We start from the raw sequence: 57,671 nt of genomic DNA on the forward strand, positions 1-57,671 counted from the left end.
GGCTACGCCCAGATCGATCCCAAGGTCGAGTACAAACGAGAAGGCATGCGGCTGTTCGAGAAAATGTGGAACTCTGTCGGTAACTATGTAACCGACTTGATCTTCAAGATGGAACAACTCGACGAAGGTTTTGTGGGCAATACGTGGGTCGAATCGGAAGCTATCCACGAAGAAGCCCCTGCCGCTGCGACTATGGCCTCCGAACAGCAGGCTGCCATCGATGGTTCGCAAGGTGGCCAAAAAATCGAGCCGATCCGCAATCGCACGGAAAAAGTTGGTCGCAACGCGCCGTGCCCGTGTGGAAGCGGCAAGAAGCACAAGAACTGCTGTATGCGAGGCGGTTAGCACACGTCGCACCCTCATGACAGAACCCATGGGAAAGGAATCCCCTCGGTGGTTAGAAGCTTATTCTTCAATCGGCTGATGCCCTGGATGCTCAACGGCGCGTACGCCTGTGCAATTGGACTTGCGCTACCGTGGATCTTTTGGGCAGCATGGCAACATGGGAAGTACCGCGAGGGCTTCGCCCAGAAACTGCTCGGAATGGTCCCACGAAGGACACGTGACTCGCCCTCTATTTGGCTGCATGCGGTAAGTGTCGGCGAAGTGAATCTCCTCTCCACTCTCGTGAGAGAGCTAGTAGCCCGCCAGCCTGACCTCGAGATCGTGATCTCCACGACCACCAAGACAGGCTATGATCTGGCCCGCAATAAATACGATAGTCACACCGTGTTCTATTGCCCGCTTGATTTCACCTGGGCAGTGCGGCGGGCAATGCGGCGCATCCGGCCACAACTGCTGGTGTTGGCGGAACTGGAATTGTGGCCAAATCTTATTGCCGCTGCAAAGAACCAAGGCGCAAAGGTCGCAATCGCGAATGGTCGGCTCAGCGAACGCAGCCACCGGGGCTATAGCCACCTACATTGGCTCGTCTCCACTGTTCTCCAGAAGATTGACGCGATCGCCGTGCAGAACGAAGCGACTGCTAAACGTTTTCTCAGCTTGAGCGCAAATCCCGCAGCAGTTCACTGCACTGGCTCGTTGAAATTTGATGGCGCAGAAACCTACCGCCAGAACCCCCGCACTCAAGAACTAGCCAAGCTAGCGGGTATCAACTCGACCGATACCGTTCTGCTCGCCGGTAGTACCCAGGAGCCCGAAGAGCATCACGTCCTGGCCGCCTATCAGCGGCTATCGCAGGAGTATTCCACTCTACGCCTAATCCTCGTGCCACGGCATCCGCAGCGATTTGAGGAGGTAGCCGCCTTGCTCGATGACTCAGGAATTCCTTGGCAGCGACGTTCGCTGCTCGCCGCCGCCCAAACCAACGGTGCTCAAACTAACTCAGAGAAGCCGCGGGTGCTGCTGGTTGATACGATTGGGGAGCTCGGTGCGTGGTGGGGCACTGCCAAAATCGCGTTTGTGGGTGGCAGCTTCGGAAAACGGGAGGGACAGAATATGCTGGAACCCGCCGCCTATGGAGCTGCCGTGAGCTTCGGACCGCGCACCCGTAACTTCCGCGACATCGTGCGGGCGTTGCTCTCAGCCGAAGCGGCTGAAGTGCTGCGAGAGCCAGAGGATATCGAGGCCTTTACCCGGCGTTGCTTAGACGAACCGCAATGGGCCGCAGCCCTAGGCCAGCGTGCCCAGCAGGTAGTTGCATCTCACCAAGGAGCCACGGAAAAGACTGTCGATCTGCTAGAAGAATTGCTCGACAGGTTACTCGCGACGCGGTCTTCAGCTTCCGTCGTCTCGCACGTACCGACTGAGACGGCAGCCTAGCTTGCTAGGCGTCGGCGGTGCTTTCGCTCACGAGATGCTCGTGATCCCCAATATGTTCGGGGCAATAGCACGCCTGCCCCTCGCACTGCGAGCAATATCGGAACGGTATTCTGGGGGCTTGGTTGCTGTTCATTCCGCAGACGAGACATTCGTGCATCGGACCACGTAGCTTGGGCTGGGATTTTGCCTGAAAATCGCGTTTTCTTTTCCGGTCTGTGAGGTCCCGCAGGTGGTCGCGACCGAAGAACAGAAAGTAGTTGAGGGTCGATGCCAAGATTACTAACTGAAAAGGCCAGCGAGAGAAAACCAAGGCGTACCCATACATGAGCCAAGTCAGCAGACCCAACCACTTCAAGCGAACGGGCAGTATGAAGAAGAGATTGAGCGTCATGTCGGGCACGGTTCTCGCCGCGCCGAGAAACAGCGTACCGAACAAAGCGGCATGAGTTCCACCTGGCACGACAACATTAACAACCTCCCAAGGAATATTCCATCCAAACCACAGGATGAAAGCCACCGCTAGGTTCGCAAAATAGCTGACCAGTAGGTAAAGGTTGTAGCGGAAGGCTCCCCAGCGTTGCTCGAGAATTGTCCCGAACATGTGCATAAGCGACCAAGCGATTAACGCGAAAATGATGACCGAAGTGGCTGGCGGCGTGAAGACGAAACTAAAGAGCCGCCACGCTTGGCCTTCCATCACTTTGGGAATACTCAGCCGGATTATCTCGAGCGGATCGCCTTCGCCCTTTTTCGCGAAAGCAGCGATGTACAACAATGCCTGACCGGCGATCAGCGCGATCGTGAGATTGGGAATCGCAAATCGAGAGAAGTGTTTCTCCAGCCAGCGGATTGGGGACATAGAAGCGCAGGCCTGCTAGGAAGCGAAATAGCTGCCAGAGAATTGGAACTGCTTGCGGCAGCAGCAAGTACGAAGATCAAACAGCAGCGGAAACGCGCTCGTCACTAAGCTTGCTGTCGGTGCTACCCGGTGTGTCGGTCACAGTGACTGTCTGCGAACTTTCCTCGTCATCCTGCTTGAGCATGACATGTAGCACGCCAAATAGGGCAGCCACGCCCAACCACATGGCCGGGTAAGCCAGCATGACGGGTCCCCGTAGCATGACGCCGGCAACGCACCACGCTATAAATATTACGGGAATTGAGACTTTTAGGCTGGGAAGCTGCATCGCAATTGTGTCTTTCGAGTGCCAACCGTGAGCTGAGCCGCGGCCAGAAGGAATTCGATGATAATATTTCAATAACTCGCCATCATAAACCCCAATCGACCGCAGGCAATTACCAGTGGCCGACTGGGCCGGTTATTCTCTTATTATTCCGGAAACTCGCGGTTCTGAAAACAGAAGATATGGACGATGAGTTGAGATTCTAGGGTTTTCTCCCTTGGTGCAAGTGCCCACTCGCAGCTGCTACCCTATCACACTTTTGGGACGCTCCCTCGACGGTGCCGCTCCCGAAGTATGTCGGACCACGTTATACTTCCCTTTAATTATGAACGCTATTGAAATCCGTGGCCTTGAGAAGTCCTATCGCGTCTACCAGAAGCAAGAGGGGCTGCTCGCTTCTTTGACTGGGTTATTCCAACGCGAATATCGCGATGTAAATGCCGTCAAAGGCATCGACCTGGACGTCCAGAAGGGCGAATTTGTGGCCTTCCTGGGGCCCAACGGGGCGGGCAAGACCACGACGCTCAAGCTTCTCTCTGGAGTAATCAGTCCCAGCGGCGGACGGGCGACCGTGCTAGGACACGTTCCCTGGGAGCGCGAAAACTCCTACCGCCGGAAATTTGCCCTCGTCATGGGGCAGAAAAACCAGCTCTGGTGGGACCTGCCTGCGCAGGAATCTTTCAAACTGCATCAGCAAATCTACCGAATCGACTCGCAAAAATTCAACAACACCCGAGATGAATTAGTCGACTTGCTTGATGTACGTAATCTGCTTGGGCAGCCCGTCCGTGAGTTGTCGCTCGGCGAACGCATGAAGATGGAGCTCACAGCCGCCCTCTTGCATTCGCCGGAGGTTCTTTTCCTCGACGAGCCCACCATCGGTCTCGATGTAATTGCCCAGCACAACATCCAGAAGTTTCTCAAACACTACCAGCAAGTCCGCGGCATCACAATCTTGCTCACCAGCCACTACATGAAAGACATTGCCGCTTTGTGCAAACGAGTCGTCATGATCGCCGACGGTGAGATTATGTACGACGGTTCGCTGGAGGGGATCATCGACCAGTTCAGCGGGCATAAGGTCCTCACACTCCAGTTTGCCGAAGAGCGAATGCCCAGTGATTTGTCTCATTACGGCGAAGTTTTGGAAATTGTAGAACCCAAAGCAAAACTGCGAGTCGAACGTGGCGAGATCGCCGGCGTGCTTTCATCCGTGTTAGCAAGCCATAGTGTCGCGGACGTGAGCGTAGAAGATCCGCCGTTGGAGGACGTAATCGCAGATCTGTTCAAGCAGTCTACGAACAAACAGGCGGAAACGAAGGCCGCTGCTGCCCAAGCCACAATCGGAAAATAAAGAAGTCCTAGAGTCGTCATGGTAGCTCGCGTTCAAACCTGGTGGACTATTCTCAAGATTTGTCTTGAGGAGCGCCTCGTGTATCGCGGCGACTTTGCGCTGGGAACTCTCATGCGGTTCTTGCCCATCGTGACACAGATTTTCCTGTGGACAGCTGTGTTCGCCTCCGCAGCCGGCAATACGATCGAGGGCTACACCTCGGAAACCATCATCGCTTACTATTTGCTAACGATGCTGGGCCGAGCGTTTTCCAGCATGCCTGGATTAGCCTCGGGAATCGCGAAACAAGTACGCGAGGGCGAGATCAAGAAGTTCCTCATACAACCAATCGACTTGCTCGGTTATCTGCTGCTTGCTCGCATCGCTCATAAGTTGGTGTACTACACGGTCGCCGCCGGGCCTTTCGCCTTGGTGTTTTACCTGTGTGGCGATTACTTCCCGCCATTTCCCGGTATGCAGGTGTTCACAGCATTCATCATTTCGCTATTGCTGGGGTTCGCGCTAGGTTTCTTCTTAGAAGCATCCATGGGCCTCGTTGCCTTTTGGTTCCTGGAGGTTACCTCGCTACTATTTGTCTACATGCTGTTTAACTTTTTCTGCTCCGGGCATATGTTCCCGCTGGATTTCCTTCCCGAGCCCTATTTTACGCTCGTCAATTTCCTGCCACTGAAATACCTAGCCTACTACCCAGCAGCCATCTACCTCGGAAAAGTGCCGCCCGAGGAACTGTGGCAAGGCTTGCTCATTGAAACCGGCTGGGTCGTATTCTTCATCATCCTGAGTCGATACCTGATGAACGCTGGCTACAACCGCTACAGCGGCTTCGGCGGGTAGGAAATGTTCGATGTGAGATGTAGGAAGGTAGATGTGATCATTCATGGCCCGTAATGCAATTCCTTCCGTATAGAATTCGCTGCCCAACAAAGCTCGCCCAGAAGCACTTGTTCCTTCCAACATCAAACTTCACACATCCGCTATGCATCCTTCCTACCTTGGCGTATTTCTGACTTTTGCTCGGAATAGCCTTATCCGCGATATGACCTTCAGGACCAATTTCCTGATCGAAGTCGTATCGAGTATGTCGTGGATGATTATGAACCTGGGGTTTTACACGCTCGTTTATCAGTTTACGCCCGATATCGAGGGCTGGGGCAAGTACGAGTTCTTCGTGTTCATCGCTACTACGATGTTCGTGAACAGCCTGGTGCAAGCCTTCTTCATGCCGAACGCTCAAGAATTAAGCGAGCTGGTGCGCACCGGCGGGCTTGACTTTGCACTACTCAAGCCGATCGATACGCAATTCCTGGTTTCGCTGCGTCGTGTGAATTGGTCTTCGCTGGGCAATTTTTTCGTGGCGTTGGTGCTACTGGTTTACGCACTCCCACGGATTGAGAACTTCCAGCTTTTCTGGTGGCAAATATTGCTCTACCCATTCTATGTGCTGATGGGAGTACTCATTCTCTATAGCATCATGATCACGCTGGCCGCAACCAGCATTTGGCTGGGCAGGAACCAGTCGCTCTACGATTTCTGGTTCTACATCACGAACTTCTCACGCTACCCGATGGAAATCTACAGAGGTAGCTATGGAGAGCCCTTGCGCAACGCATTCACATTTGTGATACCGATTCTCGTGGTGATCAACGTCCCAGCGAAGATTCTTGCCAAGCCGTTCAACTCCCAGGGAGGCGGCATGGCAGCCGACTGGCGTTTCCTTGCCCTGTTTACGCTTTTCGCTACTGCCGCATCGCTCATCTTTAGTCGCTGGATCTTTAAGAAGGCGCTAGGAAGTTATCGTAGTGCGAGCAGCTGAAGTACGCTCTGGCCAATGAACTGGTGGCATAAATTTGGGAAGGGCAGCCTGCTCACTCAGTGACCTTGCTTCCATCAAAGTAAATCCCTATCTGGGTTAATATCCCATAACGCGATTTCTTGGAGTGGTATGCCGAATACCTCAGCTTGTGCCTGCATGAGGGACACAATCTCGTAATAAGCCGCCAGATAACCTAAGTCAAAATGATCTTCTGATGATGCACTGATTTTTGCCTTCAGTGCACTTTCTTTAACCAAGTGCCCAAGATCAAGCAAGTAATTGATAGCCGTTGAGTTTGTCATGTATCAATTCACTTTCTGCAAAGGCCCCCTAAAAGCAGAGAAACTCAATCTCCCATCACGGTAACGGTGAGCGTACGCTTCCGAAGAAAGCGCCCTGCCAACATGGATATATTTGACTTGATCGTCATTTCCTTTCACGCCGTTCCCTTGCCTCGTAGACCTTCCCTAGCTGCGACAACCAAGCCACATCACCTTGCTCGGCTCGTTTTTCATGTAGCGAAGGAGTTAAACCGTTCCCGACTTGTAGCACGGTTTGCTGGGATCATCGCCAGGGATCACCATACCGACATCAACAAGTTGCTGCAGGGTGTCGAATAGCTTTCCGATAGGTGTCGCCCACAGCAAGACATTGCCAGAGCCCAACTATTAGCGTATCCCAATCCGCCAGAGTACTGGAATCACCAACCGATGGTTGCGCGGACAGGTAGTCTCCAAATCACGCGTGTCCCGAGATTGTAAGCCCTTGGACTGTCAACTTGCCGGCGATCGCAATTCTCAGAGAAAATGATCTACGTGGATATTTCTTCGCATCTAAGCATTCGATTCGGCGCGCATCTTGAGTTTGGGCTTCTCCAGTAGCACAGTCGTGTGAGGTTCAACACTATACGTGAGCCACACACTTGAGCCAATCACCGAATCATGCCCGACTATGGTCTCGCCGCCGAGAATCGTGGCGTTCGCATAGACAACCACGCCGTTCTGGATGGTGGGATGACGCTTCTGGTCGCGTACTAAGTTTCCCTTACCATCCGTAGGGAAGCTCAAGGCTCCTAGTGTGACACCCTGATAAAGTTTCACGTGATCGCCAATGTCACATGTTTCACCCACCACGACACCAGTGCCGTGATCGATAAAGAAGTACTTACCGATCGTGGCACCAGGATGAATGTCGATACCGGTGCGCATGTGGGCCCACTCGCTCATCATTCGCGGGATGAATGGTATCTCCAACTGATAGAGTAAGTTCGCCAAGCGGTACACCGTGATCGCTTCCAGCCCCGGGTAGCAAAAGATCACTTCGTCGGGCGACTTGCAGGCTGGGTCGCCGTCGTAGGCAGCTTGCACGTCGGTCGCGAGCAACTCGCGCATGCGCGGTAGTTCCCCTAGGAACTGTAGCGTCTTGGCTTGGCCGAGTGCTTCGTAATCGACATCGCCGTCGCATTCGCTAGTTGCGCCCGCTTCATGCCGCAGCGCCCGGCCGATCTGGCGGGTAAGCCGATCATGCAACCGATCGATCACTTCACCCACGTAGTACTGCACGTTGCCATGGTGCAAGCCCTCGCGCCGGCGATATCCAGGGTAGATGATCTCAGTGAGTTCTTGAACGGTTTCAATGACTTCTTCGTAATTGGGGAGTGGGCAATGATCAAGGTGATTGATCGTGCCCAGTTCCTCGTAGGTCTGCACCAAGCGTTCGGTGATATCGGGGAGTTGGTCTTTAAGACTGAAATCGGTAGCCATTGCAATAATTCCCTAGCGCCACTCGTCGGAAGCGGCCTGCAAAAGTGTGAGCGAGTATGGGGGGACGCAGAACAGCGCCGCCGCAGGCAAGAGATCCCGGCCTTACGCCGGGACGATACAGAGACAGCCACGGGTTGTGGGAAACCCTTGAGAAGCTGGTTGTTGGTAGGGCTGAAACATGATGACTCGGGCAGTTCAGCCCGTTGATGACAGTCTCGCAATTAATAAGCGACGCATAGGAAGCGACTCAGTGGTTCGCTGAAAGGTTCATTCGGCGATCCGCTCCTACCGAGTTTAACTATTCTACCGGCTCGATGGGAAGCAAGCGCCATCGGACTGATGCCCGTCGACCACAAAATACCACACAAAAATAAGGGCCAGGTCGACATTTCCCCCCCGAACGAATGATACCTTTTAGGTAGAGCCTACTGCGAATGGCCTGCCCAAGGGTAAGCCTTTCCAGCCTTTTCGACCTTTCCGGGTCAAATCAGGGCTCTCCGTCTCATCGGGGGACAATATCGTGGCTTTCTCCATCGCCGGACTCGATCCGCAACTTGCCTTTGTACTACTTGCTCCGCCAGCCTTGGCCGGTGCAGCCTGGGCGTTGCGCATCGCATGCGTGCTTAGTCTGACCAAAGCGCCAGGCCTTTGGCATTCGTTGGTCTTGGTGTTTACTCTCGCAATTGCGAACGGTGCTATGCAATTCTACTTAGGCGTCACACATACACAGCTAGGATTCAGCTCCCAGTACGTGTTGCCAGCGATCATCAATGCGATGGTGCTAACTTTCGGTTTGCCCGTAAACCCCGTATCAGGCCTCATGGTCGCGATCGTCCACGCCTGTATCTGCGGCTTGGTCTATCTGGTCGGGGTAACCGTTGCCGTTGGGCTATTCAATATGCCGGGCAGTTTTTGAGATCAAGACTCGCTGCGGGTCGATTCTCTACGTCCCGGCATGTACCGACAAAGCGCGATCCCGGCAAAGTAGAGTGCCACCAATGGAACGCCCATGACTACCATGCTCTGAGGGTCGGCAGGAGTAAGGAACATCGAAAGGACGGCAATCACCAGAATCGCAATCCGCCACTTTGAGAGGTACGTCTCGACCGTGAACACGCCGATGCGCTCTAGTAGCAACATAACTAGTGGAAGTTGAAAGCTGATCCCAAAGCCCAGAGGCAGGAGCAATACGAAGCTCATCCACTCGCTGAGCTGCATACTCGGGTCGGTCTCTGTCCAGGCGTAGAACTTAAAGAGGAAAGCCAGCACGTAGTCAAAGGCTACGTAAAAGGCCAAGGCCGCTCCTGCGAGGAACAGCCCTAAACTGAACGGCAAATAGAGATAGATATACTTGCGCTCATGCCGATAGAGCCCAGCCGCCACAAAATCCCAGATGAAGTAAAAGATAAAGGGACTCGCAAACATCGCCCCCGCCACGAGCGAAGCCTTGATGTAGACCATGAACGGCTCGTGTGCTTGCAGGCCGATTACCCGTACCCGCGGGTCGTCTTCGACAGAGCGATAGAGACGCAGTCGGATTAAATCGTCTCGACTGGGAATGAGTGGTTGCTCAGCTGCTGGTTGTTCAGCTGCACGTTCCTCAGCTATTCGTTCATCAGTAGCGGGCAGCGCGCCGAGGTCGATCGCCTCGGGAAAACGCTTCGCTAGTTCTGGGAGTATCTCCCGGGGATCCAACCAGTATTCCAAAGGGCTCAGGCCTCGCTCGGCAAATTCGCCAGCCGCAGCATCAAGATCATCTGGAACCGCTTCTCCGTCAGCTTTCAACTGTTCCAAGCGTTCCAGCTCTTTCACTTCTGACTGCTCGCGATAATGTTCAACCAGCGCTTCTTTTAGAGGAGTTTGGATGTACGCGACGATATCCCAGCCGATGAACAGACCAAAAACCGTGCCTGCGGCCAGCGCGAGTATCGCCTTGAAGAGGGCTGAGCGTAGTTCTTCCAGGTGCTGCCCGAAGGACATCTTCGTATGGTCGAACGCTTCGGTGACCTGAGGCCCTTTTGAGTCGGCACGCTGCTCGTCAGCAGGCTGGGAGGGATCAGTTGGCTCGGAGGGCTTGGGCATCGGCGATCGTGGGCGGCAAGCGAGTTAAGAAACCCGCCAAGCCACCCCGCTAAGCTGCAGTGCAGCCCGCAGAGTAGAGAGTAATAGGGTCGTAGAGTTTCTGGGTTGAGAAGTGTATTTTACTTGGAGAAGGAAGTCCGCACAACGCGGCCTCATTGACCAGTAGAGCGACCCTAAACGCGAGAACATGGCAAGCTGCAACTACCCGCTGCGATTCCTACCAATATTCCGCCGCTACCTGTGGGGCGGTCGTCGCTTGGCCACAATGCTCAGCAAACCCATTGGCGAAGGGGAAGATTATGCCGAAAGCTGGGAGGTGGTCGATCATGGCGAAGACCAGAGTATTGTCGAGCATGGCTGGCTGGAGGGAGCTCCTCTGAGCGAGTTGGTCGAACATCATGCAGGCGAGCTGTTTGGCATTAGCTACGCAGGAGATCAGTTCCCACTGCTCATGAAGCTGCTGGATTGCAATCGTACACTCTCCGTACAAGTCCACCCTAATGATGAGCAGGGTGCGAAGCTCGATCCGCCCGACCTTGGTAAGACCGAAGCATGGGTCGTGCTGGCGGCAGACCCAGGCAGCAAGATTTACGCTGGGTTGAAGCCAGGTGTTACTCGTGAACAGGTTGCCTCAGCTCTTGAGGTAGGCGAATGCGAAGAATGCCTACATGCTTTCGAACCGACCGTGGGCGATTGCGTGTTCATTCCCGCAGGCACGGTTCATGCACTTGGAGCGGGGCTCGTGATTGCCGAGATCCAACAAGCGAGCGATACCACGTTCCGATTGTTCGATTGGAATCGCGTTGGCGCGGATGGCAAACCACGCCCGCTGCATATCGAACAGTCGCTGGACGTGATCGACTATGAGCGAGGTCCGGTGAGTGCGCAAGTACCCGAGAAGATTTCTATAGAAAGCTCGAAGCTAAGCCGCGAGCGGTTGGTGGATTGCGATAAGTTCGTGCTCGATCGCGTGCGATTGAGCGAGGCAGCCGAGTTGGGCGGGGACGATTGCTTCCATTTGCTGGCTGTGCTCGAGGGCTCCGTGCAGTTGCAAGGCGATCAGGCTGGAGTTCCGCTCTCCAAGGGGCAAACGGCTTTGGTCCCTTCGGCAGCCGGTTCGTTCGAAGTGACTCCGCAAGCAGAGGCAACCCTGCTCGATATCTTCCTGCCCTAACCTCTCTGGTTAGGGAGAGCACGGAAGTGCTAGCTGAAAGCTATCTGGTCTGGCCCATGCAGGCCCGCTACACTCTTGCCGAACTTTCTCAATCGGAGCGGCAACGATGCGCAAGACACAGTTCATACCTTTAGCAATTTTTTCGGTAGGACTGCTGGCGCTACCTGCCTGTGGCCCTTCGCTCACTCGTCCGCAATTGAATCACCCGGGACCTGCGCAGTATCAACGGGCTCGCGCGTTACAATTCGATCCTTATCCGCCCAATGACTTGGCCCCAGAGATCGTCGGCGGCCGTCCCGCAGGCTATGCTCAACCGCCGAATGAAGTCGAGCGAGCCCGCCAGCACCGGCCGGCTGGCCCGTGGGCGAATCCAACACCCACGACAATCACCCCGGCACCAATCCCTGTGGGTGCTCCGCTTTATTAGCCAAAGTGTCTTTATTGGCCAAAGTAAACTCTGACTGCTGCTCGCTCCCCTGGGTTTCTCCCTCTCGGCGGACTATGATGGCAGGTTATGTCACGTCCATCGAAGAAGACCCAGCCTAAAAGGGCTCAGCAGCGCGGCCCCGCCAAAAAGGGCCCGCCCAAGAAGCCGACAAAGAAACGTCCAACGAAGAGTGCTGCGCCACCGCGCAAGCGATCCTCCGCCAAGGCAAAGCCGAGTAATCGACCCGGCGAACGGCTGCAGAAGGTTCTAGCCGCGGCAGGAGTAGCAAGCCGTCGCGAGTCCGAAGAGCTGATCACCGAGGGGCGTGTCCAAGTCGATGGCGACGTAGTGAGCGAACTCGGTGCGCGGGTGGAACCGCATCAGGAAATCCGCGTCGATGGGGAACTGATCACCCAACCGCGGCGTGTATACTACGCGGTCCACAAACCCACGGGCGTGGTGTGTACAGCTAGCGACCCAGCCGGGCGGCCCCGCGTGATTGACATGATCCCCCCTGAGGCGGGCCGAGTGTTCAACGTGGGACGACTCGATATGGCGAGCGAAGGGCTCATCCTGCTGACCAACGACGGCGAGCTCGCCAACCAGCTCACCCATCCCCGGCACGGTGTTGAGAAAACCTACGAGGTCCAAGTGGCCGGCAAGTGCGAGCCTGAAGTGCTCGCTCAACTTCGTAAGGGAATGTATCTGGCTGAAGGGTTCGCGAAGGTGGTGAACGTAAAAATTAAGTCACGCCGGAAGATGTCGACGCTGCTGGAAATGGTTTTGGACGAAGGCCGCAATCGAGAAATCCGCCGCCTTTTCGCACGTGTGGGCCACAAAGTACAAAAGCTTACCCGTATTGCCGTGGGGCCCGTTAGGCTCGGCGATCTGCCGCGCGGTGCGCATCGCATTCTCACCCCCCAAGAATTGAAGAAACTGCGCGACGCGGTTGATGCTCCTAAAGACGAAAAGCTTGGCGAAGCAGCCAAACGTGGTAAGGCGGCAGCTCGCAAGTTGCCTTCCTCAGGTTCGGCAGCTAGAGGTTCGGCCGGTCCTTCAAAAAAAGGAGCAAAGCCCAGTAAGGGCCGCCCAGCCAAGGGTAAGCAGACCGGCAAGCGAGGTCAGCGATGAACGCCACGGGGTTGGATTGTTCACAACACGCCCTGTCAGCAGCGTACTACGCTGATGCCGCTCGCCAGCGGAGCGTCAAGATTGTGGAGAACACCCCGCTCTCCAGAGACACCTTCCGACTGCGTCTAGCTTCGCCAGAATTGGCCTCGCACATACTACCGGGGCAGTTCCTGATGATTCGGCTTCCGAGCCACGAAAGCCCGTTGCTGGCTCGTCCTTTTGCTCTCTACGACACCTGGTGCGACGATTCAGGCACTCCCCTCGGCCTCGACATTGGCTATCTTGTCGTTGGCAAAGCGACTCGTTTGCTGAAAGCAATGCGCACCGGCGATTCGGTGGAAGTCTGGGGGCCGCTGGGCAATGGATTCTTGCCGCAAGCTACGGAGCACCTGATCATGGTCGCTGGCGGAATTGGGCAGACGCCTTTTTTGGCACTCGGGCGGGAATACCTTGGTGGTCGGCCCTATGGCAACCCTGGGCGTGAGGTGCCGCCCGCGAACAAAGTCACGCTTTGTTATGGTGTGCGTTCAAAGCAATTTGCCGCCGGTATTGAAGACTTCGAGAACGCGGGAATCTCGGTAAAGATCAGCACCGATGATGGCTCGCTAGGTCACCACGGTCTGGTAACCGACTTGCTCAAGCAAACTTTGGATCAACGTCTCGGGCAGTGCCGTATTGTTTGTTGTGGGCCTGAACCCATGATGCACGCTGTCGCAAGAATCGCACACGAACGAGAGGTGCCATGCCAGGTGTCGCTAGAAACGCCCATGGCCTGCGGCATCGGCATCTGCTTTAGCTGTGTGACCAAGGTCCGCCAATTAGAAGAGGATCCCACGGGTGAAGTTTGGGACTACAAACGTACCTGCGTAGACGGGCCAGTGTTCGACGCGGCCAAGATAGTTTTTTGAGCCTACTACCAGAAGCCCGCGAACTAACCTCTCGCGGATTTGCCGACCCATTCTAGCTACTTCGCTGCTTTGATAGCCGCTGAGAGGCGACTCTTGGTCCGAGCCGCTTTGTTGGCATGAATGATGTTCTTGCCTGCCGCCTTATCGAGTGCCTTCACGGCCAGCTTGTGCTCGGTAGCGATAGCTTCTGATTCACCAGCGGCAATCGCCTCACGAAGCTTGCGGATTTGCGTACGCAATCTCGACTTCACAGCCCGATTCGCGTCGCGGCGGTCTTGTGATTGGCGAAGGGTCTTTTTGGCGTTGGCTGAATTTGGCATCGTGAGGGGGTCTTCAACTGGTTGGGGGTGCTACCTGCGGGCCAAACTCCCTTGGAGAAGCCCAATTCCGAATCTCGAATCAACCACTATCGCGTAACGAGCTGATTTTGTCTAGCCGGTCAGCCACATCTCGGTAGCCAAAATCTAGCCCGGCAAGCTCCGTGAGATACCGCTCCGCCCGATCAAGCTCCCGCATGCCCGTGGAGAGCACACCGGCACGATAAAGAGCCAATTTGTGGGTTTCTGCGGCCGTTTCGCTGCGATCCGACTGAGCGGATTCAATGGCCTGCTCGTAGTTGCTAAGCGCTAGTTTGAACTGTTCAATTCTCTGGAAGCATTCCCCAAGGCCCAGCAGTACGGTCGTATTTCGGCGAGAATCACCCCGGGCCGCTTGCAAAACAGGAATGGCCTCCCGGATCTTGCCTGCTCTTTTCAGCCGGACTCCCAGCTCAAATTTCAGCCGCGTGCTGTCCGGCTCACGATCGCTACGGGCCGCGTAGACTTCTAGCTCGATCTGGTTGGCTTGCTGTCGCAAGCGGTTTACTAGCGTATCGGCCTCTTCGCGAGCATCCTCTTCGGCTTGTTGGGCCTGCTGCTCGGCAATTTCAACTTGGCGACGCGCACGACGTAGCCTCACATTCTCAATCCGCTCGGTGACATCAAAGTCACCGCTGCCGGCCACTTGGCGGGCACGAGAGAGCACTTCGTCCGCTTCATCGAGGCGGTCTTCATGCAAATAAAGATCAGCCAAGTTCAAGTAGGCTTCCGTCTCGGCTGGATTGTCGGTGATCGACTTTTTGAACCGCTCCTCGATAGGCAACGAGAGATCCTCTGCCCCCTCTTCCTGTTTGGCCAGTTGAGCCACACGAAACTCGCCCGAGGGTTCCCCCTCCTCGCCGGCAGCTTTCGACTTGTTTGCCTCGTACCCTCCCACATAAATAGTCTTCTCCACCGATAGTTGAGCAATTGCATGGCGGGCTTCCTCGTCCTCAGGCTTCGCAACGGCTACGCGTTGCCAGCAGGCAATTGCTTGATCGAATTGCCCCATCCGCGCCAGCTGCAGGGCAGCCCGGCGGTTCACAACGGGGTTCTTTGCATCTCCACGGAGCGCCCATTTCAAGTAGTAGAGTTGGCACTCGTTGATGCTCAGTTCCTGACAAGCATCTGCTAAGCCCACAAGCGTCTGAGAGTCGAAAGGGCTGAGGGCGAGGGCCTGACACCCCGCCTGAAATGCCGTGGGCCAATCCCCTTTAGCGGCCGCTTTGGCCAAGGCGCTGCGCTGGCTCTTGATTTTTAGCCCCGCTAGCTTCGAGCCTTTCTTGCCGGCGAACTTCTTTTCCAGATTATCCAGAAAAGCCTGTAAGTAGACAATGCTCGCTGGGTCCTCGACCACGCATTGCGTGAATAGTTGGTTTGCGTAGTCATGATCCTGTTTTGCAACGCAGCGCTGGCCGTGCTCAAAAACCTTCTGCAGCCGGTGACGCGAGCTTGAAGAAAGTGGTGCAGCTGCGTTATTAGGTTCAACGGACATCCAAATTCCATGCTGTGCAAGTTGACTCGGAGGAGAGACAATCACCGAGAGTGCCTAGCGCCGCTACGCAAGTGAACGCTGTGCAGCTATTCTAGCAGTAGAGCCCTAGGGCTCAAACGCACACCCTACAGAAGAACGTGTGGAAATAATGCTGTGATTCACTCAGCGAATCGCGACAATATCTCGACTTTGCAATCCGCCTACCCCTCGCCTGCTAGACTGAAACCCATTTATGGCCGTACCCACAGGCAAAGTCTACCTCGTCGGTTCTGGACCGGGTGATCCTGGGCTATTGACGCTGCGCGGACGTGAATTGCTCGCGAGAGCGGATGTGGTGCTGTACGACTACCTAGCGAATCCGCTGCTGATGAGGCATGCTCAAGCCGATGCAGAGCTAATCTGCCTCGGTCGTCACGGCCAGGCGCAAGGTCGGGGGCGTATCGTAGATCAGGAGGATATCCACCGGCAAATGGTAGCCGCGGCCCAGAATGGCAAACAGGTCGTACGGCTCAAAGGGGGCGACCCGGGAGTATTCGGGCGTATGGGAGAAGAGTTGGCGGCCCTAGAGGCGGCGGGCGTTGCGTATGAAATCGTGCCCGGTGTCACTGCCGCCCTAGCTGCCAGTAGCTACAGCGGCGTGCCGCTAACGCATCGCGACCATGCATCGTGCGTGGCGTTAATCACCGGTCAGGAATCACGGATGAAATCGGGCAGCAAGCTCGACATGGCCGGACTTGCACGGTTTCCTGGCACGCTCGTGTTTTACATGGGAGTTACAACTGCCCCCGACTGGTCGAGCGAATTGATCGCCCACGGCAAGCCGGGCGACACTCCCGTGGCGATCGTGCGACATGCCTCACTGCCAACGCAAAAAGTACTCACCAGCACACTGGGCGAGTTGGCTAGCGTTCTCGCGCCGGGTAAGATCCGCCCGCCGGCAATCATCGTTGTCGGCGAAGCCGTGGTCGCGCGATCGACGCTCCAGTGGTTCAGCTCGCGCCCCTTGTTCGGACGGCAGGTACTCGTCGCACGGCCCGAACATCAAGCCGCCGAACTCACCGCCCAGTTATCTGAACTCGGGGCAAGCGTCCTGCTGCAACCGGGCATCTCCATTAACGAACCCAAGGACTGGCAACCAGTTGACGAAGCAATCTCTCGGTTCGCTGAGTACGATTGGCTAGTGTTCTCCAGCGTAAACGGCGTGAATTACTTTCTAGAACGTCTCCTCAAATCTGGTAGTGACTTGAGAAGCCTATCAGGAATCAAGCTAGCCTCAGTCGGCCCGGGTACGACTGAGGCGCTCGCTGCTTTCCACTTGAAGGCAGACCTGCAGCCAGACGAGTATCGCGCCGAGGCGCTAGCCGAAGCCTTGTCCGGAGAAGCCGAAGGAAATCGATTCTTGCTGTTGCGAGCTAGTCGAGGCAGGGAAGTACTCGCCGAGTTATTACGCTCGGCTGGAGCTGAAGTCGAGCAGGTCGTAGTGTACCAAAGCAGCGACGTCATCGAGCCCGCTGAGGAAGTGGGGACCGCGATGGCTACGGGCAAAGTCGACTGGACGCTGGTCACGAGTTCCGCCATCGCTCGCTCTTTAATCGCGATGTTCGGCGAACAGCTTCACCAGACTCGGCTAGCAGCCATTAGCCCTATAACGGCGGACGTGCTCTCAGAGGCCGGCTACTCGCCCACGGTGGTTGCGGAGCAGCATACGCCGGAAAGTCTCCTAGTGGCTATTCTTGCCGCTGAGACAGCTGGCTAGAGGAGGAGGTAGGGAGTGCCCTCAACGGCGATCCCCACACTTTCCCGAATGACACTTTCTCGACTGACTTTGCTGATTGCGCAAAGCCTGCTCATTCTGCGATTGATTCTCTTCAAGCAATCCTTGTTGGGTAACGTCAGACGTTTGGGGCAACGTCCTCCAATCAGCCGAAGAACTGTTTGGAGGGAGAGACTTCTGCCGCCCAAAGCTGTAATCGAGGAGAGATATTCATGGCCACCAATCGCAATGTGCCCGGCCCCAAAGTGCACGTTCCTGAGGCTGACGACCCGACAACACGAGCGCCAAAAGTCCGCGCTACGATCTACCTCCCCGAGGACGTGCTCGACGAGGCACGAAACGCCGCCGTGCACTTGGCCGGCTACCCGGCCCGGCTGACGCTCACGAAGTTAGCTGAGGATGCCCTACGAGCAGAGCTGCATCGATTGAAACTTCTGCATAACGATGGCTGTGACTTCCCACCGCGTGAGGAAGACCTCCGCGGCGGTCGCCCGATAGCCGCGTAGCTACCTTCATTACCGTCTTCAAAAACAACAGCTCCCAATAATCGCCACTCCCGTAGGAATGCTCCCCCATGGACGTTCAAGAAAACAATAGCCCACCCTCAGCTTGGCTTAGCTGGGGACAGCCGGTCGAAAATTCTCACGAGCAATCGTCGTTCAAACCGAAAGCTCCCGAGCCGTTACGCGTCGACTCCCCCGTTTCGCCTGAAAATCGCAACCAGCTCCGCAACCGCTTGTTACAAATGATCGTATCCAGCGAACAGTCCCGTAAAGCCCATAGTTCGACTCGCTAATGTTCCTTTGTATGCTTGCCATCCTTTGCGTGAGGCTGCGTCGTCCTAGTGCTCGTTCGCGCTGGTGGCTCGTTGCTGTGCTGGTGGGTTTTGTGTATTGCGGAAGCGCTAAGACGCAAGCGGAACCGGCGACGTTATACAACGAGTGGCATCGCAGTCAGCAGCCACACCCTGCGGTGGCTCGCATCATTGTGCCGGAGGGTGAAGCCACTTCGTATGGCTCGGGGACGCTGGTGGATATTCGTGACGACTTTGGCCTTGTAATTACCAACTGGCATGTGGTCCGCGATGCGAAGGGCCCGATTGAGGTGCTCTTCCCAGACGGCTACCATTCCAAAGCACGATCGCTGAAGATCGATGCCGACTGGGATCTTGCGGCGCTCGTCGTGTGGCGGCCCAAAGCCCCACCCGTGACGGTCACAGAACATGCACCCCGGCCAGGCGAAACGCTCACCATTTGCGGCTACGGGCACGGTATCTATCGTTCGGCCACCGGCAAATGCACGCAGTACTACGCTCCCGAAATCAATCTGCCGCGGCACATGGTCGAGCTCGATGTGCAAGCTCGCCAAGGCGATTCTGGCGGCCCCATCTTCAACGAGCGCGGCGAGCTAGCCGGGGTGCTCTTCGGAGCAGGCAAGGGTACGACACTGGGCAGCTTCGGCGGGCGAGTCAGCCATTTCCTGGCGACCTTAGCACCGGACATTGGGAAAAATGAATTGGAAATCGTTGCTGAAGCTGCCCCACCTGATAAAACGGAACCTCAGAAGTCGGCCGTAGCAAGTTCCGCCAAGGGCGATGGCCTTGACCCTTCGGCAACTTTGCAAGCGAATTCACACGACACAGAACTCGAGGGCCCAAGAACTCTCGATGATCCGCAATGGCGTCCTGGTGACGAGAACATCGCCGCACTGTGGGGCAAGGCTCCAAGTTCCGTAGCGAAGCAACAGGTAATGGCCGCTGATAGCTCCGTCAATCAACCAATCCGGAGGAGAACGCGTTTATTCGACAACCTGAAGTCGGCTCTGGCCGTGATCGGCGTACTCGCGGTCGCAGTGCAAATCCTAAGAGCCGCAAAGTAGGTATTCCCTACTGGTACTTCTTCCGCAACGCTGGCACGACTTCGGCCGGCACGAAACGAGCCAGCTCCTCATCACCAGCGAGGCTGGTGATTTGTTTGATGAGCGAGCTCGACACGTGCGAGAACTCATCGTCGGCCATCAGGAACACCGTCTCGATGCCCGGATCGAGCTTGCGATTCGCCAGTGTCATGGTGAATTCTGTTTCCATATCGGTGAGCGAACGAACACCGCGGATGATAACGCTCGCTTTGCAATCGCGCACGAACTTCACAGCGAGGCCAGAGAACATCTCTACCCGTACATTCTCAACGTGGCTGCAGGTTTCCTTGACAAGCGACACGCGCTCTTCCGGCGTGAATAGCGACTGCTTGTCGAGGTTGTGTCCCACGCCCACGATGAGCTCGTCCACCAAACGGCTGGAACGCTCAATCACATTGAGATGCCCCAAGGTTATGGGGTCGAACGAGCCAGTGTAAACCGCGCGACGCGACATACCGTCTTCTCTGCGTAATTGGGAGTTGGGAACGAGGAATCAAGCTCCAAGGGAAGGAACCGCTGATAGACACAGATTAACGCAGATAAGCTCCTATGCGTAGGCCGATGGCTCTAGTTGGTGCCGAACGAGCGAATCGCCTCCCTCAGGCGACCTATGTCTCCGTCGTGATTGTAGCCATGCAGGCTAATTCGCAGCCGACCCGACCGGCAGGCCAGTGCCACACCGCTGTTGAGGCAATGCTTGCGGAACGCCCGGGCATCAACATCTGGTAGCGAGAACGTTACGATTCCAGAACGATTGTCGCCGCAGCGAGGCGTGTGAAGCTCCGCCCCGCAGCTGGCAAGCTGCTCGCATGCGTTGTCAGTGATATCGAGGATCGACGCGGAAACATTCTCAACGCCCAAATTGTTGAGTAAATTGAGGCTTTGCCCCAGCCCAATTAGGCCCGCCATGTTCTGCGAGCCTCCTTCGTAGCGAGCCGCCGTGGTCTTCAAATTCAAGTTGATATTGGCGAAGTCGCTCCCTTGCACCACGCTGTTCCAGCCCACGCCCGTTGCACGTAACAACGGCAAGCAATCGCGACGAATGTAGGCAAAGCCGGCACCTTCGGGCCCTAGTTGCCACTTGTGTCCATCAGCGGCTAGAAAATCGATTTGTGTTTGTCGAACATCTAAAGGAAACGCGCCGATGCCCTGAATCGCATCAACTAAGAACAAAGCGTTCTTGTCGCGGGCGATCTGGCTAATGACATCAATATCCCGCCGAGCACCGTTCTTGTAGCCGACCCAACTGACCGTGATCAAGCGTGTTCGATCATCACAACGTTCTGCTAGTCTCTCGTAGTCCACGAGACCGTTATCCGTTGGAACGAGTCGTGTCTCCACGCCTTGATCCTGCAAGTGCATCCAAGGATACAAATTGGATGGAAACTCATCGTCGAGCGTCACGACATTGTCGCCTGCTTGCCAGTCGAGCCCCTCAGCCACGAAATTGATTCCCGCGGTGGTGCTGGTGACAAGCGCGATCTCCTCTTCTGAGGCCCCAATCATGCGAGCCGCCTCAGTACGCGTGCTCTGAACCTGGGCCGACCAATCAAGCCACAGGGTGTCCCCCTCCTCACTGGCCTGTTGAAGCCACTTGGCCATCGCCACCGAAGTCGGCTTGGGGAGTGGCGATACAGCCGCGTGATCCATATAAGCCCACTTTTCGGTCACGGGCATCTGCTCGCGCAGGCGTTCTCGGGTATTGGCGATAGTTGCGGGGTCATTCATGGGCGTTACAAGGCAATCTGCGGGTTAGAATAGAGCAACCATCCAAGATGGCGGTCGAATTGGATTACGGATACCTCTTAGGACTACTTATGAGCAAGCTCCTCAGCCTGCTGTATTTTGCGATCTCACTCATTGTATCTCCGTCGGAACTCTCGGCTGAAGATCTTACGGCGAAGCGAGAGGCGATGGTCGCGCGCGAAATCGAAGCGGCTGGGGTTCGCGATGCACGTGTCCTCAAGGTCATGCGCACCACCCCGCGACACGAATTCGTACCGACCGGATTTCGCAAACAGGCCTACTTGGATGCGGCTCTACCGATTGGCGATCGACAAACGATTTCACCACCGTTTGTTGTCGCTTACATGACCGAACAACTCAACCCGCAAAGTACGGACAAGGTGCTAGAGATTGGCACCGGCAGTGGCTACCAAGCGGCCGTGTTGAGCCCGCTGGTAAACGAAGTCTACACGATCGAAATCGTTAAACGGCTTGGCAGGCGAGCAGAGCGAACGCTCCGACGTCTCGACTATAAGAACGTGCACGTGCGTACTGGCGATGGCTACTTAGGTTGGCCAGAGGAAGCTCCCTTCGACAAAATCATCGTAACTTGCTCACCTGAAGACGTCCCTCAGCCGCTCGTCGACCAACTTGCCGAAGGCGGACAGATGATCGTACCCGTGGGTGAGCGTTACCAGCAGAATCTCTTCCGGCTCACTAAGCGAGATGGAAAGCTAGAACGAGAACCGCTGCGTGCAACCCTCTTTGTACCTATGACCGGCGAGGCGGAAGACAATCGCCAGGTACAACCCGATCCCTTGAACCCAGAGGTCAACAATGGCGACTTTGAAGTCTCCGTTGGGGATTCTAAGCACCCCACCGGCTGGCATTACCTGCGACAAGCGGAACTTGCTACCTCGCCGAATCCGGCTGAAGGAAAACAATTCCTGCGGTTCACCAATCGCAGCCCGGGGGAACCCGCACGGGCTTTGCAAGGCTTAGCGATCGACGGGAGAAGCGCTGCGCGGATTAAACTCTCGGCCAGCGTGCGCGGCAACTCTCTGGCCCCGGGTCCTACGCCCGGCCAGGAGGCCGCGGTGATCATTACTTTTTACGATTCACGCAGAGCAGTCATCGGGCACGAACGGCTGGGGCCCTGGGCTGGAGATTTTGATTGGAAGAGTTCAACCAGTGACATCATCGTGCCGTTGGCCGCCCGCGAAGCGATCGTTCGGCTTGGGCTGCATGGTGGCATAGGCACGTTGGATGTTGACGATTTGCAACTCCATTCGCTGCCGGAGTAGCAGGCATGATGCCTGCGTACAACGCCCGAACCTCCCAGTCGGCAAAAGCCGTTAATTTTACGCAGATTCCTTGAATTACTGTGCGAGCCTGCTATCTTAAAACTGCATGCGGGGAGCCGTGCCAGCTCTCCAGCGGCCCGCAAGAATCGTTTTTAGGGCGCCCCACTTACTCGGCACGAATGACACACATCGGGAGACATCAACGATGAAATCACTTGGCAAGACACGGATAGCCCAAGTTGCGGTGGCCATAGCCCTGACTGTTATGTTGACAGCAGACGCGTCGGCGTTCTCACGCGGTCGCCACGGCTCGCGCGGCAGTTATGGTTCGGCAGGCTCAGCCGGAAGCTATGCATCCTCTGGAAGCTACGCATCCTCGGGCAGCTACGGTTCGGCTGGCAGCTACTCTTCCGGTAGCTACGGGGGCAGCTACGCGGCTTCCTACACCTCAAGTGGTAGCTACGGTTCAGCAGGCTCAGCTTCAACTGGTAGCCGCCCTGGACTCTTCGCTCGCTGGCACGCCCGCAAGGAAGCCCGCAGGGCAGCTCGCGCTAGCAGTGGCTCGTACGGCTCCGCTGGCAGTTATGCATCCAGCAGCTACGGTTCGGCTGGCAGCTACTCTTCCGGCAGTTACGGCTCAAGCTACAGTGCACCTGTTGAGTACAGTGCACCTGTCGATTTGGGCTGCCCAACTTGTTCGACTGACAATGCCAGCGTGGGAACGATCTACGCCAGCGTTCCTGTAGGTGCCAAGATCTACGTCAACGACTCACTGACAACAAGCACTGGAACCGAGCGTACGTTTGCTTCCAACGGTTTGGAAGCTGGGAAGAGTTACGCTTACGACTTCCGCGTTGTTTACAACTTAGATGGTCAAGAGATTGTCCGCGAGAAAACTATTCAGCTGAATGCTGGCCAAGACGTGCGTGTTGCCTTCGATGGCGAGTCACTTGTTTTGGCTTCGCCAGAGCCTGTGAAGACTGAGCTCAAACTGGACGTTCCGGCTGACGCCAAGGTATACCTAGCCGGCTCGGAAACTCACCAGACCGGCGAAGTTCGCACCTACGCCAGCACGCGGCTTCAATCAGGGCAGCAATGGCAGGACTACACCGTTCGTGTCGTCCTTGAGCGAGACGGCAAGACGCTGGTTCGTGAGAAAGCCATGACGCTCTCCGGTGGCGAAACCTACCAACTGAGCTTCGATTTCGACCAGGACGTCAACCAGATTGCGTCGGTTGATTGATCGCTGAACGGAAGAATTGCGGCAAATCGGCTCTTTTTCGATAATTCCGCAGCATTCTATCACGAAACCCCCGCATCGGCGTTGACCGCTGCGGGGGTTTTTCGTTTGCTAGTAACAACTTCCCTCGTCACCGATCTCGCCACCCGCATCCATTGGCACTCTTGAAATGGCCGCTGCAAAACCAAAGCCTAAGCAAAACAAGTCGGAGCGCGCCACTGAGGCAGAGTCAGCCGCCAAGAAAGCGCCGCCCAAAAAGCCGAAGCCCCCGCGACAAGTCGATCCCAACTTGCCTTGGCGCCCGTGGTTGCGTGGGCTGTTGACCTTGTTCATTGTTTGGCATGTGTCTGCGTTGTTTGTGGCGCCCTGGGCGGTGCAGACAGAGGCGAGACTCCATCCCGATATTCGCGAGAGTGACATTCTTGGCAAGAAACGTCTGTCTGCAGAGGAGACTCTCAAGAGTATCGATAAAAACTCCCGGCCACTCTTGAGCACTTTGAACAAAGTGTTTCGACCCTATCTGAATCTCACCTACTTGAATCACGGTTACGACTTCTTTACCCCAGATCCTAGCGGTAGCTACCTGCTCGGCTGTGTAGCTTATGATGAAAGTGGCGAGACGATTGCCGAGGAGATTTATCCCGATCTTAAGAAGCAATGGCCACGACTGTACTACCATCGCCACCTGATGCTCGCTGCTCAAGGTGGTCAGGAATTCGGTCCGGACTGGTCGAAGCTTTACGGCCAGCATTTGGTGAAAAAGTTTGGCGCAACGAAAGTGCATCTGTCGGCGGCTTACCATGGGCTCCTGTCCCCTAGGCAAGTACTAGATGGCACGGTCCTTGATGCGGACAGTACCTACGAAACTCAAGCTGAGGCGGACATCTATCCCATTCGAGAGAGTGACGGAGACAACCAACACCGCCCTATAACACCCGTGCAGCGCAACTCACCGACGCGTATCCCGGGAGTTGGACCATGATCCGCCCTTTTGCGCCAGTACGAAACTACCTTGTCGAACTATGGCAAGCCTGGAACCGATTCTGGTTCGCCCCCACCGATCCGGCAACGCTCTCGCTTATTCGCGTGCTGGGAGGGGCAATGTTGCTCTATACGCACTTTATTTGGTCGCTTGATCTCGAGGCTTTCATCGGTCCCGAAGGCTGGGTGCCCGTCGCTTACCTGCGTGACAATGTTTTGGTGCTGCCAGGTGACGACTCCAAACAATTGACTGTTTGGAGCGTGTTTTTCTGGATCAAATCGACTTGGGTGCTCTGGGTCGTGCATCTCTTCGCGTTAGTCGTGTTCGCATGCTTGATGCTCGGCCTATTTAGCCGCACGGCGGCAGTGTTGGCCTGGCTACTGGCAATCTCTTATGCCACTCGCGTGACTCCTGGCTCGTACTTCGGACTCGACAAGGCGAACGTCATGCTGGCCACGTACTTGATGCTGGGCCCGTGCGGAGCGAGGTACTCGCTCGATCGTATCTGGCGACTCCGCAAAGGTAAGGAAGTGTCGTCCGAGCATTCTCCCTCGGCCAACTTAGCCGTTCGCTTGCTGCAACTTCACCTCTGCATCGTTTACCTGTTTTCAGGACTCGCCAAATCCCAAGGGGCCACTTGGCAGGGCGGAACCGCCGTGTGGTACGCCATGGCCAGCTTAGAGTACCAATCGATCGACATGACATGGCTTGCCGGGTGGCCACTGCTGGTAGCACTCCTCACGCACGTAACCGTGTTTTGGGAAGTCTTCTACTGCTGCCTCGTGTGGAACCGCTTCACACGTCCGATCGTGTTGTGGATCGCTTTTGCCGTACACGGCGGCATCGCCCTGTTCATGGGCATGAAGACATTCGGCTTTGCAATGCTCATTGCGAATCTCGCCTTCATCTCGCCGGAGGCGGTGCGTCGCTGGGTCGATCCGCTAGCGAGTCGCGTTTCGCTAGCATTGGTTGGTCAGAAGGTCGACTAGCGAGTTTTTGAGGCCCGTGTAGCAGCCGACACCTCACATCTCGCCGCGGTGCTTGCAACGGCAGAGAAGGGCCCCCCTAGACCAACCTTGAGAACTCCCTAGCCACCTCTCGCTGCATGCTGCGCGAAGCTTGGCAAGCTTTGCGGGCCAGACATAGCAACTCGCGAACGGATGGGTCGCACAACCGATACAACACGTATTCGATCTCGCTTCCCGCGGCTGAGATTACTTCTCTCGTGTTTTCATCGTCTCACTACACCCGATTATCAGCGAGCCCAACCCCATGCGCTGCCTTCTTGCCCTTACGTTAATAGCTGTGACTAACTTGACTGTGAGTCCCGCCCACGCTCAGCGTAATCGCGCCGTAGTCCCGGGCACGGGAACCAAAATTGACTACGTGGGCGACGACTTCGAAGATGAGGGCTGGAACTTCGTCCACAATCATCCCAAGAGCTCGCGAGAGCAAGACGAACGCCTACGCTCGCCGCGTGGCATGGCGACTAATGGTCGCTGGAACGAAGGCCCTGAGCGCGGCCAGCCTGATCAGATTCAAGTAGTCGACACTCCAGCGGGTGGACTACCCGGCAGTGAGAAAGCACTCCTCTTGCGTACGCTTCGCTCCGGTATTCCTGGATACAACTCGCGTGACGTTCAGCAAGACGACTTGATCGCTAACTTGCCCAATCGCCTCGGCGGAAGCATCCCGGTTGGCGAGACTCCTAGCTTCACGGTTCGTGTCTTCCTGCCGCCAGCAGAGCAGTGGGAGAATCGCTCTGGCCCACACTTCGGCATCCGTGGCAGCGCTACGACGATCACTACCGAGGTGAAGAGCCGTGGCCTCTTTGGCAGTCGTAGCGAAACCACGAACGAACCCTACTGGCCGGGCATGTGGATTCACTTCCGTAGCGAAACGAGCCGGAAGACGGAAAAAGATTCTGCGTACATTGCCATCCGGGGCGATCACATGGGCCGCGACTATCGCGTGAAAGAGATCGAGCAGTTCGGCTGGTGGACATTCGGCATGAGCTTCACAGGCGATGGCTCGGTTCACTACTACGCAAAGCCTGGGGTCGAAGACCTCACGGCGGCCGATCATCTCGATTCCAAGTATCCTTACAGCTACCACGCCCGCAGCTTCCGCACGTTCTTCTTCAACTCGTGCAATTTTAACGATGGCCGCAGTTGGTCTACGCCTTTCGTGATTGACGATCCAGCCTTGTTTGTCGTGAATTCGCGTCGTGTCGAGTCGATCGTCGCCCGACGAAAAGCGTCCGACGAAAAGCGCATTGCCGCAAAGAAACAGATGGAAGAAAAAAGAGCTGCCGCCAAACAACGGGCCCAAGAAAAGTGGGCAGCCGCGAAGGCGCGCCAACAGCAGTCTCGTCAGCAAGGAGCCGCTCAACAGCAGCAAACCGCCAATGGTAGGGGCAATTCCCGCACGAGGTAGTGAAGCGAGTGGCTGGAAGGCTACCTACCCGTCAAAATGAAACTCGTAGAATTCAGCAGCAATCTTCTTCGAAACGCCTGCTGCAGCTAGGGCGATCTGGTAGCCGCTAACTTGCTCGAAATATGCCAACGCCCAGGGGGCAACCGTCAGGAGTATCTCCTGGGCTGTTACCAGTTGTAGACCGATATCAGATTCGCTGCGAACTTCCAGATCACGCATGGGAACAGCTAGCCCTGTCCCGATTGCTTTCAAGCAGGCTTCCTTGAGCGTCCAAGATTTCAGTAGCGAGCCCATTTGCTTCTCTTCATCCAATTCAATCCAGCGATTCCATTCAACCTCACAGAGAACTGTGCGAGCAAGTGATTCTGCGTTAGCCAACGGTCTGATCTTTTCGCAATCGATGCCGATGTGTTTGCAATCGGCAATCGCAACGACCGCTAGCTCTCCCGAGTGCGATACGCTGAAGGAAAACTCCGAAGAAGGTCGAGGCACCCGCAGGCTTGGCTTGCCTCGTTCGCTGTAATCAAAGTGTAGTTCCTCGGGCAGGCAATCTAATCGCTTGGCAAGAGCTTGCCGGAGCGCGGTGCGCGTGAGAATGAAACTCTCCCGGGCTTTCTGCACTTTGTAGCAATCGGTTCGTTGTTGCTCGTCCGGCGATAAGAGCCGATAGCCCGTCTCGATGACCTGAGGAGCTTGCTCCAGCGATATCTTCCAAATCGTTACGGGCAGATTCACGCAAGTTTCTCGGTTGATGCAAAATCGACTGGGGGTTGCGACGACAGTTAATAGCTACTCAAGTTGTACGTGGCCCAGTCTCTCAAAGATTAAACCGAGCGAGAGTCGCCGCTATGGCGACCCCCTAGGCGATACAGGCACCTTCCCATCAATCAAGTCGTCTAATACTTGGTTCAGGTGTTTGAGAGGTCCGTCTTCCCAGCCTTGGGCTTCTGCATAGCTTTCCAGGGCTGCCATGTTGTACTCCGAACGATCGTTGAACTGTGTATCGCGTGTCTCGCTCTCGCTAGGGTACAGGCCAGCGTGAGAGTACTTGGTGAAGTGAATCATCGTCTTGATGCTGCAATCGTCGTTGTCGTCGGGGTGCTCGTCGCAATTCAAATAATGCAGCATCGTGCGATTGTCGGTCGTCGTGAATGCGTGCAACTCTAACTTCTCAGAATCTGAGCGATCCTGACGAGCTCGAATAAATACCAGTTCGTATTTGTCGAACGCCTTTTCTTCCTTATCTAGACCTTCTCCCTTATGTATTAGCACAAGAGTGCGCAGATTGCTCGGAGTCGGGCGTTGGTTCTTAGGCAAGTACATTCCTAAGCTGCGATAGTTATCCAATGAAGAAGTCATTCCGGCAGTTAGATCTTGCGTGAGCTGCGTTCCCTTGAACTTCGCCACGCATGCAATTGGGCGATGATGCAGAAATAAATCTTCGGAACCGGCCTTCTTTTGAATCCGAACTTGCAGACAGATGTAATTACTTTGCAGGTAGCTGAGAATGCTCCGCCCACTAAGAGTCGGCAGGTTCTTCTGGTCGATGCTAAACATGTCCAGCCCCACCGTGAAAATGGGCCGGCGCGTGCTCAGCGCCGAGACAGCCTCTGAGTATTCGCGATCGTCATGTTTCGTGAGATGCGGCTGAAAGCCATCGAGAAGCACAGCATCGCCGGCGGGCAACGCTTCGCAGGAATCGCGAAGCGCTTGGTCGTGTGCGGCCGCTAGTTCGAAATCCTTATCGGGAATACTAGAAATCGTACGAACCCAGCGGACGGTTCCTTGTACGGCGTTCTCAGATCCTTCTTCAGAGGCGACCTGAGCTTCCGATTCTCGCCGAGTCGGGGCCGTAGTAGCTTCCTTCGTGCCTACTTCAATTTGCGTGTTACGCCCGCCTGGGGATTCGGTACCACGCCATTCGGGGAGCCAGATCGCGAGGACCGCCAGCAAGGCCACTACAGGAACTCCCGCCGCAGCGAGCTTCAAGCGTGCCTGCTTTTCGGTGTTCGTTGGGGAGGACTCCGACGAGTTTTCCCTGGCACTGGATTCGCTAGATTCGAGCATGACTCACGTGATCGTGACTACCCCCGCCACGTGAGTCAAGCTGAGTCGGCAGTTTTCGGTCATTGTCGCCCCGAGGCCCCATCGCCAAGCTTGCAGAGGGGCACTAGAATAGGACGTTTATTCAAGACCAGCGGCCCTTCCTCCTGTCGCAAAAAGCGGCAAAAACATTCGTCAAACTGAAGCCGCTGGTTTTTCAAGTCAACTTAGCATTCCGAGCCACCGATGAGCGAACGCGTCTACAATTTCTCCGCTGGCCCTGCCGTCATGCCTATTACTGTGCTGGAGAAAATCCAGGAGCACATGCTCTGTCTACCCGGCGTAGGCGCCTCAATTATGGAAATCAGCCACCGTAGCGAGGCCTTCAAGGAAATCCTGGCATCCGCCCAGAGCAATCTGCGATCCCTGCTGGCAATTCCAGACGACTACGAGGTGCTGTTCATTCAAGGTGGGTCACGACTGCAGTTTTCCATGATCCCCATGAATCTGCTAAGCCCAGAGCAACCCTCTGCAGATTACTTGATCACAGGTGCCTGGGGTAAACATTCCCTTAACGAAGCCAACAAGCATGGCGACATGAAGACGGTGTGGAGCGGGCAAGACACGAATTTCGATCGCCTGCCCTCATCCGGGGATTCAGGCGGCAAGTGGCGTCCCACGCCCAACGCTGCCTATTTGCACTACACTTCCAACGAGACGATCCAAGGCGTGCAGTTCAAGGATGTGCCCGACACGGGAGACACGCCGCTCGTATGCGACATGTCCAGCGACTTCCTGCACCGCCCGGTTGATGTCTCGAAGTACGGCTTGATTTACGCCTGCGCCCAAAAGAATGCCGGCCCGGCGGGCGTTACCGTGGTGATCGTTCGTAAAGACCTGATTGCCGATGTCAGCGAAGATTTGCCCGGCTACTTGCGCTACCAAAACCATGCCGCTGCGGATTCGATGATGAACACGCCTCCCACATTCGGAATTTACGTTTTGAAGCTTATCACTGATTGGCTCCAAGAGGATATCGGCGGCTTGGCGAAAATGCACGAGTTAAACGGTGCCCAAGCAAAACTGCTTTATGATGTGCTCGATGCGAATAGTGAATTCTACGAGGGGCATGCTCAGCCCGAGTGTCGCTCGCTCATGAATGTGACCTTCCGCTTACCCAGTAAGGAGCTCACCCAAAAGTTTCTTGCCGAAGCTGCTTCGAAAGAGCTCAAATCGCTCGCGGGACACCGCTCAGTCGGTGGTATTCGGGCGTCAATCTACAACGCGATGCCAACTTCTGGCGTCGAGTGCTTGCGAGACTTTATGGAAGACTTCTGCAAGCAAAACAGCTGAGCTAATTAGTAGTCCTTAACCCGAAGCGGAAGCGAGGGAATTACGATAGGACGGTTGATCCCTCGCTTACGCGTCGGGTTAATTTTTGATTTCCCATGCAACTCAAACCCCGATTCTCTCACATGCAACGCGTAATCGTTCTTGATAACTTGGCCCAAGAAGGGCTCGACCTGCTCGCCGCCGCGGAAGGTGTGGAGTATGAAGTCCGTATCGGCCTCAAAGGAGACGAACTGCGTGAAGCCCTTAGCCAGTTCGACGGTGCCATCTGCCGTAGTGGTGTGAAGATCACGCCCGAGTCGCTGGTAGGTAATAGTCGATTGAAGGCGATCGTGCGCGCTGGTGTGGGCACAGATAATATCGACAAACCGGCGTCCACTCGGGCGGGTGTCGTGGTCATGAACACCCCGGCTGGTAACACGCTCAGCACTGCTGAGCACGCCATCGCGCTGATGCTCGCCATGTCGCGGAACGTCGCACCCGCGAATCAGGGGCTCGTCGAGGGGCGTTGGGATCGCAAGAAATACATGGGCACGCAGGTCGCAGGGAAGACGCTAGGCGTGGTGGGATTGGGGCGCATTGGCTTAGCTGTAGCGACCCGTGCAAAGGCACTGGAGATGAACATTCTGGGCTACGATCCATTCATGTCCCAAGAGCGGGCCGCCGACCTGGGCATCGAGTTGGTCGCTACCGTCGACGAGATGCTCCCCGATATCGACTACCTAACCGTTCACACGCCACTCACTGACGAGACACGCAACCTCATTGATCTGCCTCAACTTGAACGCATCAAGCCAGGCGCTCGGCTTGTGAATGCAGCACGCGGAGGTATCTACAACGAACAAGCACTGATCGAAGGACTCAAGAGCGGTAAGCTTGCTGGCGTTGCGCTCGACGTTTACGTGGACGAGCCCTGCACCGATAGCCCACTGTTTGGCATGGAAGGAGTGGTGTGTACTCCGCATCTCGGCGCGAGTACCGAGGAAGCACAAACTCAAGTGGCTGTCGAAGCAGTCGGGCTGCTGACTGACTTTTTGCTCAATGGCCAGATCAAGAATGCTGTGAATGTTGCGGCGCTCGACGCGAAGACGCTCGCCTCATTGCGGGGCTATCTCGACGTTGCGTATCGCTTGGGACGGCTTGCAGTCGGCTTGCTGCCCAGTGGAATCGCCTCCTGCCGACTCACCGCTCGTGGCGAGATTTCCGGCAAGGACACGAAACTCCTCACTTCAGCTTTTTCCTGCGGCCTGCTCGATGGCGTCTTCGAGGAAGAAGTGAACCTCATCAACGCCCAGATGTTATTGGAAGATCGTGGCATTAAGCTCACCACGGAATCGCAAAGCGGCATGGGGGCCTTCCGGTCGTCACTCACCGCAGAGTTCGAATCCTCCCAGGGAGTGATGCACAAAGTCGTTGGTACGGTCTTCGGCGAATCCATGCCTCGCCTGGTCGCGCTCGATGGCTATCGATTGGAAGCGTATTTGGACGGCTGTTTGCTCATCTTCACGCACCAAGATGTGCCAGGCATCATTGGCGGCGTGGGCAATATCTGTGGTGAACATGGCGTGAATATCGCCCAAATGGCGGTGGGTAGGGCAGGGGATCACCCTGGCGGCGAGGCAGTAGGCATCCTCAATCTCGACGCCGCTCCCTCAGCCGAAGCCTTGGAAGCCGTGCGCCAATTGCCAGCGATTAGCAGTGCTCAGGTGATTCATCTGCCTGAAGCGGATGAACTGCCTAGTTGGCTTCAGGGCTGAGTAGGCACTGGTGATTTAAGCGTTAGCCCTACTGCGCCGTTAGATACGCCCACCAATGGAAGGTAAATTCTTAGCAATTCCAGGGCTGCCGTTCGAACTCGAGGGCATGGACTCCGGGCTCAAACGGAGGTGCCCTGAGCGACCCGTGTGGGTCACACATGTGCGATTTAATCCCCTCACGCACAAGACGTTTCCCTGCGTGTCCGAAGGAAAACAATGGAGAACAGAAGCCAAGCTCCCGCTGAGACGACAATAGCAATCAATAACTGTTTCTTCTTGTTGGCTCGAATCGGTTCAAACGGAGGGGTTGTCATATCCGAATAGATGTCGTCTTGATCAACACTGACCTGAGGGGTCTTCTTGTTCGGTCCAGATGATAAGGCTCTGACTCGATTGCCACCGATATCTACTAGCCTGTAGGGTTGCCCCCAAGGGTCAAGTTCAGGAATATCGTGCATCACGAACAATTCACGTGATGGGGTCTCTTGGTGTGCTCTACTAATTTCGCAAACACGATTGTATGCCGATATCAGACGTGCCTCCGTGCGGCCTGCCTCAATGTTTGGAATGAGCATCAGGAAGAGCAGAAAGCAGGCGACTCCGTTTCCAAGTACGGCGAATACGTTAGAGATTGCTGACTTACGAGGTGGCATTAAGAGATTGTACCTTGCTGCCGATACCTGACAAAGTCATTGAAATCCTACGTTTCGCTAACTCGCGCATGAGGAAGTGACCGGGCTATCTAAGGCAACAGCATTCGAGCCCGAGGTAAGAAAGCCCGTGGGCTCCAACGGCTTGCTTCGAATTGGCTTAGCGTGTACCCGGCAACGCTGGGCACCGCCCCACAGGGAATCTGGCCTGCCGGCCAAGCGGTATGATCGTCAAATCCCGCACCTTCCGACGCGGTACTACGGAAATTTTGCTTGCAATCGCCAAGACCGTCCGGCGTCGGCACCTAATATCACCAATATTTGAGTGTCCCCGCTTGACGCAACGACGTCGCTCTCAAAATCTCCCCACCTGCCTGAGTAAAAATCTATGTCCACCGTCGCCATGCCAGCCACCATTGCTCAAACCGCTGAAAACGTCACACTGCTCGATGGGGCCCTCCAAAACGGGGCCCAAGTCGCTATCGACAAGAGCCCTTATCTTTCTGATCGCCAAATGCGAATCGAAGCGCTCAATGGTGTGATTAAGTTGGAAGGTGCCGTCAACAGCTTCTTCCAAAAACAAATGGCTCAGGAAATCATGCGACGCGTCGATGGTGTCACACGTGTAGACAACCAACTTAGCGTTAACTGGTAGCACGCAAGAGAAAAGAGTAGCCCGCAAGCTACGCCTCGTGCGGATAAAGAGAACGCCAGCGGCTTCACTCTCTGCCTAAGCAAACCAGGCACATGTCATCGCTTTGGGGGAAGTCCCCAGCGAATTCTCGCACCTTCTTCAACAGGTGCGGGCCTAAATCATCGGACGCTACGCTACTGTCTTCGAGCGCTTCCTGAAGGCGCTCGATACCGAATAAGTCGCGACGTGAGTTCATCGCCTCGCTAAAGCCGTCGGTGAAGATCGTCAAGAAATCGCCCGACTCGAGCGTCCGCTTGTACGAATCAAACTCGAAGTCGTCGATCACGCCGAGCGGCACGCCTGCCTGATCGCCGCCCACTTCCTGTACTTTTCCTGTAGCGTCTCGCAACATGGGAGGCATGTGGCCCGCGTTGACCAGGGTCAGCTCGTTGGTAGCGAGGTCCACAACGGCAACAAGCATCGTCACGAAGCGGTCGTCCCATCCATGACGCGAGAATGCCTCGTTGATTTTGCACAGTGCCTTAGCTGGGTCTTCCTCACTAGCCAACCAGAATCGCACGTCGCTGGAAAGCTTCGCCATGAGGATCGCCGCCGACACGCCCTTGCCCGCCACGTCGCCAACGACCGCCGCAAACCGACCCTCGGGTAGCTGAACGTAATCGTAGTAGTCACCCCCGACCTGCAGGGCCGACTCGTAATACTGAAAAAAGTGGTAGCCCGGCGCATCGGGTGAACTGGTTGGCAGCAGGGCTTGCTGCATTTGGTGCGCAACTTCCAGGTCACGCTGCAAGGCTCGCTGCTTGATCGCCACCTCATGCATCTGAGCGTTATCGATGGAAATGGCCGCTTGGTTGGCAACGCCGGCAAGCACCTGCAGGTCTTGATCGGTAAAGCGACTACGCTGGTCACGCGTATCGATTTGAATGACGCCAAGCGATTCTCCCTCGCTGCTTACCATTGGCGCACACAGCAGAGAGCGGATCGAAAAATCGGCAATCGATTGCGCCATACTAAAGCGTTCATCGGAAGCTGCATCGGCCGAGAGCAGCGCCTGCTGCGACTGCATCGCCTGTTCGACGACCGTGTTGCTGATGTGCATATCGGTTGAGCCATCGCCACGCCTAGCCTTCGATGCCACAGTAGCAAGTGGCCCCTCCGGATCCGGGCGGCGGATCACAAACCCGCGATCAGCCTGTGGAAATATTTTGAAGAGACTATCCAGCACACGCGGGAGAATCTCTCGCACGTCGAGAGTGTTGCTTAAGTTGCTAGATATCTCCAGGATCGCTTGCAATTGCGTTTCTGGCTTCGCAGAAACCTGCCATGCTGATGAAGCGCCGCGACTCACATCGAGGGTCGCCAAGACACTCGAGCCCTGGTTGTCATCAGCAATAGGTGCAGGCGATAGAAGCGAACCGGTGTAGGTCCGCTTATTTGCATCGTCGGCAGATCGGCCATACACGAATACCACATCGCAAATGACCATTTGGTCGCCTTCTCGCAACTCGGCTCGCTCTATAACGCGACTGCCATTCACGTAGGTTCCGTTGCGGCTTCCCAAATCGCGGACTTGGACTCTGCCTCCGTTTTTCTCGATGACCGCATGGCGACGACTCACCGCAGCAACGTCCACGACAACATCCGATTCGGGGCTTCGGCCCACGCTCGACTCGCCCTCCTTGAGTTCGAACATCCGCCCTACTTCGCCACCTTGAATAATCGTCAGAGAACTCATGTGAGACGCATGCCTCTAATGTCGATCTGTAGTAAGGCCCAGGCTCCCGCTACTCCTATCAGACTACTCTCAACTTGCGAGGATCTTGCTCCTGGGAACTTGCAATCCTACTTCCGGCAACTCAAAACAGCAACCAAGGGCCGACCTTAGAGCCAAGGTAGCGGGCAACTTTGTCAAAGCCGGTGAGGCGGCTAAGCCGCAAGCAGCTATTTCGCGTGTTCGACCCGTTTCGCGGCCTTGACGTCATCGATCCCCAGACGTAGAGTTGCGCAGCTTAGGGCCTGCTTTCTCAGGCCTCCGATGCCTCGTGGTGTAATTGGCAACACAGCGGATTCTGATTCCGTCGTTCTAGGTTCAAGTCCTAGCGAGGCAGCTCTTTCGCATTGTTTTTTACAGGGCGAACGGGTTTGCACAGCAGCTTATAGTCGTTCTTGTCACAAGCATGAGTGTAATTCGTTAAGTTGCCACTCGCCTTAGGTAACATTTACCCAGTGTCGAGAGAGGATTCTGGGGCAAAGCCCAAGGAGCAAGCTATCCCTGGTGGGGGTGGCCACTACGGGTTTCATCATGCTCCATCCGATGCCCGCTCATTCCGCGAGCAGCTTCGGCTGCTGTTCCTAGATTCAAGGTTCGTACGGCGTTTCGCTTGATTGCCATCCGCTGAATAGTAGAATACGAACAGACGCCATCGTAATACCATTCTAGACGCACAGGTTTGTTCGACCTGCTCCCGACAAAGCATTTCCCAGTTAGGTTTAGGCGGTTGAAACTACATAAACTCACTCGCTTGCCTGCAGTCGTCTTATTAGGTCTCCTGTGTTTAGCAGCCCCGGAGCCTTCTCGGGCCTTCGTTTCCAATGGGCGCTGGACGAGTACGGCTACTCAAAGCTCTACAGGAGTGACCGGCGCTCCGGCCACATTAACGTGGAGCATCGTGCCAGATGGAACGACCATTCCCGGGCGTAACCCGAGCAATCTGGTCGCCTTTTTCGATGGTCTTTACGGAGCAGGCGACGGAGGCACCGACTTGCAGAATCGCCCCTGGTTCGACGATCTAGTGAAGTCCTCGTTTGATCGCTGGACGGAATTGAGCGGCCTCACCTTCAAGTACGAACCTAACGACGATGGCGCGATTCACGGGAATTTCTTCGGACTCTTGGACACACGCGGCGATATCCGCTTAGGAGGAACCTTCCTCGACGGCCAGGGCGGCACGAGTGCCCAGGCAGGGTTCATACCAAACAGCGACATCACGATCGACACCGGCGACTCGATTTTTTACGGCAGCACGAATAGCAACTCTATCAATCTGCGGAACACGCTGACGCATGAAATTGGACACTCGTTTGGCTTAGCTCATGTCGATTCCAACACCTCCAACTTTCTGCTGGAACCGGCGTACAACGATACTTTTGACGGCCCACAAATCGACGATATCCGGGGCATTCATCAGCTTTACGGGGATGTCTTAGAACGCGACACGTATGGCCCCAAGCCGAACAATTCCACGGCAACGGCTTCCAGCCTGGGGGTACTAGCTGACGGGCAGACAGTCGCCCTGGGTTACGACGCGGGTTTCACCACGGGAGTATCGCCCACCGAGAGTGACTTTCTCAGCATCGCCAATACAAGCGACATTGACTACTTCACCTTCACAACCGTCGGAGCGGCGACGGTCGATGTGACGATTACCCCAACTGGCCCCAATTACTTTGAACGGCCCACCGGAGTAGGGAATTATGCCGTGACGCGATCTTCGCAACAAAGCGACCTCACGCTGGAAGTCTTTCGAGCAACTGACGGCGGAGGAACTCAGCTTTTGGGAACAGCCAACTCGGCACCACTGGGGCAAGCCGAATCGCTACTCGATTTGCTACTACCTGCGGCGGGGGAATACTTCGTAAGGGTAGCTGGATCTACCAATGCCGTGCAGCTTTATCAATTAAGTCTCGCCTTGGAGGCCAGCAGTACGGCTGGCGATTTCGACGAGAACGACCAGGTCGATGGTATTGATTTCCTGCAATGGCAGCTTGGTTTTGGGCCTACTTACACATCGAGCCATCTCTCTGATTGGCAGGAGAACTATGGAACGTTGGCCGGCCAACCGGCAAGCCAAGTCGTTCCGGAACCAACAATCCTCTGCTCGTTATCCCTGCTTCTCTACACGTGTCTCAGCTCCCGTAGGCTAAGCGGCTTTCCACAAGGCTTTATTGGGGGGGGAAATTAGGCGTAGAATTATTTGACCAATCAACAAAGGCTGCTTATACTCCGGTTTGCTACGATAGATTTGTAGTCCCCCCCCCCCTGCTGGCTTCTTGGCGGTAAGTCTCAGCTTTTTTGGGTGGGGAATTATTTAAGACATCCCCCCCCTCTCTCCATTGCCAAGAACTGCTCATGAACTCTCAAGAACTCTGCTGCGCTGCTACCGAAGACGACAGCCTTTCAAATTCCAAATGGAAGTCGATTAAACGCACTGCCGCCTACTCGTTGGCCGCCGGTGCGGCAAACGTAGGACTAAGTTCAGATGTTGAGGCTGCACCTGTCTACTCGGGCATACAAAATATCGCGATTGGTCAACTTGGAGCCCAGGATCTCAACCTCGATGGCGATGCTTACAACGACGTTCTCCTCAAGAATTACGTCTTTGGCGGCAACTATCAGGGGGCAACCGTTAACTATGCTCCAGGTCAGCTTGTCGGCTTCAATGCTGGCTTGAATTACGTTTCCGCTCTCAGTATCGGCGACCCAATAGACGGTACCACGGTTGGGCCTAGCTTCACTGGCTCGATGGCTTATGGAAACAACGCCAACTCACAGTTCGACAGTGTCACGGATGCGTACATTGGGCTCTCTTTCCCAATCAATGCGGTGAATCACTTTGGCTGGGTGCGGGTCGACGTCGACAATGCCGCAGGCACCTTCTTGATCAAGGACTGGGCCTACGAAGCGGAGCCGGGGGTCGGAATCGCCGCAGGTCAGATCCCCGAACCGTCCACATTGGGGCTGTTGGCCGCAGGCGCTTTGGGTTTGACTGCAATGCGACGCAGATCTCAGCCGAATGCCTAGCAGGTAATTTTCCAACGGTTGCTTCTTGTCATCGCCTAGCAAAGGCAGAATCAACAGGCCCGAAGAACCCGAGCAGTTTCGTTGCTTGTACTTCGTGCCGCAATATCTAGGTATCAGTGCCCTAGGCCACCAAAGCAACGTAACTCGTAGTGAGCTTTCAGATGTCGAATCAGCAAATGCCTCCTTCCCGTAGCAAGCGGCGCGCTGCCTACAGTTTGGCCGCCAGTGCGGTCGTTGCAGCTAGCTCCTCGGAATCCAACGCTGCAGTTCAGTACTTCACCGGACCGATCGACGTACCACAAGGAAGTAGCCAGCCGATCGACTTTAACCTCGACGGCGACTATCCGGACATCGTGCTGAAGAACTACGTCTTCGGTGGCGGGAATTACCAAGGTGCTACGGTACCCTATGCCCCAGGCAAGATAGTTGGCTTCGTCGATAGCGGTTCGGGACTTTCGTACTTTTCCGCCCTGACGTCTGGAACGCTGATCGACGCCTCCTCTCTGGGAGACCAATTCGTCGGTTCACTCGCCTATGGAACAGTCAATCCGAACGCAGAGTTCGCTAGCATCACCGATGGGTATCTCGGGTTCGCCTTTCCCATTGGACCCGATGACCTCTACTACGCGTGGATGCGAATCGACGTCGATAACGCCGCGGGCACGCTGACGATCAAAGACTGGGCTTTCGAAGATCAAACGGGCGTTGGCATTGTCGTAGGAGATAGTGGCGCGCCAGCCTATCTGAGCGATTTCGACGAAGATAGCGATGTCGATGGCGAAGACTTCCTCGTTTGGCAACGCGATTTTGGTATGCCCTACAACGGCAGCAATCTCGCAGATTGGCAGCTGGAATATGGATCTGGCTCGAGTAGCCAGCCAGCGGTAGGTTCTGTTCCTGAACCGGGGACGCTTGGCCTTCTGGCCGCCGGAGCGGGCGGCTTGGCATGGATGCGTCGGAGACGATCGCAGCAGGGCGAATGAACATCCAGCGAAAACAAGCAGCTGGCGGACCCAAACGCGTACTTCTGATCGGCTGGGACGCTGCCGATTGGCAAATGATTCGGCCCTTGATCGACCAGGGGCTCATGCCGACATTGGCCTCCTTCATTGAGCAAGGCGCGTGGGGTAATCTTGCCACGTTGCGCCCCATCCTTTCCCCCATGTTGTGGAATACCGTGGCCACCGGTAAGCGGCCCGCACAGCACGGAGTACTCGGATTCACTGAGCCTGATGCGGAAGGGACCGGCGTGCGTCCCACCTCCAGCACGACGAGAAAGTGCAAGGCCCTCTGGAACATTCTCACGCAGTGCGGCCTGCGGAGTAATGTGGTCGGGTGGTACGCGTCGCACCCCGCAGAGCCGATCAACGGGGTGGTAGCCTCCAATCAGTTTGAGAACTCGCATCTCGGCAAAGGGCTTTCAGCAGCGGTTCCTCAAGGTGCGATCCATCCGGAGAAAATGGCGGAAGAGTTGGCTAGGCTCAGGGTGCTGCCCGCCGAGATCGATGCCAGTGCGATTCTCCCCTTTGTCCCCGATGCCGCAAAAATTGCCCAGCAGGAATCAAGCGGAAAGCTGCCCAATCGACTGGGCAAGCTCCAGCATTTGATCTCCCAGACGGCCACAATCCACGCCGTTGCCACGCACTTGATGACCGAGACATACTGGGACCTTACGGCCATTTATTATGAAGGGATCGATCGCTGTGGCCACGAGTTCATGCACTGCCACCCACCCAAGATGGAGCAAGTCTCTCAAGAAGAGTACGACGCCTACCAGCACTGCATGAACGCGATTTACCGCTTTCATGACATGCTATTGGATGCGCTCTTGAAGTTCGCCGGCGATGACACCGCAGTCATCCTGATGTCTGATCACGGCTACTACAACGATCAACTCCGGCCCGATCCGCGCGAGGGGAAAGCGGGGCCCGTGGAGTGGCATCGCCCGTTCGGCATCATTGCTGCCAATGGTCCTGGCATTAGATCGGGCAGTCGAGCCTACGGAGCAAGCCTACTGGAAATTGCTCCTACGGTCTTGCAGTTGCTCGGCCTGCCGGCGGCTTTCGACATGCCAGGCCGGGTACTCGCAGAAATGCTTGAAGACCCCGAGCCAATCTCCCGCATCGAAAGCTGGGAAGAGATTGAGGGAGAAGCCGGTTTGCATCCACCGGAAACCCTAGTCGATCCGGCCGAAGCACAGGCGATGCTGGCGCAATTGGCCGATCTCGGTTATATTGAGAACGCTGGAGAGGATTCCTCCGAGACCCTCTCAAAAACCATCGAGGGCAACCAACTTTCACTGGCTCAATCGCTGGTCGACGCCCATCAATTCCAAGATGCGATTAAAGTCCTCATGCAATTAAATGATCAAACGAGAGGCTCCGCGGGAACGAAGTTGCTGCTTGCCTCGTGCCACCTGGGAACCGGCAAAAGAGACCAGGCACGTTTGATACTCGAGCAGCTTGCCGCGGAGCAACCTGATACGCCCCGCATGCACATGATGCTGGGGACACTTGAGTACGCTGATGGGAATTCCGAAGCCGCACTCGTGCACCTCAATCAGGTAGCTAAGACGGAGTCGCGGCTTCCCGGGCTACACAATAAGCTGGGAGAGGTTTACCTTGGTGTGAAGGATTACCCTCGTGCGGTCGACGCATTTGAGATCGCCCTTGAGATTGATAGCGAGAACGCCCTAGCCCTAGCCGGCATAGCACGTGCTCAGTTGGAACTTGGCAAACCTGACGAGGCGCTGGACTATGGCCTCTCCGCCGCAGAATTGATTCATCAGCTACCCCGTGTGCACCTAGTCATCGGCGAGGCGCGACTCGCGCTGGGTGACGATGTGGGAGCCGTCGAAGCCTTGGAGCTTTGCGTAAAACAGGCCCCAAGAATGACTGCTGCTCATCGAGCACTCACCAAGGCCTACCGAAATCTTGGCCAAACAGACAATGCGATGCGAGCCGAACTCAGAGCAAACAAAGTCTTGGCATAATGAGGAAAACGATAATGTCGAAAGATACGATGCCCCGTTGTCAACGACCGAATTCACCCCTTCGAAACCAATACGGTTTTACACTCGTCGAACTATTAGTCGTCATCGCCATTATCGGCGTGCTGGTAGGTCTGTTGCTGCCTGCGGTGCAAGCGGCAAGGGAATCGGCTCGACGCGCCTCCTGCTCAAACAAACTACGGCAGATTGGGCTCGCCGCGCTCAACTACGAATCGGCAAATGGACACATGCCTCCTGGGTATCTTGCCGGTACCAATTTCATCAAGCCTGAGTCCCCAAGCGACTCAAAAGGTGATCACCAACTCACCGGAGTTTTCGTATTCCTGCTCCCCTACATGGAGGCCGGGAGTGTCTTCGATCGATTCACGACCACCTTGGACCTCGGTATCGACAGCCGCGACAAGAACTATAATGTAGACACGAATGCCTGGTCGATTGCACAGGCACGACTCTCGGCATTCTTATGTCCTAACGGTCCATCGGAGTCGCCACGAAACGCTATTCTCGACAAGACGTATGGCATCTTGAAGGGGGGGTTCCTAGCTCTGGAGTCAGCCGCTTGGGATCCTCTTCAGACTCAGTTGGGCTTGACCCACTACATGGGCAACTCCGGAGTCTGGGGCCCTGTTAGTCCAAATCTCGTCTACGATATGGGGTCAGGAAACCGGAACGTAAGTAGCGATCTCGCAGGAGTTTTTGGTGTCCGATCAAAAACCCGCATCGGGCAAATTACCGATGGTACTTCGCAAACTCTGATGTTCGGCGAAGCCCCTGGAAACTACGGTGTTTCCATACCCGATGAATTTGTGCCAGGCAACCACGATGGCTTTACCCAGGGCAATGCGTGGGCTGGCTTTGGGACGCTTCCCGCGGCTCTCGGCCTTAATGTCACAGTAGAAAACAAGGCTGGAGCACAATATGCAACGAAATGGTCCTACTATGGTTCACTGCACTCCGGAAATATCGTCCAGTTTTGCAATGCTGATGGTTCAGTTCATACGCTCACGAAAGACATAGAAATGTTTATCTTTCAATCGCTTGCAACCATTCAAGGGGAAGAGCTCGTTGACGAGAGCGTCCTTTAGCGGATACTTGCAGGGGAGTCTCGCTGTTAGTACCTCGTGGAGATTTTAGTTGATGACCGCACGTATTTATCCAGGCTGGGCTTCTTGTTTTTTGGCTTTCTCGCTATGCATCGGAATCATTGCCACGACAGGTTGTGGTCCCGAGGAGAACACGATTGAGATCCCAGAAGATCCGTTACCACTGCCTGGCCCTGGAGCGAGGCTGAGCCACCAGTCACAAGAGAATAATTCAGAGAACTCCCCTCAGGGAGGCTCCCCCTAGGAAGATCGGTTGCGATACAACTCCGGATCGACCGCTTCGACACAGGCCGAGCAATCCAATCGTCCCTCCAGAAAATCGTTCAGTTTCGCCACTTCGGATTGGGGATCGACAACCACATCCGCATAGTTCAGCGGCAGCACTCGCAAGTGCTCTTGCTCAGGCAGCCAGGTGCTTAGGTTGGTCAAATGAGTCGTAAATGCCTTGCTGAGCAGTTCGCGATTTCCACCACCTTTCATCGCTTGCCTTGCGAGCATCGCCTCTTGAGAATCCAAGACTTCTTCAAGTTCGCGTTGCATCAAAATCACGGCGTAATTCTCTGTCTCCGGGAGCGAAAACAACAATTGCGAGATGACTTTGATCGCCTTCCCACGAACTTCGGGTAGCCAAGACGCATCCTGCTGCAAGCGTTTCACTCTCTCGACTTCGAAATACCCAAGTGGGTTGTCTTCATCAGCCTTGCGCATTTCGTCCGTCAGTGCTTTGATCCCGCCGCGATTGAGCATTTGCATCATCAGCGACGTACCCGAACGAGGCAGGCCGGAGACGATGATTATTTCGTTGCGCATGGGAAGTACCTAATGAGATGTCATTCGAGAGATCCTAAATCATTGTGATAATTATACTAGAAAAGCAATGCGCACGAACTGATTGCAAAATACAAATTGATCGCTACTGAATCTTGAACTACTGCCAATTCGCTCTCATGACAAAACCAAGCGTGATACAGAACCTCCGATTTTTCATTGGGCTAGTATTGCTCGCTACGATGCTGGCCGTAAGTAGTGTGGGCTGCGCTCCTGCCCTAGTAAAAAAAGAGCAGGAGAGGGAAATGGGAGAGAAGCAGGCGGCGATGGAGGAACCGAGTCCAAAAAAGAGTTCCAATTCTAGCTTTAAGCCGTTCGAAGAAGTCACGAAGAATGCCAAGCACATCCCCGGCTTGCTTGATCTCTATCACGACGATCGTCATCTCTACGCAGCGCTGAAGCCGGGGGATTTTGATCGACCTATGCTTGCGCCAATTTCAGTTGCCCAAGGTGGCGGAGCTGCGGGAAAGGCCTTTAACTTCGATGAGCAATGGATACTCGCCTTTCGACGTGAAGGAGACCAGGTCCACTTGATACGCAAGAATTATCGCTACACGGCTGATGAAACCTCACCGTTGGCTAAAGCGGTACGCAATAGTTATCTCGACTCAACGCTCATGGTGCTCGATCTGGTTAGCGATGATGCTCCAGACGATGCGATCTTAGTCGACTTGAGTGACGTTTACTTCTCGAACTTCGCCAACTTGAAGCCGGGAACCGTAGACAGCAAGCGTTCACGTTGGAAAAGTGTCAAAGGCTTCCCCAACAATATCGAACTACAGGTGGAAGTGACGTTTAGCGAAAGCCCGCTCGATGCCGGTAACGGTATCAATGGAGATCTTGGCTATGTCGACTCGCGCGGAATCACTCTCGTCCTGCACTACAGCCTCGCCAAGCTGCCCGCCGGCGGTTACCGCCCTCGGAAAGCCGACCCTCGTCTAGGCCACTTTGTCTGCGCTACAAAAAACTTCAGTGCTCCCCCAGGGGAGAGTCTCTTCGATCGAAAAATTGCCCGCTGGAGACTTGAGAAAGCCGACCCAACGGCGGAGATCTCGCTCCCCAAACAGCAGATCGTTTGGTGGATCGAAGACACGGTCCCGACGGAGTACCGCCCCCATGTGAAAGCTGCCATCTTGGAGTGGAACAAGGCCTTCGAGAAAATTGGTTTCCGCCAAGCACTCGTCGTTCGTTGGCAAGGCGAGCAGGACAAGTTTGACCCCGAGGACCTCAATTATTGCGTTTTTCGCTGGGTAACTTCTCCGCACGGCTATGCCATGAGCAACATCCGTACAAATCCGATCACAGGGGAAATCGTCGATGGCGACATTTTGTTCGACTCTAGCTGGGTTCGCTATTGGGAAAATAGGCGTGCCTACCTCGCGGGCACCTTACCCAACGACGGTGATGAAAATGACTCAGATAGCACGAATGCGCACCGCCGCCTTGAGGGCGATGTCATGAGCCCTATTATGGCCGCTCATTATGGCTACGGCTCGCCCAACACGCAGCGTTCAATCGAAGGCGACCCTAGCGCAGGTTGCCGATCATGCCAGCATACCGCAACTCTTAGCAATCAATTAGCGTTGGCTGTGATGAGCCAAGCTAAGAAGAGTCCTGCGACCGGGGGGCATGAGTCGGCTGAAGACATCGTAAGCACTGAGAAGGGCCTACCCGATGCGGGGGTGGCACAAATGATCCGCGCTGTGATTATGCACGAAGTCGGCCACTCCTTGGGACTCAAACATAATTTCAAAGGGAGCAACCTCCATCCCCTCTCCCAGATGCATGACAAGCAACTCACTTCCAGCTCTGGCCTCGTCGGTAGCGTGATGGATTATGCGCCCCTCAACTTGGCACTTCACGATCAACAGCAAGGGGACTATGCCACAACGACTCTCGGCCCCTACGACTACTGGGCGATTGAATATGCTTACAAGCCCTTCGCTCCCGAAAAGGAATCGGCCGAGTTAGCTAAGATCGCCGCCCGTTCTGCGGAGCCCCAGCTGGCATACGCCTCAGACGAAGACTATCAGTCGGCCCATGACCCTTACGTTAATCAATATGATCTAGGTGCTGACCCTCTGAATTTTGCCAAGCACAGGGTCGCCCTGGCAACAGAGACCTTAGCCAAGATTGATGATGAGCTCATACAAGAAGGAGAGTCCTGGGTGCGCCTTCGTTCGGCCGTCATGCTGCTGCTACGCCAATACGGTGATGCTGCTTTTCTCGCCACTCGTTTCATTGGGGGACGCCAAGTCAGCCATGATAGCCGTGGCACACCAGGGGCACGCGATCCAATCGTCCCCGTGGCCAGCGACCAACAGCGGGAAGCACTTAAGTTTCTGTCGGAACGAATACTCATCGACCAACCGGTTCCATTGCGTCCCCAGCTATTGAGAAAACTCGCTACCGAGCAGTGGACGCATTGGGGCGCTGATGGACGGGACTACGAGGGAAGAGTCGGCCTCCCGTATTTTGAGCATCTTCAAGCCATTCAGGAAATTGCTTTTGCTGAAACGTTAGGTTCCGGCGAGCGAATGCGACTGGTCGAAAGCAATGAGGCGTTGTCACTTCCCGGGGAGAACCCCCTCACACTCCAGGAAATTTTCAACACCTTCGACAATGCGATCTGGGCTGAAGTACAGGACAAGCTGCCTGAAACTGAGGAGCTACAACCTGACGCACTGGCTCTGCCTAAGACTCGCCGAAACCTTCAGCGAACCCACGTGAAATATCTCAGGGCCATTGTCGAGAGCGAAAGCAAAACGAAGACGCCGTCCAAGTCGTTTGCAATGTTCGACGGCAAAGCCCAGGCTTTCCCGAATGAAGCTCGCAGTCTCGCCAGGCAATCGCTCAAGACCATTCAAAGTCGAATCATCTTCCTGCTCAAGTCTGATTCCAAAGAATTAAGTCCAGTCACTCTTGCTCATCTAGAAGACGTGTCGGATGAAATCTCACAAGCTCTTGATAGCGAGTAAAGGGATATCAGGCAGAGCACCAGATTGGCAGTTGTCCGCCTGTTTGTTGGGAAGTGGCAGTGAATCGACGACCTCGATGTCAGTAAGAGCTCGACATCACGAAACTAGGTTCAAGTCCTAGCGAAGCAGCTATTTGCATTGGGTTTGCCGGGAAATTGCTTCGCTAGCGCAGTTGCAGGCCATGTAAGTGCCCCGTGAATGCCGCGCACCTTTTACCTAGGAGAGCCAAACCTCGGCCAGTGGACAGGGTGAGTCGAACGGTCGCTTCTACTCTGGGTGGGCAAATCGAATAGCCGGCTTAAGCATCAGTCGCTTTCGCAGCTCAGTTTCGCATGATTTGCTTTTGCGACCTCGCATGAGACCATTGTCGAATCGGGACTGCGCAGTAAGGATGTAGTGGTATTAAATCTGCACCGCGGTACTCGAATCGGGAGACGTGCTTCTTTGCTACGGCAAGCTCGAATCGATGCGCGATCTCGTGCCGAAGAAAGAGCGAAAAAAACGACGTGTGAAAGTGAAAGATCTTGATCCGACTTTGGTCGAGGGGTTGGTTTCCGGGTAATGCCTGCAGCTAATAATTGCGATATTCCCTTTTGGGACAGCGTTGAGCCTAGATCTGCCTCATCGACTACGATGGACTTTACCTAGACCTTTTCTGGCAATGAATTTGCTATGCCGTTGCGTACGTGACGCTGCGAGACTAAGGGAACCTCGTTCTGAATCACTACCGAGGTGCAGGGCGACTTGATCAACGGTGTCGGGGCGATGCTGCAACCTCTCCGCGATCGAATGAAAATGGATACTAAGTGGAAACTTCGCCTCTATTTCGATGTTCGGCGAACAGGGCCGTCTAGCCTTCTCTCAGGTCGGCGATGGATGAAATAGGCCAGTAGTTCCGCGCGTGATGTGACCTTAAAGTGCTTGTAAAGCATGGTCACATAGTCATGCAAGGTGCGCGGACTGATCTTGAGCGAAACGGCTGCCTCTTTTTCGCTACAACCCTCCAACAACAAACTAAGCGTTTCATTGAGCCGTCGGGACAGTCCATCGCGCGAAAGATACTCCTCGGTGGTTAGCCGCACGCCAATCAGCGGTGCAATTTCACTGTGCAAGAGTTCAAGTAATGCAACTTCGCGGGGAGTAAAGGGAGCCAACCCGTGTGGTCGATTGATTTGAATAAGCCCAGCCCGCTGCGGCACATCGACTTTCCGAAGCGAAACTAAATAGTCACCGCAGTCATGATCCTTGCGAAACTCGGTGTACATCGGGGAAGTGAGCAGGGCCGCATCGCGCGTCAGTTGACTACGTGTCATCGTAGCGCAACCCACTTCTTCATACACCTCACAGAGCTGGTTGATCTCGGGCACTTCGCGGAATTCAGTTTCCACAATCTCGCGAGCGGTATCTGATCCCGTTGAAGAATGAATCGAGGAGTGAACGAAAGCGGTAGCTGCATTTGACAATTCTACAACCGCGATCGCACGAACACGGTGACGGTTGCCGCAGGATTCCACCGCGTACATGGTGCCGACGTTCCCTTGCAAGAGCTCGCAAGCACCGAGCAATAGAGATTCGCGCCAGGCGTGTGGATCGTCCCATAGATCGCTGGCTTCGCGAACCAATCGCACGACGCTAGCAATATCCTCGACCGTAAAGTCCATCGGCAAGACCACTCAGGAAAGCTTCCTCTCGCTTCACCCCGCTGTTTAGCGGAATAGTCAGGGTGGGCGAAGCAGCTATTCTACTCTCGTAGGGTAATGCAAGATAGTCGCCTCAAGGAATGTTGATGGCAACTCTCGGAGGATTGCTCAGGTGCGTTGCTTCGATAGGACCTTACTCGAACCACAATGAGATGTCGTTTGTTTTCACACCCTTTTTCGGGAGTAGAACCTAATGAAGTACTTACAATTCTTCGCCGCAATGGTTGCCGGCCTGTGCCTTACTACTTCAGCTCAGGCCTATCTCGGCAGCTTTGCACCTAGCGATGGATATCATGTGCAATCCGGTTTGGTCTATGGCGACGTGAGCTACTACGACGCCGGACAGTACGGTGCGAACGCGGGCGGAGGTTCAGGCCCCAACCAGATTGTGGCTGATTCTGGGCTTTGGTCAGTGCAAAAGACGGTTGGCGGGTACTTCAGTAACATCGGCGATCGGGTTAACTACATCTCGGGAACTCCCCCTTACCCTAATACCGGAACGGGCGCCTTGGCTGCTTACGTTGTTGGCAACCACGGACCCGGTCGTACCGATAATAGCAGCCTGGCGATTCGCAACGACACGCCGTTGGGCGTGACGGGTCCGTTGGTCTACGATTCAAAACTCGACACCTTCGACTTCGGCGGCGTCGCCCCGGTCAGCGTGACCTCGGGACCGCTGCAAGTCGGACTGTACTTCTGCCCCAACCCGGGCGATTCGGTGCCTGACCCGAGTGGTTCGATCGCAGACAAATTCACAATGTCGCTACTCGACAGCACCGGCAATATCGGTTTGCAATGGGGCTACAGCCGCGACAACACGGTGACATGGCGCGATAGTCCTTCGAATAGTTGGAATGTGACTAGCATTGTGGCGGACCAAACCAACTGGGATGGCGTACGGTTTGACCTCGACCTAACGGCCGACACGTTCGCGATGGACTACTTTGACGTCTCTGCAAGTATCTGGACGAATATCGTGCCCACCGGCACAGCAATGGGTCAAGCGATGGGCAACTTTACGGAAATCCGGTGGCAACTTGAAGACGGACTGAATGCCGGCGTTGGCGGCAAGAATTTCTTCGACGACTTTAGCTTTACCGTCGTGCCAGAACCAAGCTCGCTGATGCTGCTGGCCGGCGCGTTATCGAGCCTGATACCGTTGCGGAAACGACGTAGGTAGATTTGGCTTGAGGGAGAAATGGTCCACCGGGAAGCATCCATAATTCGATACTTGCCATTCTCCTTCATGCAATTCACCAAGTGAGAGCTTTACAACCTCCTAGCCATGTATTTGCCCCATTTAGAGCTCAACTTTTCCCTGATTTTAGGAGAGATACGCATGCGATTCATGCCATATATCGTTCACCATGTACCCTTGGTTGTCGTTGCGTTTGCACTGGCAGTGCCTATTGGCAGCTTCGTAGCCGATCCCGTTCAGGCAGCCTTGCTAACCAGAACTTGGAACGGAGCCGACGCCAACTGGACGGTCAACGCCCAATGGGCCCCGACAGGTTTTCCCAACAATGGTACGACCAACACATTTCACGCGATCATTAGTGCTGGGACGCCCGCTCTTAATCAAAATATAACCCTCGACCAACTCACGCTTAATGGCGGTGCAATCGCTGGCACGCAGAACTTGACCGTGCTAAATTCCACACTTTGGAGCGGTGGCGAACTCACCGGCACCGGCCTAACAACGCTGGGAGGAGCCGCTACGCTCAATGGCGATGCCAAGTACCTGACCAACAGGCGCCAAGTGGTGAGCAACGGCACAACCAACTTCAGCGGTGGCGATCTCTATGTGAACGCCCCGGGGGATGCCGGTCTGGCTCCTACCTGGACTAACAACGGCACGTTCAACGCCATCGACGAAGCCGATATCGTCTTGCAAGACTTCGGCGGCACGCGCCCCCGCTTCACTAACGCCGCCACGGGTATCTTCAACAAGAGTGGTGTCGGCACAGAGACATATATCTCCACCGAGTTCCACAACGCGGGGACCGTCAATGTCAATAGCGGTATTCTCGCTCTCGTGGGTGGCGGTACCGATAACGGTAGCTACACACTCAGCCCGCTGACAGAACTGACCTTTCACGGCGGTGACAGAATGCTCACTGCTGCGTCGAGCATTAGCGGCACGGGCAACATCGGCGTTTACGGTGGTGCGGTCACGATCAACGGCGCGCTGAACATGAGCGGGGCTGCGCAACTGCTCGCCCAGGGCGGCAGCATCGACGTCAACGGGACGTTCACCGCCCCCAACACAATCACCGTCAGTGGTGGTGGGGCTATTTTCAACACGGCACCATTTACCATGGCCGGACCTGTAACTTTAAGCTCCGGCAGCCTTGGCGGATCAGCCAATATGGCACTCAACGGCGGTTTCGATTGGAGCGGTGGCGAACTCACCGGTACCGGCACAACAACGCTCTCGGGCACGACTACGCTCAACGAAAGTGAAAAGTACCTGACCGACAGGCGCCAAGTGGTCAGCAACGGCACGACTACGCTCAGTGGTGGTTCTCTTAACATGTACGCCCCGGGAGATGACGGCCTAGCTCCCACCTGGACTAACAACGGCACGTTCAACGCGACCGACGAGGCCGATATCGTCTTGCAAGATTTTGGCGGTTCGCGGCCCCGCTTCACTAACGCCGCCACGGGTATCTACAACAAGAGTGGTGTCGGCACAGAGACATACATCTCCACCGAGTTCCACAACGCGGGGACCGTTCATATCAACTCGGGGTATCTCAGCCTGTACGACGGCGCCGATAGTGGCAGCTACACGCTCGCGTCGAGTACGGAACTGAATTTTTACGGCGGCGACAGGACTCTTTCCGCCACGTCGAGCATCAGTGGCACAGGCAACGTGGGCGTGTACGGTGGCACGGTTACAGTCGATGGGGCGTTGAATTTGAGCGCTGCTGGGCAGTTGCTCGTACAGGGGGGAAGTCTCGGTATTAATGGCTCTGCTAGAACCATCGCAGTCCCTGTGACTTTAAGCTCCGGCAGCCTTGGCGGATCAGCCAATATGGCACTCAACGGCGGTTTCGATTGGAGCGGTGGCGAACTCACCGGTACCGGCACAACAACGCTCTCGGGCACGACTACGCTCAACGAAAGTGAAAAGTACCTGACCGACAGGCGCCAAGTGGTCAGCAACGGCACGACTACGCTCAGTGGTGGTTCTCTTAACATGTACGCCCCGGGAGATGACGGCCTAGCTCCCACCTGGACTAACAACGGCACGTTCAACGCGACCGACGAGGCCGATATCGTCTTGCAAGATTTTGGCGGTTCGCGGCCCCGCTTCACTAACGCCGCCACGGGTATCTACAACAAGAGTGGTGTCGGCACAGAGACATACATCTCCACCGTGTTCCACAATGCGGGAAAGATAAGCGTCAATTCTGGCAGACTGAATCTAGCTGGCCAATACACGCAAACAGCCGGAAGCTTGCAGCTTAAAGGCGGCGCTGTGACAGCCGGCTTACCGCTGGATATCCAGGGCGGCTCTCTCACTGGCACCGGTACGATCACGGGCGACGTGGCTAGCAACGGTCTCATCTCGCCGGGATTATCGGCTGGTTCGCTGGTTATAGCAGGGGACTTGTCCGTTGGTCCGAATTCAATCTTTGAGTTTGAAATCGGTGGGCTCACTCAAGGCACGCAGTACGATTACGTGACCGAGGCGGGGGCAGCGCAGCTTAGTCTTGACGGCCTGCTTTCTTTGAGCCTGATTAACGGGTTTATCCCCTCGCATGCTCAATCCTTTGCCGTGTTGCGCTCCAATACAACCTTAACAGGCAGCTTCGACAACGTAGCCAGCGGCAATCGGTTAACGACCAGCGACGGTAGTGGTTCGTTTCGTGTTCGATACGGGGCTGGCGCGCCTAACACCTCGCGGGTCACGCTCTCCAACTTTTTTCTGACTGGCGATTTCGACCAGGACAATGACGTTGATGGCAACGACTTTCTCATCTGGCAGCGCGGTGGCTCACCCAATGGAATTCATAGCAGTGACTTAGCCTTTTGGAAATCACAATTCGGTAGCGTCACTGCATTAACCGCGGTCATTCATACCGTCCCAGAGCCAAGCTCGCTGGTGTTAGTAGCCGGCGGAATGTCGAGTCTGATATTGTTGCGGAAGCGACGCCTATCGGAATAGTTAGAGGGAGGAATAATCGCCAGGAACCGTCTCAAACGGTTCCTGGCACTCTTGCGATTTCGGAACCCGCGAACGCCGCGTCGATCGTAGGATTAGTGTTCCGTCCAGTTTGCCTACGCAGAGAGCGCACACCTTTTTAAGTCAGGATGACAAACATGTTAGTACTTAGCCGAAAACCAGGGGATGAGATTGCAATCGCTGGAGATATCATAGTAAGAGTACTGGAGATTGGGCCCGGTCGGGTGCGGCTGGGCGTTGCAGCCCCGCGAGATGTTCGCATCCTCCGCGGTGAACTCAGCGCGAGAGAAGTCGTCACCGTCCCCGTCGAAGTGGATGCGTTATTGAAGTTTTCGGCGCTCCCGCTTGAGACAGTAGCGAGTTCCTAGATCCCCACTAACCTGCTTATGTCCTTCGCAATTGGACTCCAACATGCGCCCCATTCTAAGCGGCGGCTGCCAATGCTCGCATGTTCTACTAGATCGGCTAAGCGTGGTGCCATTTCTCGCATTCCGACATTGGCACCAACAACGCTTTCTCCAGCGGAGAGAGGGCTATCACTAAGTATCGGACTCATACGCATTCCAATCTGAACTGACGGCTAGCACTTTTCGGAAACTGTTGTCACGCAGTGGCCTTTGAAAGCTAGCAACGCGCTATTTCAGATCGGAATGCGTATTACACCGTTCAACCGCAAACACCGCACTCTTCAAACGCTCTTCACACTTATCTAACACTAAACAGAGTCGGCCCAGAAAAGGAGGGCGAACGGAGGGCAGTATTTGCCATCTACGACACACTCAAATGCCACGTGCCTTGGAAGGCAAGTCTACTCTAAAGAGCCAAGCCAAGGCCACTGAACCGGGCGAGAAGAACAGTCGCTTCGACGACGGTGGACAAATCGAGTAGCCCGCTCAAACATCAGTCGCTTTCGTAGCTCAGTTTCGCATGATTAGATTTTGCGACCTCGCATGGCGTCATTGACTTACGGGACGTCATGATGAGGGACTATGAGTACCGAGCAATTCGCATGGGATAAGACATGTTCGGAAGTACTACCAATAAGAACCCTCATGACAGCCCCTGTGTGGTGGGCTCCGATCACCACCAGATTCATCTCCTCCGACTCGGCATACTTCACGATCTTCGCCCCAGCCCTACCTCCTAGTACAGCCGGCTGACTAGTCAAGAATGCGGAGGGCAACTCTCGACAATGGTCTGTCAATTGTTGCCGGAGCTCCTCAAACTTTTCGTCCTGCTCCTCAATATAGGCCTTGGCAATTGGGTCGTGCTTTGCGGCCCGAGCTTCTTCTTCGATCCAGGATGGGATGCCATCGACAAAAGGCGACTCGACGACATGTAGAATGCGACCCTCAGTATTGCTGGGAAACGAGAGGCGTCCCAATAGTGCGTCAGCATCTCTGTTTTCATCAATTCGGTCATAGCACAACAGAACTCGCAGAGGAGCCGACTGATCATGTGGACTCGGTCGAGCAATTAAGACAGGAACCTCTGTGGAATGCACAACTGCTCGGCTCACGCTTCCTATCCTAGGCAGGCCTAAGCGATTTGTGCCACGAGCACCTACAGCAATTAAGTCCGGTCGGTGCTCTTTCGCGGCAGCGATGATGCCTAAGCGGGGCTTCTGCAATCCCGTGATGGCAATGGAATGTTCTGAGAGTTGTTGTGGAAGAAGTTCCCGGGCATGCTCGAACACTTTCTCCGCCAGCGACGCTCTTGCTTGTTCTACAAGCTTTAGGTCGGGAACTGACTGCCCATGAACGGTCAGCTCTGGAGGAGAATAGTAGAAAATGACGAGATCATCCTCCGAAAGAAGCCGCCCCAACATTTGGACCGCAGCATCGCTACCTGCAGAGCCATCAATAGCACAAAGAGCTTTCATCTGACTCACCCTAGATACGAGGTACTTGCTTGCCTAGCACGACTTTACTCTCGCCGAAGACTCACTCCGGACTCGTGCAGATACCCTCTGAGATAAGCAAACACCGCGCCAAATCTCTGGTTCTACTGTGGCGTGGTCAGAAGCAGCGTCTTGCCCCTCCTCCTGATTCTTTGGGGGGTGTGCGATAGGCACTCGCTGTGCGATACCGCACACGGCCTCACCAAGCCCTGCTACTCCTACTCTTGGCAAAGCAAATAACTGCAGTTAGATCGCTACGGAGCAGTCTTGGCACGATCCTTGCTTCCAGAAAAAAGAAACGCCGTTAAACCGCATTAGGGAGAAATTGTGATGGCCGCTAGTGACTGGGATCATGAGTTGTTCAAAGTAGTCCAGCAAAAGAACAGGGAACTCACAGATTCTCTCGAAGCCATCAGCCGGATGGTGGATACGCGATCCTATGAGAAGCGTGAATTGGAGGATTTGCTCTCCAAGTTGAGGGACTTGCTCGAATTACACTTTGAAATAGAAGAGCGAGGCAGCTATCTAGCCGAACTTGTTGGGAGCGAACCGCGGTACGAATCGCAAGTCGAAGTACTTCTGGCTGAGCACCGAGCGCTTCTTGAAGAACTCGAGAAGCTGCGATTGCTCGTTCGTTCTGGAGTTGAGTCTACAGCTCTCTCGATCCGCAGTGAGGACGACTTTCATAAGTTTGTTTCAAGACTGCTCAATCACGAGCATGTTGAGAGGCAACTACTACAGCGTGCCTTCAGCGACGACATCGGCACGGGCGACTAGTTGCTACCAGTTCGCCGGCCACCCCGATGATGTTCAGTCCTCGGTGGCCAATATCCACGAAGTCGAGAATGGATTGCAGGAGAAGTCATGTCAACAACTCTAGTGGAACCCAAGCCGACAGAGAAATCATTGCCGCATGAGCACTGGCACGCAATGGAGCCCGAGTTCGCAACGGGACATCTGGGCACGAATGTTAACCGTGGCCTTAGTGCTGAGGAAGCTAAGCTCCGTAGAAACCAGTACGGCCCCAATGAAATTCGCTCTCAGGCCGAGACGAGATGGTATGAGGTGCTGGGACGTCAATTTATTGATGTACTCATCCTAATACTGCTCATCGCTGCGGGCATCTCCGTAGTTGTTGGCGAGTTGACCGACGCGATCACGATCCTTGCGATTGTGATTCTCAACGGACTGTTGGGTTTCATCCAAGAATGGAAGGCAGAGCGGGCTCTTGCTGCGCTCAAAGAGATGCTCAGCCCGCAGTGTCGCGTGATTCGCGACGGCGACGAGCAACAAATCGATGCCGTCGAACTGGTGCCCGGAGATGCTGTTCTACTCGCAACGGGCGACCGTGTACCAGCAGATCTGCGATTAGTCGATGTGCTCAGCCTCAAGGTTGATGAATCGGCGCTAACCGGGGAATCGCTCTCCGTTAGCAAGCAAACTGCTGCGGTTGACTCCAGCGCCCAGCTTGCCGAACGTCCCTCTATGGCCTGGGCAGGCACGGCGGTGACCAACGGTCGTGCCTTGGGGATTGCTGTTGCTACTGGATCAGACACTGAGTTTGGTCGCATTGCGCAGCTTACTCAAGACATCGGCACCGAGACGACCACCCTACAACGCGAACTCGGCGGGCTCGGCAAGCAACTCGGAGTTTTTGCGATCGGGATCTCGCTGCTCGTAGGCGTCACCGGTTGGTGGATGGGCAAAGAAATTGTCGAGATGGTCATGACTGGCATTTCTCTTGCCGTGGCCGTGGTGCCCGAAGGCCTGCCAGCGGTGGTAACGCTCACAATGGCCCTAGGGATCCGAGAGATGGTGCGCCGCAAGGCTCTGCTACGTCGACTGCAAGCGGCTGAAGGCCTGGGAGCTGCAACGGTCATCTGCACCGACAAGACCGGTACGCTCACCCAGAACCAAATGACTGTGCAAACCATTTGGACGCCCTCGGAAAGCTACGATGTCACTGGAGTCGGCTACGATCCGGCAGGGCACTTTGAAGTGTCTGGCGAGAAGACAGACTATCGTCAGCAGTCTGATCTCATGGAACTCCTCACCTCAGCATTGGCTTGTAATCACGCCAGTCTAGCCAAAGATTCTACAGGGTGGCATGAGAGCGGCGAGCCGACCGAATCTGCTCTTGTGACTGCCGCTTACAAGGCATGGCTCGAACCGGCGAAAGGCGTGAAGCCGGTAGCGGAATTCCCGTTCAATTCATCCCGCAAACGAATGACCGTGGTGATGCGTGATGGCGACTTCTTCACAGCACATTCAAAAGGTGCTCCTGAAGTGCTTCTGCCGCGGTGCACCACTTGGTTCGCCGATGGCCAGCAGCTAACGATGACCGACGAAGACCGGACTGCGATCACCGAGGCCTATACCGAGATGGCAGAGCAAGGATTGCGAACACTGATCGTAGCTCGTCGCGAGCTTCCTGCAAACGCTGCATTGGATGAAGGCTCGGTCGAGAACGAACTCACCTTACTTGGTGTCGTTGGCATGACTGATCCTCCTCGACCCGAGGCAGCTGAAGCCGTGCAGTTGGCACAGGCAGCAGGTATTCGAGTGCTCATGATCACTGGCGATTCCGCACCGACCGCACTCGCCATTGCTCGTCGCGTTGGGATTCCTGCAGAGACAGCGCTGACCGGCCAGGAGCTTGGCGAGCTGAGTAATGAGCAACTGAGCGAAGCATTGCAGGGGGATGTCGTGTTCGCGCGCACGACACCAGAGCACAAACTGCGTATCGTCACTCTACTACAAAGCCAGGGGCATGTCGTAGGAATGACCGGCGATGGAGTGAACGATGCCCCAGCGCTGAAGAAGGCGGATGTCGGCATTGCGATGGGAATCCGCGGCACCGAGGTCGCCAAGGGAGCAGCCGACATGGTGCTCACTGACGACAACTTCAGTTCGATTGTCGGTGCCATCGAAGAGGGACGTCGGCAATACGACAATATCCAAAAGTTCGTTCGCTACTTACTCTCTTCGAACACGGGCGAGATTGTTGCGATCTTTCTGAACATCGTGCTCGGTGGTCCGCTGATCTTGCTCCCGGTGCAGATTTTGTGGATGAATCTAGTGACGGATGGCCTCACAGCAGTAGCGCTCGGTTTAGAACCAGCCGAGTCAGCCCTCATGCAAGCCAAGCCTCGGGACCCACGACAGCCGATCCTCGATCGGAAGGGCATGCTCATAATCGCCGCCTTGGGAACCTACATCGGCGTCGCGACATTAGCTTTGTTTCACTACTATTTGCAAAGCAACGACCCCAACCAAGTTGCCCTGGCCGGAACGGTCGCTTTCACGGGCATCATCCTAATCGAAAAGATGAACGTCCTTAACTTCCGTTCGCTCCGTTCGCCTCTCACCTCGATTGGCTTGTTCACTAACCCTTGGATCCTTGTGGCGATTGCCGGTACCATTGGCTTACAGGTCATGGCCGTGTACCTGCCGCCATTGCAACGAGCCCTGCATACGGTACCGTTGGGATGGAGTGATTGGGGATTGATGCTTGCAGTCGCGGCACCAATATTGATTGTGCCACAGGCCTATCGGTTGGTGGTTGGAAAAGGCTTGAAGAAGAGTCACGGCCTGTAGGATTAGCCCTGCAGTTCAGAGTTGTGCGGCAGTTGATAACGTTTAGATGGCAAAAAGGCACATCGAGCGAATAGACTTCAACAAAACAAGAAGGGAAATCGATGAAACAATTTAAGAGAATTTTGGTGGGAGTCGACTTGTCATGGGGCGACCGCTTTGTCACAGACAAACTTACGCCACCCAATGAAGAGGCTGTGCGGCAAGCTTTGTGGTTGGCGAAGCACAATTCCGCGACAGTCTACTTTCTCGCTTCTCTCGAA

General features: G+C 55.3%; 49 protein-coding genes and 1 tRNA gene (2 of these 50 cut by a window edge). 35 read left to right on the top strand and 15 right to left on the bottom strand.

The window, feature by feature from the left end; genetic code table 11:
* Positions 1–345: the 3' portion of a preprotein translocase subunit SecA gene (gene secA, locus HG15A2_RS24970; RefSeq protein ID WP_145061501.1), read on the top strand. The gene continues 3,345 nt to the left of window position 1, outside the view; the window shows 345 of its 3,690 coding nt (coding positions 3,346–3,690); its start codon lies off the left edge, out of view; the stop codon is at positions 343–345.
* Between the two features lie 48 nt (positions 346–393).
* Positions 394–1,782: a 3-deoxy-D-manno-octulosonic acid transferase gene (locus HG15A2_RS16690; RefSeq protein WP_145061503.1), complete on the top strand. Its 1,389-nt coding sequence runs from the start codon at positions 394–396 to the stop codon at positions 1,780–1,782.
* A 4-nt stretch (positions 1,783–1,786) separates the two neighbouring features.
* Here the strand turns inward: HG15A2_RS16690 and HG15A2_RS16695 are convergent, their stop codons facing one another.
* Both HG15A2_RS16695 and HG15A2_RS16700 read right to left on the bottom strand, forming a co-directional pair.
* Positions 1,787–2,641, bottom strand: coding sequence for a rhomboid family intramembrane serine protease (locus tag HG15A2_RS16695; protein WP_145061505.1), 855 nt, complete (start codon positions 2,639–2,641; stop codon positions 1,787–1,789).
* A gap of 76 nt (positions 2,642–2,717) precedes the next feature.
* Positions 2,718–2,969, bottom strand: coding sequence for a hypothetical protein (locus HG15A2_RS16700; RefSeq protein ID WP_145061507.1), 252 nt, complete (start codon positions 2,967–2,969; stop codon positions 2,718–2,720).
* A gap of 322 nt (positions 2,970–3,291) precedes the next feature.
* Here HG15A2_RS16700 and HG15A2_RS16705 point away from each other — a divergent pair, with 322 nt between their 5' ends.
* The 3 genes from HG15A2_RS16705 (at position 3,292) to HG15A2_RS16715 (ending at position 6,133) form a co-directional block, all read left to right on the top strand.
* Positions 3,292–4,320 carry an ABC transporter ATP-binding protein gene (locus tag HG15A2_RS16705; protein WP_145061509.1) on the top strand — a complete coding sequence of 343 codons (1,029 nt, stop codon included), beginning with the start codon at positions 3,292–3,294 and terminating at the stop codon, positions 4,318–4,320.
* Between the two features lie 18 nt (positions 4,321–4,338).
* Positions 4,339–5,154: an ABC transporter permease gene (locus tag HG15A2_RS16710; RefSeq protein ID WP_145061511.1), complete on the top strand. Its 816-nt coding sequence runs from the start codon at positions 4,339–4,341 to the stop codon at positions 5,152–5,154.
* A 142-nt stretch (positions 5,155–5,296) separates the two neighbouring features.
* On the top strand, positions 5,297–6,133 hold the full coding sequence (locus tag HG15A2_RS16715) for an ABC transporter permease (RefSeq protein WP_145061513.1): 837 nt from the start codon (positions 5,297–5,299) through the stop codon (positions 6,131–6,133).
* 74 nt (positions 6,134–6,207) lie between these two features.
* Here the strand turns inward: HG15A2_RS16715 and HG15A2_RS16720 are convergent, their stop codons facing one another.
* Both HG15A2_RS16720 and HG15A2_RS16725 read right to left on the bottom strand, forming a co-directional pair.
* A complete protein-coding gene (locus tag HG15A2_RS16720) occupies positions 6,208–6,435 on the bottom strand; it encodes a hypothetical protein (protein WP_145061528.1) in 228 nt (75 codons plus the stop codon).
* Between the two features lie 531 nt (positions 6,436–6,966).
* Positions 6,967–7,896 (bottom strand): serine O-acetyltransferase, encoded by a 930-nt coding sequence (locus HG15A2_RS16725; RefSeq protein WP_145061530.1) that lies wholly within the window; start codon positions 7,894–7,896, stop codon positions 6,967–6,969.
* A gap of 520 nt (positions 7,897–8,416) precedes the next feature.
* On the opposite strand from HG15A2_RS16725, the gene HG15A2_RS16730 reads away from it, so the two are divergent.
* Entirely contained in the window at positions 8,417–8,812 is a 396-nt protein-coding gene (locus HG15A2_RS16730) for a hypothetical protein (protein WP_145061532.1), read from the top strand.
* Positions 8,813–8,814: 2 nt separating this feature from the next.
* Here HG15A2_RS16730 and tatC read toward each other — a convergent pair whose 3' ends face one another.
* Positions 8,815–9,978: a twin-arginine translocase subunit TatC gene (gene tatC, locus HG15A2_RS16735; protein ID WP_145061534.1), complete on the bottom strand. Its 1,164-nt coding sequence runs from the start codon at positions 9,976–9,978 to the stop codon at positions 8,815–8,817.
* 187 nt (positions 9,979–10,165) lie between these two features.
* On the opposite strand from tatC, the gene HG15A2_RS16740 reads away from it, so the two are divergent.
* From HG15A2_RS16740 to HG15A2_RS16755, 4 genes are all read left to right on the top strand, one after another.
* Positions 10,166–11,152, top strand: a complete 987-nt coding sequence (locus HG15A2_RS16740; protein WP_145061536.1) for a type I phosphomannose isomerase catalytic subunit — start codon at positions 10,166–10,168, stop codon at positions 11,150–11,152.
* Positions 11,153–11,258: 106 nt separating this feature from the next.
* A complete protein-coding gene (locus HG15A2_RS16745) occupies positions 11,259–11,579 on the top strand; it encodes a hypothetical protein (protein WP_145061538.1) in 321 nt (106 codons plus the stop codon).
* Between the two features lie 87 nt (positions 11,580–11,666).
* On the top strand, positions 11,667–12,710 hold the full coding sequence (locus HG15A2_RS16750) for a pseudouridine synthase (protein WP_145061540.1): 1,044 nt from the start codon (positions 11,667–11,669) through the stop codon (positions 12,708–12,710).
* Positions 12,707–13,618: a dihydroorotate dehydrogenase electron transfer subunit gene (locus HG15A2_RS16755; RefSeq protein ID WP_145061542.1), complete on the top strand. Its 912-nt coding sequence runs from the start codon at positions 12,707–12,709 to the stop codon at positions 13,616–13,618. The genes HG15A2_RS16750 and HG15A2_RS16755 overlap by 4 nt, the downstream gene beginning before the upstream one ends.
* 56 nt (positions 13,619–13,674) lie before the next feature.
* On the opposite strand, the gene rpsT is transcribed toward HG15A2_RS16755, so the two are convergent.
* Both rpsT and HG15A2_RS16765 read right to left on the bottom strand, forming a co-directional pair.
* The gene (gene rpsT / locus HG15A2_RS16760; protein WP_145061544.1) at positions 13,675–13,938 is read right to left on the bottom strand and encodes a 30S ribosomal protein S20; all 264 of its coding nucleotides are present in this window, start codon (positions 13,936–13,938) and stop codon (positions 13,675–13,677) included.
* Positions 13,939–14,017: 79 nt separating this feature from the next.
* On the bottom strand, positions 14,018–15,469 hold the full coding sequence (locus HG15A2_RS16765; protein WP_145061546.1) for a tetratricopeptide repeat protein: 1,452 nt from the start codon (positions 15,467–15,469) through the stop codon (positions 14,018–14,020).
* A gap of 232 nt (positions 15,470–15,701) precedes the next feature.
* Here HG15A2_RS16765 and cobA point away from each other — a divergent pair, with 232 nt between their 5' ends.
* The 4 genes from cobA to HG15A2_RS16785 all read left to right on the top strand — a co-directional run bounded on the left by cobA (position 15,702) and on the right by HG15A2_RS16785 (position 19,121).
* Positions 15,702–17,225, top strand: a complete 1,524-nt coding sequence (gene cobA, locus HG15A2_RS16770; RefSeq protein ID WP_145061549.1) for a uroporphyrinogen-III C-methyltransferase — start codon at positions 15,702–15,704, stop codon at positions 17,223–17,225.
* A gap of 230 nt (positions 17,226–17,455) precedes the next feature.
* Entirely contained in the window at positions 17,456–17,749 is a 294-nt protein-coding gene (locus HG15A2_RS16775) for a hypothetical protein (RefSeq protein WP_145061550.1), read from the top strand.
* A 68-nt stretch (positions 17,750–17,817) separates the two neighbouring features.
* Positions 17,818–18,039 (top strand): hypothetical protein, encoded by a 222-nt coding sequence (locus HG15A2_RS16780; protein WP_145061552.1) that lies wholly within the window; start codon positions 17,818–17,820, stop codon positions 18,037–18,039.
* Positions 18,040–18,050: 11 nt separating this feature from the next.
* A complete protein-coding gene (locus tag HG15A2_RS16785) occupies positions 18,051–19,121 on the top strand; it encodes a S1 family peptidase (RefSeq protein ID WP_218932030.1) in 1,071 nt (356 codons plus the stop codon).
* 7 nt (positions 19,122–19,128) lie between these two features.
* On the opposite strand, the gene coaD is transcribed toward HG15A2_RS16785, so the two are convergent.
* Together coaD and HG15A2_RS16795 are read right to left on the bottom strand one after the other, a co-directional pair.
* A complete protein-coding gene (gene coaD, locus HG15A2_RS16790) occupies positions 19,129–19,614 on the bottom strand; it encodes a pantetheine-phosphate adenylyltransferase (protein ID WP_145061555.1) in 486 nt (161 codons plus the stop codon).
* 113 nt (positions 19,615–19,727) lie between these two features.
* Positions 19,728–20,888: an aminotransferase class V-fold PLP-dependent enzyme gene (locus tag HG15A2_RS16795; RefSeq protein ID WP_145061557.1), complete on the bottom strand. Its 1,161-nt coding sequence runs from the start codon at positions 20,886–20,888 to the stop codon at positions 19,728–19,730.
* Between the two features lie 89 nt (positions 20,889–20,977).
* On the opposite strand from HG15A2_RS16795, the gene HG15A2_RS16800 reads away from it, so the two are divergent.
* From HG15A2_RS16800 to HG15A2_RS16820, 5 genes are all read left to right on the top strand, one after another.
* Positions 20,978–22,189, top strand: coding sequence for a protein-L-isoaspartate(D-aspartate) O-methyltransferase (locus HG15A2_RS16800; protein ID WP_145061559.1), 1,212 nt, complete (start codon positions 20,978–20,980; stop codon positions 22,187–22,189).
* A gap of 205 nt (positions 22,190–22,394) precedes the next feature.
* On the top strand, positions 22,395–23,432 hold the full coding sequence (locus tag HG15A2_RS16805) for a TIGR03000 domain-containing protein (protein ID WP_218932032.1): 1,038 nt from the start codon (positions 22,395–22,397) through the stop codon (positions 23,430–23,432).
* Positions 23,433–23,598: 166 nt separating this feature from the next.
* On the top strand, positions 23,599–24,411 hold the full coding sequence (locus HG15A2_RS16810; protein WP_145061563.1) for a hypothetical protein: 813 nt from the start codon (positions 23,599–23,601) through the stop codon (positions 24,409–24,411).
* Positions 24,408–25,400, top strand: coding sequence for an HTTM domain-containing protein (locus HG15A2_RS16815; RefSeq protein ID WP_145061565.1), 993 nt, complete (start codon positions 24,408–24,410; stop codon positions 25,398–25,400). The genes HG15A2_RS16810 and HG15A2_RS16815 overlap by 4 nt, the downstream gene beginning before the upstream one ends.
* 316 nt (positions 25,401–25,716) lie before the next feature.
* The gene (locus HG15A2_RS16820; RefSeq protein WP_218932033.1) at positions 25,717–26,847 is read left to right on the top strand and encodes a hypothetical protein; all 1,131 of its coding nucleotides are present in this window, start codon (positions 25,717–25,719) and stop codon (positions 26,845–26,847) included.
* 24 nt (positions 26,848–26,871) lie between these two features.
* On the opposite strand, the gene HG15A2_RS16825 is transcribed toward HG15A2_RS16820, so the two are convergent.
* Complete coding sequence (locus HG15A2_RS16825; protein WP_218932034.1) at positions 26,872–27,582, bottom strand: 4'-phosphopantetheinyl transferase family protein; 711 nt, start codon at positions 27,580–27,582, stop codon at positions 26,872–26,874.
* 111 nt (positions 27,583–27,693) lie between these two features.
* A complete protein-coding gene (locus HG15A2_RS16830; RefSeq protein WP_145061569.1) occupies positions 27,694–28,914 on the bottom strand; it encodes a hypothetical protein in 1,221 nt (406 codons plus the stop codon).
* Between the two features lie 222 nt (positions 28,915–29,136).
* On the opposite strand from HG15A2_RS16830, the gene serC reads away from it, so the two are divergent.
* The 3 genes from serC (at position 29,137) to HG15A2_RS16845 (ending at position 33,302) form a co-directional block, all read left to right on the top strand.
* Positions 29,137–30,243: a 3-phosphoserine/phosphohydroxythreonine transaminase gene (gene serC / locus HG15A2_RS16835; protein ID WP_145061571.1), complete on the top strand. Its 1,107-nt coding sequence runs from the start codon at positions 29,137–29,139 to the stop codon at positions 30,241–30,243.
* 95 nt (positions 30,244–30,338) lie between these two features.
* On the top strand, positions 30,339–31,997 hold the full coding sequence (gene serA, locus HG15A2_RS16840) for a phosphoglycerate dehydrogenase (protein ID WP_246117768.1): 1,659 nt from the start codon (positions 30,339–30,341) through the stop codon (positions 31,995–31,997).
* A 1,038-nt stretch (positions 31,998–33,035) separates the two neighbouring features.
* Positions 33,036–33,302, top strand: coding sequence for a BON domain-containing protein (locus tag HG15A2_RS16845; protein ID WP_145061573.1), 267 nt, complete (start codon positions 33,036–33,038; stop codon positions 33,300–33,302).
* Between the two features lie 64 nt (positions 33,303–33,366).
* Here HG15A2_RS16845 and HG15A2_RS16850 read toward each other — a convergent pair whose 3' ends face one another.
* Positions 33,367–35,037: a SpoIIE family protein phosphatase gene (locus HG15A2_RS16850; RefSeq protein WP_145061575.1), complete on the bottom strand. Its 1,671-nt coding sequence runs from the start codon at positions 35,035–35,037 to the stop codon at positions 33,367–33,369.
* 301 nt (positions 35,038–35,338) lie between these two features.
* Between HG15A2_RS16850 and HG15A2_RS16855 the strand changes: the two genes are divergently transcribed.
* From HG15A2_RS16855 to HG15A2_RS16880, 6 genes are all read left to right on the top strand, one after another.
* A tRNA-Gln gene (locus HG15A2_RS16855) sits at positions 35,339–35,410 on the top strand.
* A gap of 390 nt (positions 35,411–35,800) precedes the next feature.
* Positions 35,801–37,264 carry a matrixin family metalloprotease gene (locus HG15A2_RS16860; RefSeq protein ID WP_218932035.1) on the top strand — a complete coding sequence of 488 codons (1,464 nt, stop codon included), beginning with the start codon at positions 35,801–35,803 and terminating at the stop codon, positions 37,262–37,264.
* A 167-nt stretch (positions 37,265–37,431) separates the two neighbouring features.
* Positions 37,432–38,103: a PEP-CTERM sorting domain-containing protein gene (locus tag HG15A2_RS16865; RefSeq protein WP_145061579.1), complete on the top strand. Its 672-nt coding sequence runs from the start codon at positions 37,432–37,434 to the stop codon at positions 38,101–38,103.
* Positions 38,104–38,279: 176 nt separating this feature from the next.
* Positions 38,280–39,086 carry a PEP-CTERM sorting domain-containing protein gene (locus HG15A2_RS16870; RefSeq protein ID WP_218932036.1) on the top strand — a complete coding sequence of 269 codons (807 nt, stop codon included), beginning with the start codon at positions 38,280–38,282 and terminating at the stop codon, positions 39,084–39,086.
* Complete coding sequence (locus HG15A2_RS16875) at positions 39,083–41,095, top strand: alkaline phosphatase family protein (protein WP_218932037.1); 2,013 nt, start codon at positions 39,083–39,085, stop codon at positions 41,093–41,095. The genes HG15A2_RS16870 and HG15A2_RS16875 overlap by 4 nt, the downstream gene beginning before the upstream one ends.
* A gap of 14 nt (positions 41,096–41,109) precedes the next feature.
* On the top strand, positions 41,110–42,198 hold the full coding sequence (locus HG15A2_RS16880) for a DUF1559 domain-containing protein (protein WP_218932038.1): 1,089 nt from the start codon (positions 41,110–41,112) through the stop codon (positions 42,196–42,198).
* 258 nt (positions 42,199–42,456) lie between these two features.
* Here the strand turns inward: HG15A2_RS16880 and HG15A2_RS16885 are convergent, their stop codons facing one another.
* Positions 42,457–43,026 carry a sulfotransferase domain-containing protein gene (locus tag HG15A2_RS16885; protein WP_145061587.1) on the bottom strand — a complete coding sequence of 190 codons (570 nt, stop codon included), beginning with the start codon at positions 43,024–43,026 and terminating at the stop codon, positions 42,457–42,459.
* Positions 43,027–43,163: 137 nt separating this feature from the next.
* On the opposite strand from HG15A2_RS16885, the gene HG15A2_RS16890 reads away from it, so the two are divergent.
* Positions 43,164–46,022: a zinc-dependent metalloprotease gene (locus HG15A2_RS16890; protein WP_145061589.1), complete on the top strand. Its 2,859-nt coding sequence runs from the start codon at positions 43,164–43,166 to the stop codon at positions 46,020–46,022.
* Between the two features lie 821 nt (positions 46,023–46,843).
* Here HG15A2_RS16890 and HG15A2_RS16900 read toward each other — a convergent pair.
* Entirely contained in the window at positions 46,844–47,683 is an 840-nt protein-coding gene (locus HG15A2_RS16900; RefSeq protein ID WP_145061591.1) for a helix-turn-helix transcriptional regulator, read from the bottom strand.
* Positions 47,684–47,915: 232 nt separating this feature from the next.
* Between HG15A2_RS16900 and HG15A2_RS16905 the strand changes: the two genes are divergently transcribed.
* From HG15A2_RS16905 to HG15A2_RS16915, 3 genes are all read left to right on the top strand, one after another.
* Positions 47,916–48,902 carry a PEP-CTERM sorting domain-containing protein gene (locus HG15A2_RS16905; RefSeq protein ID WP_145061593.1) on the top strand — a complete coding sequence of 329 codons (987 nt, stop codon included), beginning with the start codon at positions 47,916–47,918 and terminating at the stop codon, positions 48,900–48,902.
* Positions 48,903–49,061: 159 nt separating this feature from the next.
* Positions 49,062–51,896, top strand: coding sequence for a PEP-CTERM sorting domain-containing protein (locus tag HG15A2_RS16910; RefSeq protein ID WP_218932039.1), 2,835 nt, complete (start codon positions 49,062–49,064; stop codon positions 51,894–51,896).
* 155 nt (positions 51,897–52,051) lie between these two features.
* The gene (locus tag HG15A2_RS16915; RefSeq protein WP_145061597.1) at positions 52,052–52,282 is read left to right on the top strand and encodes a carbon storage regulator; all 231 of its coding nucleotides are present in this window, start codon (positions 52,052–52,054) and stop codon (positions 52,280–52,282) included.
* A gap of 596 nt (positions 52,283–52,878) precedes the next feature.
* Here the strand turns inward: HG15A2_RS16915 and HG15A2_RS16920 are convergent.
* The gene (locus HG15A2_RS16920; RefSeq protein ID WP_145061599.1) at positions 52,879–53,796 is read right to left on the bottom strand and encodes a universal stress protein; all 918 of its coding nucleotides are present in this window, start codon (positions 53,794–53,796) and stop codon (positions 52,879–52,881) included.
* Positions 53,797–54,144: 348 nt separating this feature from the next.
* Between HG15A2_RS16920 and HG15A2_RS16925 the strand changes: the two genes are divergently transcribed.
* The 3 genes from HG15A2_RS16925 to HG15A2_RS16935 form a co-directional block, all read left to right on the top strand.
* Positions 54,145–54,591 carry a hemerythrin domain-containing protein gene (locus tag HG15A2_RS16925; protein WP_145061601.1) on the top strand — a complete coding sequence of 149 codons (447 nt, stop codon included), beginning with the start codon at positions 54,145–54,147 and terminating at the stop codon, positions 54,589–54,591.
* Between the two features lie 87 nt (positions 54,592–54,678).
* Entirely contained in the window at positions 54,679–57,411 is a 2,733-nt protein-coding gene (locus HG15A2_RS16930) for a cation-translocating P-type ATPase (protein WP_145061603.1), read from the top strand.
* Between the two features lie 101 nt (positions 57,412–57,512).
* Positions 57,513–57,671, top strand: the start of a protein-coding gene (locus HG15A2_RS16935; protein ID WP_145061605.1) for a universal stress protein. 804 nt of this gene lie beyond the right edge of the window; only the first 159 of its 963 coding nucleotides appear in the window; its start codon is at positions 57,513–57,515; its stop codon lies beyond the right edge, outside the window.

This window comes from Adhaeretor mobilis (genome assembly GCF_007741515.1).
Taxonomy (GTDB): domain Bacteria; phylum Planctomycetota; class Planctomycetia; order Pirellulales; family Lacipirellulaceae; genus Adhaeretor; species Adhaeretor mobilis.

Bases quoted from the DNA above. Each gene is read 5' to 3' on its own strand.
- HG15A2_RS16695 (WP_145061505.1), bottom strand. From the start codon at position 2,641: ATGTCCCCAATCCGCTGGCTGGAGAAACACTTCTCTCGATTTGCGATT.
- HG15A2_RS16700 (WP_145061507.1), bottom strand. From the start codon at position 2,969: ATGCAGCTTCCCAGCCTAAAAGTCTCAATTCCCGTAATATTTATAGCG.
- HG15A2_RS16705 (WP_145061509.1), top strand. From the start codon at position 3,292: ATGAACGCTATTGAAATCCGTGGCCTTGAGAAGTCCTATCGCGTCTAC.
- HG15A2_RS16710 (WP_145061511.1), top strand. From the start codon at position 4,339: ATGGTAGCTCGCGTTCAAACCTGGTGGACTATTCTCAAGATTTGTCTT.
- HG15A2_RS16715 (WP_145061513.1), top strand. From the start codon at position 5,297: ATGCATCCTTCCTACCTTGGCGTATTTCTGACTTTTGCTCGGAATAGC.
- HG15A2_RS16720 (WP_145061528.1), bottom strand. From the start codon at position 6,435: ATGACAAACTCAACGGCTATCAATTACTTGCTTGATCTTGGGCACTTG.
- HG15A2_RS16725 (WP_145061530.1), bottom strand. From the start codon at position 7,896: ATGGCTACCGATTTCAGTCTTAAAGACCAACTCCCCGATATCACCGAA.
- tatC (WP_145061534.1), bottom strand. From the start codon at position 9,978: ATGCCCAAGCCCTCCGAGCCAACTGATCCCTCCCAGCCTGCTGACGAG.
- HG15A2_RS16740 (WP_145061536.1), top strand. From the start codon at position 10,166: ATGGCAAGCTGCAACTACCCGCTGCGATTCCTACCAATATTCCGCCGC.
- HG15A2_RS16745 (WP_145061538.1), top strand. From the start codon at position 11,259: ATGCGCAAGACACAGTTCATACCTTTAGCAATTTTTTCGGTAGGACTG.
- HG15A2_RS16750 (WP_145061540.1), top strand. From the start codon at position 11,667: ATGTCACGTCCATCGAAGAAGACCCAGCCTAAAAGGGCTCAGCAGCGC.
- HG15A2_RS16755 (WP_145061542.1), top strand. From the start codon at position 12,707: ATGAACGCCACGGGGTTGGATTGTTCACAACACGCCCTGTCAGCAGCG.
- rpsT (WP_145061544.1), bottom strand. From the start codon at position 13,938: ATGCCAAATTCAGCCAACGCCAAAAAGACCCTTCGCCAATCACAAGAC.
- HG15A2_RS16765 (WP_145061546.1), bottom strand. From the start codon at position 15,469: ATGTCCGTTGAACCTAATAACGCAGCTGCACCACTTTCTTCAAGCTCG.
- cobA (WP_145061549.1), top strand. From the start codon at position 15,702: ATGGCCGTACCCACAGGCAAAGTCTACCTCGTCGGTTCTGGACCGGGT.
- HG15A2_RS16775 (WP_145061550.1), top strand. From the start codon at position 17,456: ATGGCCACCAATCGCAATGTGCCCGGCCCCAAAGTGCACGTTCCTGAG.
- HG15A2_RS16780 (WP_145061552.1), top strand. From the start codon at position 17,818: ATGGACGTTCAAGAAAACAATAGCCCACCCTCAGCTTGGCTTAGCTGG.
- HG15A2_RS16785 (WP_218932030.1), top strand. From the start codon at position 18,051: ATGCTTGCCATCCTTTGCGTGAGGCTGCGTCGTCCTAGTGCTCGTTCG.
- coaD (WP_145061555.1), bottom strand. From the start codon at position 19,614: ATGTCGCGTCGCGCGGTTTACACTGGCTCGTTCGACCCCATAACCTTG.
- HG15A2_RS16795 (WP_145061557.1), bottom strand. From the start codon at position 20,888: ATGAATGACCCCGCAACTATCGCCAATACCCGAGAACGCCTGCGCGAG.
- HG15A2_RS16800 (WP_145061559.1), top strand. From the start codon at position 20,978: ATGAGCAAGCTCCTCAGCCTGCTGTATTTTGCGATCTCACTCATTGTA.
- HG15A2_RS16805 (WP_218932032.1), top strand. From the start codon at position 22,395: ATGAAATCACTTGGCAAGACACGGATAGCCCAAGTTGCGGTGGCCATA.
- HG15A2_RS16810 (WP_145061563.1), top strand. From the start codon at position 23,599: ATGGCCGCTGCAAAACCAAAGCCTAAGCAAAACAAGTCGGAGCGCGCC.
- HG15A2_RS16815 (WP_145061565.1), top strand. From the start codon at position 24,408: ATGATCCGCCCTTTTGCGCCAGTACGAAACTACCTTGTCGAACTATGG.
- HG15A2_RS16830 (WP_145061569.1), bottom strand. From the start codon at position 28,914: ATGCTCGAATCTAGCGAATCCAGTGCCAGGGAAAACTCGTCGGAGTCC.
- serC (WP_145061571.1), top strand. From the start codon at position 29,137: ATGAGCGAACGCGTCTACAATTTCTCCGCTGGCCCTGCCGTCATGCCT.
- serA (WP_246117768.1), top strand. From the start codon at position 30,339: ATGCAACTCAAACCCCGATTCTCTCACATGCAACGCGTAATCGTTCTT.
- HG15A2_RS16845 (WP_145061573.1), top strand. From the start codon at position 33,036: ATGTCCACCGTCGCCATGCCAGCCACCATTGCTCAAACCGCTGAAAAC.
- HG15A2_RS16850 (WP_145061575.1), bottom strand. From the start codon at position 35,037: ATGAGTTCTCTGACGATTATTCAAGGTGGCGAAGTAGGGCGGATGTTC.
- HG15A2_RS16865 (WP_145061579.1), top strand. From the start codon at position 37,432: ATGAACTCTCAAGAACTCTGCTGCGCTGCTACCGAAGACGACAGCCTT.
- HG15A2_RS16870 (WP_218932036.1), top strand. From the start codon at position 38,280: ATGCCTCCTTCCCGTAGCAAGCGGCGCGCTGCCTACAGTTTGGCCGCC.
- HG15A2_RS16875 (WP_218932037.1), top strand. From the start codon at position 39,083: ATGAACATCCAGCGAAAACAAGCAGCTGGCGGACCCAAACGCGTACTT.
- HG15A2_RS16880 (WP_218932038.1), top strand. From the start codon at position 41,110: ATGTCGAAAGATACGATGCCCCGTTGTCAACGACCGAATTCACCCCTT.
- HG15A2_RS16885 (WP_145061587.1), bottom strand. From the start codon at position 43,026: ATGCGCAACGAAATAATCATCGTCTCCGGCCTGCCTCGTTCGGGTACG.
- HG15A2_RS16890 (WP_145061589.1), top strand. From the start codon at position 43,164: ATGACAAAACCAAGCGTGATACAGAACCTCCGATTTTTCATTGGGCTA.
- HG15A2_RS16900 (WP_145061591.1), bottom strand. From the start codon at position 47,683: ATGGACTTTACGGTCGAGGATATTGCTAGCGTCGTGCGATTGGTTCGC.
- HG15A2_RS16905 (WP_145061593.1), top strand. From the start codon at position 47,916: ATGAAGTACTTACAATTCTTCGCCGCAATGGTTGCCGGCCTGTGCCTT.
- HG15A2_RS16910 (WP_218932039.1), top strand. From the start codon at position 49,062: ATGCGATTCATGCCATATATCGTTCACCATGTACCCTTGGTTGTCGTT.
- HG15A2_RS16915 (WP_145061597.1), top strand. From the start codon at position 52,052: ATGTTAGTACTTAGCCGAAAACCAGGGGATGAGATTGCAATCGCTGGA.
- HG15A2_RS16920 (WP_145061599.1), bottom strand. From the start codon at position 53,796: ATGAAAGCTCTTTGTGCTATTGATGGCTCTGCAGGTAGCGATGCTGCG.
- HG15A2_RS16925 (WP_145061601.1), top strand. From the start codon at position 54,145: ATGGCCGCTAGTGACTGGGATCATGAGTTGTTCAAAGTAGTCCAGCAA.
- HG15A2_RS16930 (WP_145061603.1), top strand. From the start codon at position 54,679: ATGTCAACAACTCTAGTGGAACCCAAGCCGACAGAGAAATCATTGCCG.